This window comes from Shinella sp. R2-11 (genome assembly GCF_055330205.1).
In genome coordinates this window covers 445,508-501,965 of record NZ_JBVAPC010000001.1, presented here as the reverse complement: position 1 = coordinate 501,965, position 56,458 = coordinate 445,508, and the positions used below count along the sequence as shown (strand labels likewise).

Sequence of the window (56,458 nt, the reverse complement as noted above, 5' to 3'; positions counted from 1 at the left end):
CGATGGCGCCGGAGGCAAAGCCGATGCTCCAATAGCCGAGGATCGTCGGCCCGCAGGCGATGACGCCCTCGATGAATGCGGAGCGCGTCCCGGCTACCGTGATGTTCTGTTCTGGCATGTCATTCAAACGTCTGTTCATTGACCCCGCCCGTTGCGGCGGGGAAAAGTTCCGGCCGGCACGACCGGAGCGCAGATATAGCCATCCGGCGGAAGGGTGTCACGGGCCGACGGCCATTCCACCACCCGCCCGCTCTTCACGCGGAAGCTACTCCCCGCACTCCCCCGGCACAGCCTCGTCGAGATTGCTCGTGGTGGCCGGTTTCAGGCTGCCCTTTTCGATCTGGAGAGGGCGGAAGGGCGGCTCCTGGATCGCGGGGTTCTCCTGCCGCACCACGTAGCAGCCCGCGAAGACCTCATCCTCGCCATCCGCGCGGTGGGCGCGGATGGCGAGGAGAACCTGGAAATAGACGCTGCCCGCAGCGCCCTCCTCGCTGACGGCGCCGAGCGCCACGTCGACGGCCTCGGTGCCGGCATAGCCTTCCGCGAAGGCCGCGAAGTCCGCCGCCGGCTTGCGGTCGCCGAAATAGTCCCAGGCCCGGGCATATTCCTTCCGGTCGATGGCGTTGTAGAGCGATCTTATTAGCGAGGCCGCATCGGAGCGGTCGTCACGGTAGGCGGGGTCGGCGGCCACCGCATGCGCCGCGGCAAGCACGACGGCGGCAGCCGAAAGGTATCTGATCATACGATCCTCCTTCTTCGCGACCGGGCAGATGGCAGGCCGGCGAACCGGGCCTGGAGCATTTCCAGCAAAAGTGCGAAGCGGTTTTGCGTTCGCAAATGCGGCTAAACAAAGAGTTCGAGCGTTTTCGCGACTCGGAGAAAGCGGAAACGCTCTAAGACGGACGCCGGGCGGGAACCGGCACGTCCTTGAGATTGTCGTTGGCCCAGGTCCTGATCGCATGGACCTCGCCGGGAATCTCGTCCTTCAGGTAGCTCTCGTGGCCCGGCAGGCCCATGGGATAAAGCGCATCCCGGCTTGCCTCATAGGCCGCGCTCTTGTCGGTGCACAGGCGGATGCGCATGTCCTCCGGCTGCAGATCGCCCCGGTTCTTCAGGTCCTCAAGGCGCCCCGCGCCGCTCTGAAGGCGCCCCTCGAAGGCCTGCGTCAGATATTGCGCGGAACGCTCGTTGCGCTCGCGCTCGGTCGTCGCCCCCATCATGACGACCATGACGCGCTTACCGTTGCGCGTGGCGAGCCCGACATAGTTCCGGCCGGAGGCACAGAGGAAACCGGTCTTCATGCCGATCGTGCCGCTGAAACGCGTCAGCAGCAGGTTGTTCGACTTGATCTCCTTGCCGTCGATCGTCACCGCGGCCGCCTGGAAGAAACGGCTATATTCGGGAAAGGCCCGGTCCACTTCCAGTCCCAGCAGCGCGAGGTCGCGCGCGGTCGTGTAGTTGGCCTTGTCGAAAAGCCCGTTCGGATTGGAAAAATGCGTGCCGGTCATGCCGAGGCGGGCGGCCGCATCGTTCATGCGCTGGACGAAGGCCTTCTCGTCGGGCACCACGGCTTCGGCAAGCGCCACGGCGACGTCGTTGGCCGAGGCGGTCAGCATGGCGAAGAGTGCGTCCTCCAGCGTCATGGTCCGCCCGAGGGTGAGGCCGGATTCCAGGAACGCCTGCTTGGTCGCATTGCGGGTCATGGTGACGGGGGTGGCAAGATCCACCTCGCCGGCCCGGATCGCCTCGAACACCACGAAGGCGGTCATCAGCTTGGTCGTCGAGGCGGGATACCAGGGCGCGCCGGCCTCTTCCTGATAGAGCACCTGATGGTTCCCGGCATCCACCACGAGCACGGGCGTGGCATGCGCCGGGGCCGTGAGCAGAAGGGATGCGATGAACGCCAGTCGTGTCCATGGCCGTCCGGCCGTCAGGGTCTTGATCATGCGCCAGTCTCCGGAGGAAGGCCCCTAATGCCACGAGGCGCGGCCGGAAGACAAGCATCTAGGCCGGTAAAGATGTCGCGGGTACGGCCGGCGACCACGGGCCCGGCCCGGCCGGAGCATTCTCCACAGCCTTTGGCGGGCTTTTCCCTCAAGCGGCATGATGCCGCCACGATCCGGGTCCAAGGCGCGAAGCGACATGCATCTCACAGGCCCTTCATGCTCGATTTCGATACCGATCTTTTTCTGCTCCTGAATGCCGGCGCTACGCCCAATACGATTGCCGCGTGGCTCGCGATCTTCATCGCCAAGTTCGTCGTCCTCGTCATTCCGCTTTATCTCGCCTGGCTGTGGATCGCGGGCGGCCGGCGCAACCGGCTGACGGCCGTCGCCCTCGTTCTCGCCTTCCTGCTGGCGATCGTGCTGAGCTATCTCATCGGGCTCGTCGCCTTCCGGCCGCGCCCCTTCATGGCCGGCGTCGGCCATGCGCTGGTCGAGCACCGGCCGAACGGCTCCTTCCCGAGCAATCACGGCCTTGCCTTCGCGGTCTCCGCGGCGCTGCTGTTCATGGTGCGGCGGCGCAGCGCGGCCTGGTGGGCGGCCGGGCTCGGCCTCCTGGTGGCGTGGTCGCGCATCTATATCGGCGTGCACTATCCGCTCGACATGCTCGGCGCGGCAATCCTCGCCGTTCCCCTCGCCATGGCCTCGCTCTGGATCATGGACCGGCACGGCAAGGCGATCCTCGACATGCTGGAGCACCTGCAGGCGCGCGCCCTCCTTCCCCTTGCCAGAAGGATGCGGCGCTGAGGCAGGCGCATCCTTTCCGGGAACAAATCCGCCCGAGCGGGATTTCGCGACGGTGCGGCCGCCTGACCGTCGCCATGCCCCGGGAGGAAAGAATGAAGTGGATCGTCGGTGTTGCTCTCGTCCTCGCCTCGCCAGCCTATGCCCAGAGCCCCGAGCTGCAGGCGACATGTACCGACATCGCCAAGAGCTTCTTCATGACCGACACGCTCAATATCGGCGTGGTGCAGTCCTTCCCCGAATTGAAGCCACCCGGCGTCCGCTTCACCTATTCCCAGCGGGCCGACCAGCAGAAATCCGAATTGACCGACGAGTTCGAATGCGAATTCGACAAGGCGGAACGCCCCTATACGTTGCGCCGCTTCTGCGTCTCGCGGACCTGCTACTCCCCGCAGGAGGACGACGGCGACCGCAAGCGGCGCTTCGATGAGATGCAGATCCTCCTGAAACGCGCGCAGAAATCGCCGTGAAGCGGGACGGTTGCATTGCAATCCTTGCATAGGTGAAATGCACAACCAATGCTTGTCATTTTGCCGGAGTTCAAGCATATTCAGGACAGCTGATGCATATGGCGGCCTTTCTCCTCCCAGTACCGCCGCAGCAGCTGTTCCCCTCTGGAGGTTCAGATCTCCACATCTCATGGGCCGCGGTTTCCGACGGCCCATTTTTTTGCGTCCTCGCCCATCATGCGCAAGCCGGACGGGACGAGGCACACTCTTCCGTCTCCCCGCTCCATCGGCTGGAACCGTCCGCATTTTTCTGGAATATAGCGCGCGCATGCCCGCTGCCGCTCCATGGCCGGCGGGCGCGGAAGGAAATGAACGATCGTGAATGCCATGAAATCCATGCTCCGGCTATGCGCCGCCTTTGCCGTCCTGTGCCAGATGACGGGACAAGTACCCGCTCGCGCCGAGGACGTGCAGCCGGATGCCGCCGCATTCGAGCTGACGCCCGGGACATTGTCGTCCCTTGCCGAATGCAGGGCGCCGCGCGAGGTGCTGGGCAAAACCGGAATGGCGCTCTTCATGAGCGGGAACCTGCCGGCATGGCTGAAGCCGGTCACGGACAACGGCCATGAGGGGATGCTCGGTCTGGAGACCTTCGAGCTCGCCGAGCCCGTTACCGTGTTCGGCAGGCCCGTCACCCGCATCTCCTTCCTGCAGGAATGGGTGGTGATAGAGAAAGCCTATGACGCGGCGCGGACGCTGATCGAGGCAAAAGGCATGAAGCGCGCGCCGATAAAAATGACCGAGCAATATTACCGCTTCGTCGACCCCGAGAGCGGCCCGATGCTCGGTGCCTTCGCTCCGACGGACAACGCGCTCGCCATGATGCTGGGAGCACCCGCTGAAACGGGGAATCCGCAGACGATGTTCGTCGGCTGCAACTATACGGTTGCCTCGCAGCAGGAATTCCTCGATGCCGCCGGCAAGGCCGACGCGACGGCGGCCGGCGCCGGGGCGGATATCATGGAGATGCTGGAAGGCGAGCCCTGAGCCTCACCAACGGCATTCACAGGTCGAGGCGCTGACGCAGGTTATTGATAACGTCTGCCGACCGCCTTCATCCCGCCCGGAAGCCCGGGCTTGCCGAGACCGCCAATACCGTTTGCAAACATCCGCCTTTCGGAAGGCGAGCCGTCTGGCTGCAGGGCAAAGACAAGGATATCGCCTGTTCGGCCCGCGGGCCGGCTTGCGGGCATGGAAAAGCCGCAAGGCGCGCAACCGGCGCCCTGCGGCTCGTGAAGGCCGTCAGAACGCCGGTTCGACGGTCTCGACATTGGCCTTGGTGACGACGGTCAGCGGGATCGGCAGGCGGGCCTTGACGTCCTTGCCGTCGAGGATCTCCGCCATGGTCTCGATGGCGAGCTTGCCGTCCTCGACCGGCGACTGGACGATGGTCGCGTACATCTCGCCCGAGCGGATGGAATCGAAGGCATCGCGCTGGCCGTTGATACCAACGATCGGCGGCGTCGGCTTGCCCGAATTGGCTTCCTTCCAGGCGTCGATGAAGCCGCGGGCCATGGTGTCGTCGTTTGCGTAGACGCCGGTGATCCTGTCGCCGAAGCGGGTGATCAGGTCGCGGCTGGCGACGAGCGCCTTCTGCTGGTCGAAGTCGGCATTGACCGTTTCCAGCACCTCGACCTTGCTGCCGATCTCCTTGAGGCGATCGACGAAGCCGCCGACGCGGCCGATGGTCGTGCCGTTGCCGGCCTGGCCGGCGATGACGACGACGGCGCCCTCGCCCTTCATCGCCTCGTTCAGCGAATCGGCGGCAAGCTTGCCTTCCTCGTAGACGTCGGGGCCGGTGAAGGACTTGACGAAGTCGTTCGCCTGCTCGGCCATCGGCGAGTTGATGAGGATCGCCGGGATGTTCGCCTGCTTGGCGCGGGCGAGCGCGGGGATATAGGCCTGCGGATCGAGTGGCCAGAGAATGATGCCGTCGGCCTTGCGGGCGATGCAGGTGCTGACCTGCTCGGTGCCGGTCTGCACGTCGAAGTTCTGGCTGAGGCTCAGGATCTCGATGCCGAGCTCCTTGGCGCGGTCGTTGAGCGCGACATTGGCCGGCGTCGCATAGGCGTGGGAATCGGCGGCCGTGACGTAACAGACCGTCTTGGCGCTGGCGAAGGCCGTCGAGGCGAGCAGTATGGCCGCCGCGGCGGCGGGCAGGCGTGCAGTCTTACCAATCATGTTTTCCTCCTTCATCGATTGGAAAAGTGTCAGGCATGGGCGGGGGCCGCGGCCGGCTTGCGCCGGCCGGTGCGAACGGTTCGGTCGAGGACGACGAGCAGGATGAGGATCAGCCCGGAGGCGACCTGCTGCATGTAGGCGGGGACAGACTGGAACTCCATCGCCGTCGTCAGCGCGGCGATGGTGAGGACGCCGCCGAGCGTGCCGAGCGCCGAGCCGCGCCCGCCCTCCAGCCGCGTGCCGCCGACGACGACGGCGGCGATGACGGCGACGGTGAGCTCGGAGCCGTAGACCGGCGAACCCGTATTGGTGGCAAGGCTCTGCAGGACGCCCGCGACACCGGCAAGGGTGCTCGCGAAGACGAAGGACAGGAACATGATGCGCCCCGCCGAGATGCCGCTCGCCTCCGCCGAAAGCGCGTTGGAGCCGACGGCAAAGAGGTTGCGGCCGGCGACGGTGCGCGTCAGCCAGACATGGAGGGCGAGGATCGAGACCAGGAACAGGCCGCTGCGGACGGTGAAGACTTCGAGATAGATCTCGCTGAGCGTGATCGAGAACATGATGTCGTTGCCGGGGATCGGCTGGCTTGCCGTCATCCAGTGCGCGACCGAGCGGAAGACCAGCATGGTGGCGAGCGTCGCCACCAGCGAATTGATGCGCAGCACCACGACGAGGAAGCCGTTGACCACGCCGGCGGCGGTGCCCGCCAGGACACCGGCGAGCGCCGCCCACCCCATGCCGAGCGCCGGCTGGAGCATGATCCCCACGATGCCGGAAACGGCGAAGACCGAGCCGACGGAAAGGTCGATCTGGCCGGCGATGAGGAGCACCGTCAGGCCGATGGCGATGAGGCCGATGGTCGAGCCGCGGTCGAGGCCGAGGCTGAGCGTCGTGAGGCTGGCAAAGCCCGGCACGATGAGCGTGGCGGCGGCGAGCGTCAGACAGAGGATGACGGCGACGCGGTAGCGCAGGAGCGCGGAAACGAAGGCGGACATCAGGCAACACCCCGCTTGCGCAGCGCGATGTCGAGCGCGACGGCACCGGCGATCAGGAGGCCGAGGACGAAGCCCTGGATCGGCGTGCGCACGCCCTGAAGGACCATGACATTGGTGAGAAGCTGCACGAAGACGAGACCCGCCATGGCGCGCGGGATGGAGCCGAAGCCGCCCATGATCGACACCCCGCCGACGACCACCGCCGTGATGGCGCTGAACTCGTAGCCCTGGCCGACGAGCGGGCGGGCGCTCTGCAGCGTCAGGCCGAGCAGACCTCCGCTGAAACCCGCGGCAAAGGCGGTGATGACGAAGGCGCCGGCCCGGACGGCCCGCACCGGCACGGCGCTCGCTTGCGCCGCGCTGTAGTTGCCGCCCGTCGCGATGGTCCAGCGGCCCCAGAAGGTGCGCGACAGCACGAAATTGCCGAGGATTGCGATGGCGATGAAGATGACGGCGATCATCGGCACGCCGAGGATGCGGCTCTTGACGAAATCCGCCGAGCTCGGATCCGTGCCGTAGACGATGACGCCGCCGACGGCGGCCTGCACGATGCCGAGCACGATAGTGCCCATGCCGAGCGTGGCGATGATGGGATTGATGCCGACATAGCCGACGAGCACGCCGTTGACGAGGCCGGTGAGCCCCGCCAGCAGCACCGCGACGGCAAAGGCCGGAACCGGGCCGATATAGGGCTGGAGGGCGAGCGACAGGATCGCGCCGCAGGCGATGGTCGCCGGCACCGAAAGGTCCGCCATGCCGCCAACGACCAGCACGAAGGTCATGCCGACGACGACGATGCCGACGATCGACATGGACATCAGCACGTTCACGAAATTGCCGGCCGTGAAGAAGACCGGATTGGCGAGCGAGCCGTAGAGGATGACGGCGAGGATGGCGAGCGTGAGACCGGCGCGCGAGATGAGGCCGACCATGCGGCTGCCCTGGCTGAAGCGCGCGGCGTCCTTCGTCGTCTGTCCCATGGCGGCGATGTCCGTCATGCGGCCTCCCCTTCTGCACTTTCCTCGCCCGTGGCGAGCGCCATGATGCGCTCCTCCGTCAGGCCCTCGCGGGCGAGCGGCACGGAGGCGCGCCCGTCGCGCATGACGACCACGCGGTCGCACACGCCCATGATTTCCGGCAGCTCGGAGGAGATCATCACCACGGCCATGCCGTTCGCGACGAGCTGGCCGATGATGCCGTGGATTTCCGCCTTGGCACCGACATCGACGCCGCGCGTCGGCTCGTCGAGGATCAGCACCTTCGGATATGTGGCGAGCCAGCGGCTGATCACCGCCTTCTGCTGGTTGCCGCCGGAGAGCAGGCCGATGCGCCGCTCGCCATCCGGCGGCACGATGGAGAACTTGCGCACATAGGTGCCGGCAAGCTCGCGCTCCGCGCCGCGCCGCACGCGGCCGAAACGGTTGGCAAGCCGGCGCAGCACCGGCAGGCTGATATTCTCGCGCACCGTCATGGCGGGCATGATGCCGTCGCCCTTGCGGTCCTCGGGCACATAGGCGATGCCGGCGCGGGCGGCCGCCGCGGGCGAGCCGATCGTCACCGGCGCGCCGTCGATCTCGACCGTGCCCGATGTCAGCGGCGCAAGGCCGAAGATGGCGCGGGCGACCTCCGTGCGGCCGGCGCCGACGAGGCCGGTGAGGCCGAGGATCTCGCCGGCGCGCACGTCGAAGCTGATGGCGTGGAAGCGCTCGCCGTCCCCGGCATTGCGCACCCGCAGCACCTGCCTGCCGATGGTCGACGGGGTCTTCGGGAAAACGTTGCTCACCTCGCGGCCGACCATGAGGCGGATCATCTCGGCGGCGGTGATGCCGCTTGCGGCACGGGTCTCGATCATCGCGCCGTCGCGCAGCACCGTAACCTCGTCGGCGATATCAAGCACCTCCTTGAGGCGGTGGCTGATATAGATGATGGCAATGCCGGCATCGCGCATCTTGCGCAGGATGCGGAAGAGCGCGGCGGTCTCGTGCTCGCTGAGGCTGGAGGTCGGCTCGTCGAGCACGATGATGCGCGGCTCGGCGGCATAGGCTTTCGCGATCTCCACGAGCTGCTGCTGGCTGATCGACAGGTCGCCGAGGCGCTGCTGCGGATCGATGGCGGCGCCCAGCTCCGCGAGGATGGCGGCGGCGCGGCGCACCATGCCGCCGCGGTCGAAGAAACCGAGGCGCCTCGGCATGCGGCCGAGGAAGATATTTTCGGCGACCGTGAGGTCGGGAACGAGGTTCAGCTCCTGGTGCACCATGCGGATGCCGAGCTTCTGCGCATCGGCCGGGCGCTTCATGCGCACCTCCGTGCCGGCGACCTCGATAGTGCCGGTCGTCGGGGCGTAGGCGCCGCTGAGGATCTTCATCAGGGTCGACTTGCCGGCGCCGTTCTCGCCGACGATGGCATGCACCGTGCCGAAGCGGACGGCAAGGTCCACGCCGGACAGGGCCTTCACACCCGGGAAGACCTTGCCGATCCCCCTCATGTGCAATGCGCTCGCGGCCGAAGGCATTCCTCTCTCCCCTTGCCGGCGCGCATCGCTGTCGATGTCTCTCCTCTTACCGGCGCTGTCCTATTACACTAATATAACAGACCTCGCAAGCGTCGTTCCGCATATCCACGGAGCCATGGTTCGGATCGGGCGCGGCGGCAACCGCCGGGGCGGCTCAGAGGCGGTAGAAGCTTACGGCATTGCCGCCGAACACCTGGGCCATGCCGTCCGCGTCGAGCAGGGGATCGAGAATGCCGCGGGCGGCGTTCAGGACTTCCGCATAGGAGGCGGCGAGCAGGCAGACCGGCCAGTCGCTGCCGAACATCAGCCTGTCGGCGCCGAAGACATCGAAGACATGCCGGACATAGGGCGTCAGATCGCCCGGCGCCCAGCCCGCATGATCGGCTTCGGTGACCAGACCGGAAACCTTGCAATGAAGGCCCGGATGGGCGGCGAGCCGTGCCATGTCCTCCGCCCAGCCCTCCAGCCTGCCGCTCGCCACCGGCGGCTTCGACAGATGGTCGACGACCGCCCGCACGTCCGGCACGGCATCGAGCATGCGCAGGATCACGGGCAGATGGCGCGGAAAGGTGAGAATGTCGAAGGCGGCGCCCGCCGCGGCGAGATGGCGGATATTGTCGAGCACGGCCGGGCGCAGGACGTAGCCGTCGTCCGCATGGTCCTGCAGCATCGGCCGCAGCCCGACGAATTTCGGCCGGCGCATCAGCGCTTCGAGCTTGGCGGGAAAGGCGGCATCCTCGAAATCCAGCCAGCCGACGACGCCGGCGATGAAATCCGTTTCCGCCGCGAGCGAAAGCAGGAAATCGGTCTCCGCCTCCGTCTCAGCCGCCTGGACGACGACGGTACGGTCGACCCCGGCCCGCCGGAGAACGGGACGAAGGTCAACGGCAACATAGTCGCGCGCCAGCACCGGCATGTCCGGCGACATCCAGTGATAGTCCCCGCGGCCGACCCGCCACAGGTGGTGATGCGCATCGACGATCATCCGGCTTCCTCCCGTACCCGGTTGCTTCGGGCATCCATATTGGCTTTCATGCGTAACACTAGTATTATACAGCCGGTATCCGCAATGCGGATTCTCGCGCAGGCACGACCGGGACAGGAATAAATCAGACCGCGGGGTACGTCTACCGGACGCTGACACCCCTTCATTGACATCCTGTTATTCCGGGTGCTTTGGTTCAACAGGCTTTTATAAATTACGGCGGCCCATGGACATCGACGCATCCAACCTCAACCGATCCCTTCCGCTGCGCGACCAGATCTATCACAAGGTCCGCGGCCTGATCGTCAGCGGCCAGATGAAGCCAGGCGAGGCGATCAACGAGATGGCCATCGCCCAGACGCTCGGCGTTTCCCGCACGCCGGTGCGCGAAGCCGTCAAGCGCATCAGCGACGAGGGCCTCGTCAACGTCTTCGCCCAGACGGGCACCTTCGTCGCGCGCATCAGCATCCGCGACATCGAGGAGGCCTATGTCATCCGCAATGCGCTGGAGATGGAAAGCGCGCGGCGGGCCGCCGAAAAGCTGACGCAGGCGCAGGCCGAGGCGCTGGAAGACAATATCGCCGCGCATCGCACGGCGATCGCCCGCGGCCGCTACAGCGACGCCATCCAGCTCGACGACGCCTTCCACCGCACCATCGCCGAGGTGAACGGCTTCCACATGCTCTGGCGGGCGGTCGACATATCCAAGGCGCAGATGGACCGCGGCCGCTATCTCGCCATTCCCAAGCCGGGCTATGGCGAGCAGACGATCCAGCAGCACCAGGCGATCCTCAAGGCACTGCAGCGCCATGACGGCGAGGCGGCGGCCAATGCCATGCGCGAGCATCTCAACACCTCGCTCCGCAACACGCTGGAAGTCGCCGTCGCCAACAATGCCTTCGGCTGAGCGGCCACCCCAATCCCACGGAGACTGACATGCAGCGAATGGGCCTTTGCATCGGGCTGAAACCCGAGGTGATCGACGAATACAAGGCGCTGCACGCGGCTGTCTGGCCGGATGTGCTCGCGGTCATCAGCGCAGCCAATATCCGCAATTATTCGATCTTCCTGCGCGAGCCGGAAAACCTGCTCTTCGCCTACTGGGAATATCACGGCAGCGATTTTACGGCCGACGCCGCCGAGATGGCCCGCTCACCCGCCATGCAGAAATGGTGGGAGATCTGCGATCCCCTGCAGCAGCCGCTCGCCACCCGCAAGGACGGCGAATGGTGGGCGCAGATGGTGGAAGTCTTCCATCACGATTGACCGGTATGCCTGACCGGCAGCCGCGCCGGCAGCCCTTCCGGGACGCATGGCAACCGATGCCCGCACGATGCCGGGCGCAGGCGTGCTTGACCACGCGGCTACTGTTATATTAGTATTCAAATATCACAACCTTTCGCGGAACGCCCCAGCGCGAACCCGCCCGAGCATGCCATGGCCCGTTTCATCCAGCTTTCCGCCGCCGACAACATCGTCCTCGTGACCGACCCCTTCAATCCGGGCGACCTTGCCGGCGCGGTCGCCGCGACCGCGCGCATCCCGCGCGGCCACAAGATGGCGATGACGGCGATCGGCAAGGACCAACCGATCGTCAAATACGGCCAGGTCATCGGCTTTGCCCGCGAGTCCATCGCGCCGGGCGACTGGGTGCACGAGCACAATGTCTACATCCACACCTTCGAGCGGAACTACATGTTCGGCGAGGGGCTGAAGGAGACGCAGGTGCTGCCGGATGCGGAGCGCGCGACGTTCCTCGGCTATCGCCGCGCCGATGGAAAGGTCGGCACGCGCAATTACGTCGCCGTGTTGACATCGGTAAACTGTTCGGCGAGCGCCGCCCGCTTCATCGCGGAGGAGATCAACAAGTCCGGCATCCTGAAGGACTATCCGAATGTCGACGGGGTCATCTCGCTGGTGCACGGCACGGGATGCGGCCTCGACGTCAACGGCGAGGCGCATGACCTGCTCAAGAAGACGCAATGGGGCTTTGCGACCAATCCCAATGTCGGCGGCGTGCTGATGGTCGGCCTCGGCTGCGAGGTCTTCCAGATTCCCCGCTGGATGAAGACTTATGGCGTCGAGGAGAATATCACCTTCCGCACCCTGACCATCCAGGAGACGGGCGGCACGCGCAAGACGGTGGAAGCCGGCGTCCGGGCGATCCGGGAGATGCTGCCGGTGGTGAATGCCCACAGGCGCACGCCGGCGCCTGCCTCCGAGCTGATGCTCGCTCTCCAGTGTGGCGGTTCCGATGGCTATTCGGGCATCACCGCCAATCCGGCGCTCGGCGCGGCCGTCGACCTCCTCGTCGAGCAGGGCGGCACGGCCATCCTGTCGGAGACGCCGGAAATCTACGGCGCCGAACATCTCCTCACCCGCCGCGCCGAAAGTCGCGCCGTCGGCGAAAAGCTCGTCGAGCGGATCCGCTGGTGGGAGGACTACACCGCCCGCCACAACATGGAGATGAACAACAACCCCTCCCCCGGCAACAAGCTCGGCGGCCTCACGACGATCCTGGAAAAATCGCTCGGCGCGGCCGCGAAGGGCGGCTCGACGAACCTGCGCGCCGTCTTCGAATATGCCGACACGGTCGACGCGAAGGGCCTCGTCTTCATGGATACGCCCGGCTACGATCCGGTATCGGCGACCGGGCAGGTCGCGGGCGGCGCCAATATCCTCTGTTTCACCACCGGCCGGGGCTCCGCCTTCGGCTGCAAGCCGACGCCCTCCATCAAGCTCGCCTCCAATTCCTATATCTACGAGCAGATGCGGGAGGACATGGACATCGACTGCGGCGACGTCCTGAACGGCGTTTCGCTGGAGGAAAAGGGACGGCAGATCTTCGACCTCATCCTCCGGACCGCCTCCGGCGAACGCACGCGATCCGAAGAACTCGGCTATGGCGACCTCGAATTCGTGCCCTGGAACATCGGCGCGACGATGTAGGACCGGCGCGGCCCCGCGACGGGGCCGCGGCCTTCAGGCGGCAAGCCCTTCCCGCTCCAGCGTCTGCCAGAGCTCCGCCGGCACATCCTGTTCGAACCATTCAACATTCTGCCGGACCTGCCCGGCATCGCGCGGGCCGATCAGCACCGCGGTCACGGCGGGATGGCGCAGCGGATACTGGATGGCGGCGGCCGAAAGCGGCACGCCGAAGCGCGCGCAGGCCGCCGTCAGCGCGTCCACCCGCCGTGCGACGGCCTCGGGCACGTCCTGATAATTGAACTTGCGGTGGCCGCCGGGGCCGGCGGCGAGGATTCCGGAATTGAACACCCCGCCAATCATGATGCCCATGCCCGCATGCCGGGCCTTCTCAAAGAGGTCGAGCGCATTCTGTTCCAGAAGCGTATGGCGGCCGGCGAGCAGCGTGCAGTCGAGGGTGGTTTCGTTCATCGCATCGAGCACGACGGCCGCCTCGTTCACCCCGAGGCCGAAGCCGCCGACAAGGCCCGCGGCCTTCAGCTCCTCCAGTGCGCGGAAACCGCCGCCCTTCGTCAGCGCCGCCCAGTGGCCCGCCTGCGCATCCCCATGGGTGACGCTGCCGATGTCGTGCACGAAAAGAAGGTCGAGCCGTTCGAGGCCAGTGCGCTGACCGCTGTCGTCGAAGCTGCGCATGATGGCGTCATAGGAATAGTCGAAGACCTCGCGGAACGGCAGGCCGTTGTGCCAGCCCGAATCGAGCGGGTTCTTCGGCGGCGCCGGCGGCAGGTCACGCCCCGGCCGCTCGCGCGCCATCAGCCGGCCGACCTTCGTGCTGACCGTGAAGGACGCATCGGGGCCTGCCTTCTCGCGCAGGAAATGGCCCAGCAGGTGCTCCGACCGGCCGAGGCCGTACATCGGGGCGCTGTCGAAATAGCGGATGCCCGCCTGCCAGGCCGCTTCGAGAGCCTCCAGCGACGCCTCTGCCGAAACCGGCGCGTAAAGCCCGCCCATGGCCGCCGTACCCATGCCGAGGGCCGTCACCGTCAATCCCGTGCGCCCGACCGTCCTCGCCTCGCTTGCCCGCATGCAAATCTCCTCCCGCGGCGGCGCGAAAATCGCCGCCGCCTTGTTGCGATTGTTACACTAATATAATAGATCGGATCAAGCGGCGCGTGGCGCCGGAGGAGAGAACGCAAACCGGAGGAAGCCATGAACCAGATCGATCTTTCAGGCCAGCACGCGGTGGTGACGGGCGGGGCGCAGGGGCTGGGCTTCGCCATGGCCAAGCGCATCGTCGCCTCCGGCGCCACCGTCACGCTCTGGGATATCGACGAAAGCCTGCTGGCTTCGGCGCGCGAGACGCTCGGCGGCGCGGCAACGACCGCCGTCGTCGACATTTCCGACTGGGAGCAGGTCGACGCGGCCCGGCGGCGGACCGAAGAGATCGCCGCTCCCGCCTCGCTGCTCGTCAATTCGGCGGGGATCGCCGGCGCCGCAGCACCACTCGACGCCTACGACATCGCCATGTGGAAGAAGATCATCGACATCAACGTCAACGGCACCTTCTACGTCAACCGCGCCCTCGTGCCCGGCATGAAGGAGCGCAACTACGGCCGCATCGTCAACATCGCCTCCGTCGCTGGCAAGGAGGGCAATCCGAACGCGGCCGCCTATTCGGCCTCCAAGGCCGCGGTCATGGGGCTCACCAAGTCGCTCGGCAAGGAGCTCGCCGGCTACGACATCGCCGTCAACTGCATCACCCCGGCGACCGCACAGACGCGCATCCTCGAGCAGCTCACCCCGGAATTCATCGAGTACATGCGCTCGCGCATCCCGCGCGGCCGCTTCCTCGAAGTCGACGAGGCCGCCTCCATGGTCGCCTGGCTGCTCTCCAAGGAAAACAGCTTCACCACCGCGGCGACCTTCGACCTTTCCGGCGGGCGGACCACCTACTGAGCGCCCGTTTCGGGCCCGAAATCGCATGCTCCGGCGACGCAGGCTCGCGTCGCCGGAAGGCGGCACACACTCTTCTTTTGCGTTCCGTGGAATATGTCCGATATTTGCCACATCCGCGGATAACATGCGCCCGTTGCTGCATTACGGGTCGCACTCATGTCAGACAAAAATAGCGTGGTCACCGAGGATCGGGCATCCTGGCTCGTCCGGTCGTTTCTGACATACCGGCTCTACATTCTCGGCGTGGCAAGCCTCCTGGTCTTCGCGCTGGTGGCGGTCGGGGTCTACCGGCTGACGGCCGAGGTGCGTTACGACGAGGTCCTGGCGGCGCTTTCCGCGACGTCGTGGAGCGCCATCGCACTTGCCGCGCTCTTCACCGGGCTCAGCTTCCTCGCGCTGATCTTCTACGATTCCAACGCGCTGGACTATATCGGCCGCAGGAAGCCGTTTCCCGCCATCGCCGTGACCGCCTTCATCGCCTATGCCGTCGGCAACACAGTGGGCTTCGGGCCGCTCAGCGGCGGCGCGATCCGCTTCCGCGCCTATTCCCGCCTCGGCCTCCTGCCGGGCGATATCGCGCGTATCATCGCCTTCGTCACGCTGTCCTTCGGCCTCGGCCTTCTCTCGGTCAGTGCGCTTGCGATCCTTGCCGTCGCCCCGCGCGTCGCCGGCATTCTCGGTATCGACGCGCTCTGGCTGCGCGCTATCGCCGTCGTCGTCCTCGTCGCGCTCGTCACGGTGTTCTATATCGGCCGCAACGGCCATGTCCTTTCCTTCAAGGGCCTGACCCTGCGCCTGCCGGACAGCCGCACGACATCGCGGCAGTTCCTCGTTTCGGCGCTCGACATCGCCGCCGCCGCGTCCGTGCTCTATGTCCTCCTGCCGGATACCCATGTCGGCTGGCCGACCTTCCTTGCGGTCTATGCGGTGGCCATTGGCTTCGGCGTGCTCAGCCATGTCCCGGCCGGTCTCGGCGTGTTCGAGGCCGTCATCATGGCGGGCCTTTCCAACGCGATCGGCATCGACCAGTTGCTCGGCAGCCTCGTGCTCTACCGGCTGATCTACTATGTCCTGCCGCTGCTGCTCGCCACCGTCCTGCTGCTGGTCACCGAGACGCGGCATTTCGTGCTGAGGCCGGGTGTTGCGGAAGCCGCGCAGCTCGCCGGCAAGCTCGCCCCGACGCTGATCGCCACCCTGTCGCTGGTGCTCGGCACCATGCTGATCTTCTCGAGCGTCGTTCCGACGCCCGATTCCAATCTCGATTTCCTCTCCAACTACCTGCCGCTCCCGATCGTCGAAGGGGCGCATTTCCTGTCGAGCCTGCTCGGGCTGCTGCTGATCGTCGCCGCCCGCGGCCTCGGCCAGCGGCTGGACGGGGCGTGGTTCGTGGCGCTCGGCGGCGCCTGCGTCGCCTTCGCCTTCGCCTTCCTCAAGGGCATCGCGGTCGTCGAGGCGGGGCTGCTTGCGCTCTTCATCGTCGCGCTCATCGCCAATGCCCGCGCCTTCGACCGGCACAGCTCGCTGCTGCGCCAGGCGCTCGGCCCCTCCTGGCTGGCCGCGATCGGCGTCATCCTCGCCACCGCCTTCGTCATCCTGCTCTTCGTCTACCGCGATACGGAATATGCGCACGAGCTCTGGTGGCAGTTCGAATTTTCCGAGGAAGCGCCGCGCGGCCTGCGCGCGCTCCTCGCCCTTGCCATCGCCGCCTCGGCGCTGGCCCTGTTCAGCCTGTTGCGGCCGGCCCATTTCCGCACGGAAGGTCCCACCGCCGCCGAGCTGGAACAGGCGGTCGCGATCACGATGGCGCAGGACATGGCCGACGCCAATCTCGTGCGCTCCGGCGACAAACGGCTGCTCTTTTCCGCGTCCGGCCGGTCCTTCATCATGTACGGCATCCATGGCCGCTCGTGGATCGCGCTCGCCGATCCCGTCGGCGTCGAGGACGAGTTCGCCGAACTCGTCTGGCAATTCGTCGGCGCGGCGCGGGCTGGCGGCGGGCGGGCGGCTTTCTACCAGATCTCACCGGCGCTGCTTGCGGCCTGCGCCGATGTGGGGCTGAGGGCCTTCAAGCTCGGCGAGCTTGCGATCATCGATCTTGCCAGTTTCGAGATGAAGGGAAGCCGCTTCGCCAACCTGCGGCAGTCCTACAGCCGCGGCGCGCGCGACGGGCTCGCCTTCTCCGTCGCCCGTCCCGACGAGGTCGCCGCCATCCTGCCGGAGCTGCGCGCGGTCTCCGACAGCTGGCTCGCCCACCACAATGCCAAGGAGAAGACCTTCTCCCTCGGTGCCTTCGAGGAAGGCTACGTGCTTTCCCAGCCGGTCGCCGTCGTGCGGATCGAGGATCGCATTGTCGCCTTCGCCACGCTGATGGTGACGGACACCAGGGCGGAAGCAACCGTCGACCTGATGCGCTTTGCGCCCGACGCGCCCAAGGGGACGATGGATTTCCTCTTCGCCAGCATCCTCGACTATCTGCGCGGCGAAGGCTACCGGCAGTTCAATCTCGGCATGGCGCCGCTTTCCGGCATGGCGCGGCGCGAGGCCGCCCCGGTCTGGGACCGGGTCGGCGGCACGCTCTTCGAGCACGGCGAGCGGTTCTACAATTTCAAGGGCCTGCGCGCCTTCAAATCCAAGTTCCATCCCCGCTGGGAACCGCGCTATCTTGCGGTGACGAACGGCACGGGGGCGGCGCTGGCGCTGATGGACGTGACCTTCCTAATCGGCGGCGGCGTCAAAGGAGTGATTGCCAAATGAGCCTTCTTCATTCTCTTGCAGCGGCCGGCCTCATCGCCGGCCTCCTGCCGCTGGCTGCTGCGGCGCAGGACGCACCCCGGACATTCACGACCGGCATGATCCCTCCCGGCCACATCCTCATGCCGGATGGCGCGCCCGACGCGAGCGTCTTCCTGATTTCCGGCGCCGCCGGATGGGGCGACGACGAGGAGAAGCAGGCCGCCGCCCTCGTGGAGAAGGGCGCGGCCGTCATCGGCATCGATTTCCCCGCCTATATGAAGACGCTTGCGGCCGACGACGGCGACTGCGTCTACATGATCTCCGACGTCGAGTCGCTCGCCCATCAGGTGCAGCGCGCGGGCGGCGCGACGAGCTACAACCCGCCGGTCCTTGCCGGCATCGGCGAGGGCGGCGCGCTGGCGCTCGCCATGATCGCGCAGAGCCCGGCGGCCACCATCGACGAGGCCGTGGTGGTCGATCCCGAAGCCGGCATCCCGCTCGACAAGGTTCTCTGCACGCCCGCCTCCAAGACGAAGGCGGACGGCCGCACGATCTACGGCCTGACCGACGGGCCGCTTCCCGCCGCCGTCACGGTGCTTCTCACCGACAAGGCGCCCAAGGGCGGGCGCGACCATGTCGCCGCGCTCAAGGCCGCCCATGACGATATCGACATACGCGACGCGGCCGCCTCGCCGGCGGAAGCGCTGGCCCAGGCGCTCGCCGACCGGATGGATGCGGCCGGCGACACGGATTCCCCGCTCGGCCTGCCGCTCGACATCCTCAAGGCGAAGCCCGCCTATGACACGATGGCCGTGGTCTATTCCGGCGACGGCGGCTGGCGCGACATAGACAAGCAGGTGGCCGGCGCGCTGCAGCAGCGCGGCATTCCGGTCGTCGGGGTGGATTCGCTGCGCTACTTCTGGTCCGAGCGCAAGCCGCAGGAAACGGCGGACGACCTGGCGCGCATCATCGAGGCCTTCCGCAACGAGTGGAACGTGGAGCATGTCCTGCTCATCGGCTATTCCTTCGGCGCCGATATCCTGCCCGCCACCTACAACCTGCTTTCGCCGGAAGACAAGGCGCGCGTGCCGCAGCTCACGCTCATGGCGCTGTCGCATCAGGTGGATTACGAGATTTCCGTGTCCGGCTGGCTCGGCGTCGTCGGCGAAGGCGCGGGCGGCGATCCGGTCAAGGACATTGCGAAGATCGACCCCAGGCGCGTGCAATGCATCTACGGCGCGGACGAGGACGACGATCCCTGCCCGACGCTGAAGGCCTCCGGCGTGGAATCGATCGGCATCGACGGCGGGCATCATTTCGACGGAGATTATGATGCTCTGGCCGAGCGCATCATCGCCGGCCTCAAGCAACGGCTTGCAAAATAGGCGGCCCCTGCGGCGAAGATTACAGCCGTGTCATGTTCGGCGGGACCGCGCGGCGCACCGCGGCTCCGCTGATTTCTTTCAAGGGTTTGATTTTACAAAGGAAAAATCGCCATATGCTCAAGGCGATCTCGCCGATCCGGGCAATAATTTGGCAAATCGGCCCATCGGAACTTTATTTAATTGTAACATGACCCCGGCGGCCCGGCGGGCCTATAGATGATGCCAGGCTGGATGCCGCCGGTGGGAGATGGAACCCACGACGCGACGACATCGGACAGCCGGCGGGAAAGCCACGCCTTTCCCAATCATCCAGGAGACGCGTCATGCGCTCGACATTCAAAACCATCACAATCGCAACCTTCGCTCTTTCGATCGCCGCCGGCGGCGCCCTTGCCGCCGACCATTCGCACCACCACGAGGGTCGCCACCATTATGCGCCGGCCGTGACCGAAAATTCGGGCGACTTCGACTATTCCACCGTGGAGCCGTCGGACACCCCGACCGTCACTCCCCTCATGGTCCGTCATGTCCGCCTCGACCGGGTGCTGGGTGAACTCGGCTCCGCGCAGCAGTCCATCCGCCGGGATGAGGCCATGCACAGGCTCTCGGCCAGCGCCTATCGCAGGCTCGAAGGCGAGGCCGGCGCCATTCGCAGCCGCGCGATAACGGTCGCCGACATGCACGGCGGCGCCCTGCCGCAGGCCAACTACCAGCGCCTGCAGCAGGATATCCGCAAGCTCGACCGGGATATCGTCCGGATGAGCTGACCCTTCTGCCGGCGGGCGACACTCCGCCCGCCGGATAGCCGGCCGCCGGCCCTCTCAGCGGCGGCCAAGGAGCGGGCCGGGCGTCACGCTGGCGCTCCGCCCCTCTGGAAACCCCACCCCCGTGAACACGCAACCGGCCGCCCTCGCAGCCGTCCGGTTCCGCGCGCCCGGTGCCGGCACCACAGGCATCCGGGCGCTGACCAAAGGAAGACGACCATGACCAGGATTCTTGAAAAGCATCGTGTCGCAGCGCTTCTCGGCGTTGCCCTGCTGGTGGTGCCGGTGGCAGCCTCCAGCCTTGCCGGCGCCAGGGCCGCCCATGCAGCGGCGGCGCCGGAGACCTTCAATTCCGCCCTCACCCAGGGCTCCTTCGCGCCGATCGTGGCGGCCGACAAGCCGGCCGTCGTCACCATCATGACGACGCTGAAGGTGGAGAACACGTCCTCGCAGGACGGGGCCTCGCCGTTCGGCGGCGATTCGCCCTTCGACCAGCAGTTCCGCGACTTCTTCGGCGAACGCCAGATCCCCCTGCCGCAGCAGCGCCCGACCGAACGGGCCGAAGCGCTGGGCTCCGGCTTCGTACTGACCAGCGACGGCTATATCGTCACGAACAACCACGTCATCGACAAGGCGAGCACGATCAAGGTGACGCTCGACGACGGCACGGAACTGCCGGCCAAGCTCGTCGGCACGGATCCGAAGTCCGACCTTGCGGTGATCAAGATCGAAAGCGGCAAGCCGCTCGCCACCATCGGCTGGGGCGATTCCGACAAGCTGCGCGCCGGCGACCCGATCCTCGCCATCGGCAATCCCTTCGGCATCGGCACGACGGTGACGGCCGGCATCGTCTCGGCCCGCGGCCGCGACCTGCACAGCGGGCCCTATGACGACTTCATCCAGATCGACGCGCCGATCAATCACGGCAATTCCGGCGGCCCGCTCGTCGGCCTCGACGGCAAGGTGGTCGGCATCAACACCGCGATCTATTCGCCGAACGGCGGCAGCGTCGGCGTCGGCTTCGCCATTCCTTCCGACCAGGCGCAGGGCATCGTGGCCAAGCTGATGAAGGACGGCTCCATCGCGCACGGCTTCATCGGCGTGCAGATCCAGCCCGTGACCTCCGACATCGCCGATGCCATCGGCCTTGCCAAGCCGGTCGGCGCCCTCGTGGCCCGGGTCGATGACGGTACCCCCGCCGCCAAGGCCGGCATACGGTCGGGCGACGTCATCACGGCACTGGCCGGCAAGGCCGTGAACTCGCCGCACGAACTGTCGCGCATGGTGGCCGATCTTTCGCCCGGCGCGAAGGAAAGCCTGACGGTCTGGCGCGACGGCGGCAACAAGGACCTGTCGATCACGGTCGGCAACAATGACGACGCCGACAAGCAGGCAAGCGCCGATACGGGCAGCGAACCCGGCCTTCCCGGCGCCCAGGGCGTGCCGACCCTCGGCGTCCAGCTCGGCGACCTGACGCCGGACGTGCGCGATTCGCTCGGCCTGCCGGAAAGCGAGACGGGCGCGATCGTCGAGGGCGTCAGCCCGGACAAGCCGGCCGCCGATGCCGGCCTCCAGCCGGGCGACGTCATTCTCTCGATCAACCAGAAGCCCGTCCACTCCGCCCGGGAGGCGAAGGCCGCGGTCGCACAGGCCGGCAAGGCCGGCCGCAAGGGCGTGCTGCTCCTCGTCCAGCGCCAGGATGCGCAGACCTTCGTGACCGTGCCCTTCGCCGCGGGCTGACGGACGCTTCTTTGCGCATGCCATGCCGCCCGGTGATCGCCGGGCGGCATCGGCGTTTTTGGCGGGCCGATCATACCGCCGGCTTGCCGCAGATCAGCCATGGCCCGGCCGCGGGTTGACTTGCCGATCCATTTACGTTGATATCAATTCATTACGGCCCCGCCCATGCTGCGGCATGCGGGCGACGAGGAGAAGGAGGAGCCGACCATGAAGATCGTGACCAGCCTGAGTTTCCAGGGACAGTGCCGGGAGGCATTCGAATTCTATGCCAAGGTCCTGGGCGGCAGGATCACCGCCGCCTTTCCCTATGGCGATGGACCGCCCGGCATGCCGCTCAGCGATCCGAAATACAAGGACTGGCTGATGCATTGCTGGCTGGAGGTCGGCGATCAGGCGCTGATGGGGGCGGACATGGACATGGATGCCGCCTGGGCGCCGAATATCGAAAAGCCCAAGAACGGCTTCGACGTCACGCTGCACACCGCCGACAAGACGGAGGCCAAGCGCTGGTACGATCAGCTCTGCGAGGGCGGCCGGCCCGCCATGCCCTTCGACGAGACGTTCTGGTCGCCCGGCTTCGGTTCGCTGATCGACCGGTTCGGCGTGCCCTGGATGATCAACACCATCCCCTCCGCCGACTGGCGGCCGCCGCAGGGCTGAGGGAAACCGGGAGTGCCGGTCAGGAGACGGAGCGGCGCTCCTCCGCGGGAACAGCCGGCTCCTCGCGCGCGCCGGAAAACAGTTGCACCATGCCGGAATGCAGCAGGCTGCCCGCGAACAACCCGCCGATGCCGCCCGCAGCCTTCACTGCCGCATCGGCAAGGTGCGGGTGCCGTGTCGGGGAGATGAACTGGAACAGCTCCGCCCCGCCCGCCACCAGCACCACCAGCACGGCGATCGCAAGGCGATGGCGCGGATAGGCGAAGACGAACAGCGCCGACAGGACCGCATAGGCGGCTGCCCGGTCGAAATCGGTCGAAACCACGTCATGCGGCCGGTAGCCGATCGGCGAGACCGTCACGAAGAGGATGGCGGCAAGGGCAAGCCAGGCGCCGATACGGATAAGGCGGGTCAACATCGCTCGTGTTCTAAAGCATTCGGGTGAGAGTAACAGCCTTTTGCGCGGGGAATCGCGCCAAAACAAGGCGCAGGCGGCCGTATGCTGCGCGGCTTCCCTTCCCGGATATTAGAATAGTCTTTACGATAAACGGCTTTCGAACGCCCGCAACGCCCCGGAACCCGCCCTTACCGGGCCGGCACCGCCGTTCCTTGACCTTTTCTTCATCCGTCTCCCGTAAGCAGGCTTGTGGCGTCTGCCGTCCGCGGGGAACCGGACGGGACGGCCTCCGGGTGGGTTGAAATGTCGAGCGTACGTTCATTTGAGGCGGGGGACATCGGGACGGTCGCGGACCTTTTCCAGCGCCTGCTGCGCAAGACCGACGCCCCGGCCAGCGCCGATCTCAAATCCTATCTCGGCACGCTTTTCCTCGACGGCGAAAGCCTTCGCACCGGCCTGACCTCGCGCGTGCATGTCCGCGGGGACGGAACGGTTTCGGCTTTCCTCGGCGTCCTGCCGGTGGAAATGGAATTCGACGGGCGACGCCTGCTGGCGGCCAATTGCGGCAGCTTCGTCAGCGACGACAGGGACCCCGATCCTTTTGCAGGCGCCCGCCTGCTGCGCGAAGTCCTCTCCGGACCGCAGGATCTTTCCTTCAGCGAAACCGCGAACGAGATATCGACGGAGATGTGGCGCGGTGCGCGGGCGAGCGTTCTCGGCCCCTACAGCCTGGAATGGCTGCGGATCCTGAAACCCTCCGCATTCGCGCTGGAGGCGGTGGCGAGACGCTTACCCTTCACACGGGTGGCAAGGCCGCTTGCCCGGCTTGCCGATGCCGTCGTCTGCCGGCGCGGCGAGAAGCCGGCCTGGTTTCACTACAGGCCGCTTCCCGGCAAGGCGGACAGCTTCGTCGATGTCCCGGCGAGCGACGACGACTTCATCGCGGCTTTCCTGAAATTCGCCCAGGCCTTCGCCCTGCGCCCGCGCTGGGAGCCGCCGGTGCTGGAAGCCATGCTGCGCCATGCCAAGCGCAAGGCATTTCATGGCGAGCGTGTCCAGCATCTGGTCAAGGCCCGCTCGGGAGCGGTGGTCGGCGCCTATCTCTATTACGGCGATGCCGGCGGCGTCGGTCGCACGGTACAGCTTCTTGCCGCGCCGGGGCAGGAATCCGTGGTGATCGACTGCCTTATCCGCAATGCATATGAGCGGGGTCTGGTCGCCATCCGCGGTCGCACCCTGCCGCCCCTCCTGCCGGCGATGGTCGGCAAGAAATGCGCCTTCGTCCATGGCGCCGCAACGATCGTCCACACCCGCGACCCCGCGCTCCTCGAGGCCATGGCGGCCGGAAAGGCCTTCATCAACGGCCTTGTCGGAGAAGGCTGGACCCGCCTCATCGGCGACCGTTTCGAGTAGCGGCGATGTGCGGGATAGCGGGATATCACGGCAGCGCCATCGCCCCGGACCGGGCGGCAGAATGCCTCGGCCACATGGTGGCGGCGCTCAGGCATCGCGGGCCAGATGCCGAGGGGATTCTCGTTCGCGGCGAGACCGGCCTTGCCCATACCCGCCTTTCCATCGTCGGCCTTCAGGACGGCGCGCAGCCGATGACGTGCGAGGACGGCAGGCTCGCCGTCTCCTTCAACGGCGAGATCTTCAACTATGTGGAGCTGCGCGAGGACCTGAAGGCGCGCGGTCATCGTTTCCGCACCGCCTCGGATACGGAGGTGCTGCTCGCTGCTTATGCGCAGAAGGGCCTCGACTGCCTTGCGGATTTCAACGGCGACTTCGCCTTCGCGCTGCACGATGCCGCGACCCGCACGCTGGTCCTCGCCCGCGACCGCATGGGCGTGCGCCCGCTGTTCTATACCGAACATGAGGGCACGCTCTTCTTCGCCTCCGAGCCGGGCGCGCTCCTCGCCCTGCCGGGCATGGCTACCGAGATCGACCCGGTGGCGCTCGACCAGATCTTCACGCTCTGGTGCCCCATTCCGCCGCGCACGGCCTATCGCGGCATATCGGAACTGCCGCCCGGCCACATGATGATCGTGAAGGACGGCGAGCGCACGATCCGGCCCTGGTGGCAGCTTTCCTATCCCGACCGGGATGACGCGCCCCCGCCGCGCCGGGTGGAGGAGCAGGCCGAGGAGCTGCGCGCGCTGCTGGAGGATGCCACGCGCATCCGCCTGCGCGCCGACGTGCCCGTGGGCGCCTATCTCTCCGGCGGCCTCGACTCCTCCCTCGTTGCCGCGCTCGCGGCGCGGACGGTGACGCACGGCCTCAGGACCTTCTCGCTGACCTTCCGCAGCGCCGAACATGACGAGCGCGACTGGCAGCGGGAGATGGCCGCGACGCTGGATGCGGAGGCGGACAGCGTCGAATGCTCTTCCGCCGGGATCGCCGCACGGATGCCCGAGGCCATGCGGCATATCGGCTGCCCCATCCTGCGCACGGCGCCCGTCCCGCTCCACCTGCTCTCGGCGCGGGTGCGCGAGCGGGGCATGAAGGTCGTGCTGACCGGCGAAGGCGCGGACGAGATCTTCGCCGGATACGACATTTTCCGGGAAGCGCGCGTCCGGCGCTTTTGCGGCCGCATGCCGCAATCCGCCCGGCGCACCCGCCTCTTCCAGCGGCTCTATCCCTATCTGCCGGGCCTGAAGCAGCAGACGCCGGACTATCTCGCCCGCTTCTTCGCCTTCGGCTCCGAGGCGCTCGACGATCCGCTTTACTCCCACCGGCCGCGCTTCCGCTCCACCGCCGCGGCAAAGCTGTTCTTTTCCGCCGCGCTGAAGGAGGCCATCGGCGACTACGATGCCGCGGCGGATCTTGCCGCGCAGCTGCCGCCCGACTTCTCCCGCTGGCATCCACTGCATCAGGCGCAATATCTGGAAACCGCCTTCTTCCTGCCCGGCTATCTCCTCTCCAGCCAGGGCGACCGCGTGATGATGGCGAATGCCGTCGAGGGGCGCTTCCCGTTCCTCGATCCGCAGGTCGTGTCCTTTGCCGCCGGGCTCTCGCCTGATGCGAAGCTGCGCGGGCTTCGCGAAAAGCACATCCTCAAGGAGGCCGCCCGCGGCCTCGTGCCGGCCCGGATCATCGACCGCGCCAAGCAGCCCTATCGCGCCCCCGATGCCGAGGCCTTTGCCGGCGCGGCGAAGGCCCTCGACACCGTGCTCGCGCCGGAGCGGCTCACTGAAGCCGGGCTGTTCAGTGTGCAGGCGGTCGGCAAGCTGAAGGAAAAGGTCCTCAAGGGCGAGGCCACGGGCTTTCGCGACAACGCCGCCTTCATCGGCGTCCTCTCGACCCAACTCCTGCGCGACGGCACGGCCGCGCAATCGTCACAACCCCTATCGAGCATCGGAAGAAGCTGAGAATGACCGCAGAAACCCAAGCCACGATCCGCGCCTTCATCGTCGAGAACTTCCTGTTCGGCGACGAGAGCCACCCCCTGCCGGCCGATCTGTCCCTGATCGACAACGACCTGATCGATTCCACCGGCATCCTCGAACTGGTCGGCTTCCTCGAGGAACGCTTCGCCATCAAGGTCGCGGACGCGGACATCGTGCCGGCCAATCTCGACACGATCGAGCGGATCGCCGGCTTCATCGCGCGCAAGCAGGCGGCCTGAAGGCGGAAACCGGCCATGCGGATCGAGCAATATCTCCGGCAGAGCGCAGCACGGGACGGGGCGAGGATCGCCATCGTCGCGGGCGACCTGCGGCTGAGCTACGACCGCTTCCTCGATCTTTCCGCCCGCATGGCAACGACGCTCCGGGCCGGCGGTGTCGCTCGCGGCGATCGTGTCCTCATCCTGCTCGACAATGGCTGGCAGGCCGCCGTCGCCGTCCTCGCCACCTGGCTGGCGGGCGCCGTCATCTGCCCGGTCAATCCATCGACGAAGGCCCCCCGCCTTTCGCAGATCGCCGCCGACTGCACGCCCGCCCTCGTGATAACCGAGGCGCGGCTCGAACGGCTCGTCACGGGCGTCGCGGAGCTTGCCGATGCGCCGCGCCTCGCGGCGGGAGAGGCGGGCAGCTTCGAGGCCGGGCTGAACGCCGCGCCATTGCCCGCGGAAGACCTACCGGACAGCGACCTTGCCGCATTGATCTATACGTCGGGCTCGACCGGCGTGCCGAAGGGCGTGATGCTCGCCCATGACAACATGGATGCCGCGGCCCGCTCCATCGCCTTCTATCTCGAAAACACCGCCGCCGACACGCTCCTCGTCGTCCTGCCGATGTCCTTCGGCTACGGGCTCAACCAGCTCGTGACCGCGATGCTGACGGGCGCGACGCTGGTGATCGAGAAATCCTTCGCCTTTCCGCAGGCGGTCTTCGAGAAGATCCGCGACGAGCGCGTCACCGGGTTCGCCCTGGTGCCGGCCATGGCCGCGATGATGATGCAGGCGCGAGACCTCGATCCTTCGCTCTTTGCGAGCCTTCGCTACATCACCAGCGCCGCCGCACCGCTGCCGCCGGCCCATCTCGACTGGCTGCGCGCCTTCCTGCCGCATGTCCGCGTCTTCTGCATGTACGGCCAGACCGAATGCACCCGCATCGCCTATCTGCCGCCCGGGGAGATCGAGGCCCGTCGCGGCTCGGTCGGCATCGCCATTCCCGGCGTGCGGACCGAGGTCGTGGACGAGGCAGGCGTTGCCGTCCCCCCCGGCACCGTCGGCGAGCTGGTCGTCACCGGCGCGAACGTGATGCGCGGCTACTGGCGGAACGAGGCGGCGACCCGCAAGGCGCTGCGCCCGGATCCGCGGACCGGCGCGATGCGCCTCCATACCGGCGACCTCTTCACCGCGGATGCGGACGGCTATCTCACCTTCGTTTCGCGCACGGACGACATCATCAAGTCCCGCGGCGAGAAGGTCGCGCCCAAGGCGGTGGAAGACGTGCTGCACCGCATGCCCGGCATTGCCGAAGCCCTCGTCGTCGGCGTTCCCCACGATGTTCTCGGGCAGGCCGTCAAGGCGCTCGTCGTCGCCTCGGATACGGCCCTCACCGAACGGGACGTGATGCGCTTCTGCGCGCAGAACCTCGAGGACCACATGGTCCCGAAGATCGTCGAATTCCGGCAGTCCCTGCCAAGAACCGATTCCGGCAAGGCAAGCCGCAGGCTTGCCGCCGAGCCCATCCCCATCACAGGATCGAACGCATGACCGCACAGACATCCCACAGGCCCGCCTTCGCCCCGCTGGTGCTCGATCCCGAAGCGGAGGTGGAGCGCATCACGACATGGATGCGCGAGCGGCTGCGCCTCGACCTGCGCAAGCGCGGCCTCGTGCTCGGCCTTTCGGGCGGCATCGATTCCTCTGTCTCGGCGGCGCTGGCCGTGCGGGCGCTCGGCGCGAAGAACGTCTTCGCGCTCTTCATGCCGGAAAACGATTCCGATCCGGAGAGCCTGCGGCTCGGGCGGAGCGTGGCGGAAACCTTCGGTATCGACAGCGTCGTGGAGGACATCGGGCCGGCGCTCGCGGCGATGGGATGCTACGAGCGGCGCGATGCCTTCATCCGCGAGGCGGTGCCGGAATATGGGGCGGGCTGGGCCTCCAAGATCGTCTTCGACAATCCGATGACGACGGGGGGCTACAACATCTCCTCGCTGGTCGTCCGCTCGCCGCAGGGCGAGACGCGCAAGGTGCGCCTCGGCGCCGGCGCCTATCTCGGCATCGTCGCGGCGACGAACATGAAGCAGCGCACCCGCAAGCAGCTCGAATACTACCATGCCGACCGGCTGAACTTCGCCGTGCTCGGCACGCCGAACCGGCTGGAATACGACCAGGGCTTCTTCGTCAAGAACGGCGACGGCGCGGCCGACATCAAGCCGATCGCCCATCTCTACAAGTCGCAGGTCTACCAGCTCGCCGCCCATCTCGGCGTGCCGGCCGAAATCCTCTCCCGCCCGCCGACCACCGATACCTATTCGCTGCCGCAGACCCAGGAGGAATTCTATTTCGCCCTGCCCTACGACAAGATGGACATCTGCCTCTACGGCCTCGAAAATGCCGTGCCCGCCGATGCGGTCGCAGAGGCGACGGGGCTCAAGGCGAGCGACATCGAACTGGTCTGGGCCGACATCGCGGCCAAGCGCAAGGTCGCGCGCTACCTGCACAGCCAGCCGCTGATCATTTCCTGACGAAAAAGGCCGGGACCGCCTCACGCGTCCCGGCCTTCCTGCATCAATCGTGAACCGCCTCAGACGAGCGCGGTCACCTGGATCTCGACCAGCAGTTCCGGTGCGGCAAGACGGGCTTCCACGGTGGCGCGGACCGGCAGGTTGTCCTTGTCGATCCACTCGTCCCAGACCGTGTTCATCTGGCCGAAATGGGCAATGTCGCGGAGCCAGATGCTGGCGCTGATCAGCTTGGCCTTGGAGGTACCGGCCTCGGCGAGCAGGGCGTCGATCTGGGCCAGGATGTCGCGGGTCTGCGCGACGGTGTCGGCGCCCGCGCCGGTCACGCCGGCCGTGGTGACGACGCCGTTGACGACGACGGCGCCGCAGAAGCGCTGGCCGGGCTTGATACGCTTGATCATGGAAAGTCTCCCTGTTGGTCAAAGAATGGTTTTGCCGAGAATCGGCGGATGAAACGATGCGTTCTCGTCCGCCATCCGGGGCAGCGTGGCATCCATGCCCGAAACCCCGGCAGAGCGCAACGTGCCGCGCCGAGGCCGGGCGGCGATTGATGCCGCAGATACACGTTGAACGACACATCGCGCTTGCGGCCTTCGATAGAGTGTCCGGTATTTCAGACAGATGTGCATATATCGTTTACGCCCCGGCCGGACCATGTTTAAAGAAGCTCAAGTCACCCGGCCGCACGGCCGGTTCGCCTGCCCGTCCCGCTCCCATGATTTCCGGAGACAGCCATGATCGGACTAGACGATATCCGCGCCGCCAGGGACCGCATCGCGGACGGTATTCGCCGGACGCCCGTCATCCGCGCGGACCAGTTGAAGACCGCGCTTCCCGGCGGTGTCGAACCCATGCTCAAGCTGGAGCTTCTCCAGGTGACGGGTTCGTTCAAGGCGCGCGGGGCGACCAACCGGCTGCGGACCACGCCGCGCGAGCAGCTGGCGGGTGGCATCGTGGCCGCTTCCGGGGGTAACCACGGCCTTGCGACTGCGCGTGCGGGCCATCTGGCCGGCGTCAAGACCACGATCTTCCTGCCGGAAAACGCGACGCCCGCCAAGATCGCCAAGCTGCGCGAATGGGGCGCGGATACCGTGATCGTCGGCACCGCATGGCAGGAAGCCAACGAGGCGGCGCTCGCCTTCTGCGAGCGGACGGGCGCGGCCTATTTCCATCCCTTCGCCGATCCCCTCGTCGTCGCCGGACAGGGCACGGTGGGGCTGGAAATCCTGGAGCAGGTCGCCGATGTCGACACGGTCCTCGTCGCGATCGGCGGCGGCGGGCTGATCAGCGGCGTGTCGACCGCCATCAAGAGCATCGCCCCGCATATCCGCATTATCGGCATCGCCGCCGCCGGCTCGCCCACCCTGCTGCGCTCGCTGGAGGCCGGACGCAACATCGATATCGGCCGCGCGACCACCTCGGTCGCGACCATGTCGTGCTCGCATACGGATCCCCGCATCTTCGACATCGTCCGCAAGAATGTCGACGGGATCGTGCTTGTGGAGGACGCGGAGATGGCCGCCGCCGCAAAATGGCTCTGGTTCGAAATGGGCCTTGCCGCCGACCTCAGCGGTGCCGCCGCCATCGCGGCCCTGCAGCAGGGGCGTGTCGCCGTGAAGCCCGGCGAGAAGATTTGCGCGATCGTCTGCGGCGCCGGCCCGGACGCGCTGACATCCTGACATCCGCGCAACGCAGGAATGGAAACACGGGCACCAGCCCCGCTTGAGGGGCTGATGCATCGCGAGGCGGCATCAGAACGCGCCTCGGGTCAGGTCCGACGAGAGGGCGAGGTTCGCCCTCTCGTCCATGCCTTGACTACTTCTTGCCGCCCCAGCGTTCCGGGTAGCCCGGCAGCTCCTGGCAGCCGCAGAGGCTGTAGTGCAGCGGCGGCATGCGCTCGTCGACATAGTTCGCCAGAACGTCCTCGGTGATCGCCGGCTGCGGCAGCACCCATTCGGGGCCGGGAACCGCCTTGCCGTCCAGCACGTCGAGGGCCGCGATGACGGCCGTGCGCCACTGGTAGGTCGGGTAGGACGGACCGATCGCCGTCAGCTTCTCCGACTGCCACTTGCGCAGGAAGTCCTGCTGGTCCTCGCCGCTGATGACCGGATAGGGAAGGCCCGCATCCTCGAAGGCTTCGAGCGCCGCCGTCGCCGTATCGCCGGCATCCATCCAGACCGCATCGATCTTCTCGCCGCGGTTGATGTAGTCCTCGACGACGGACTTGGTCTTCGCCCGGTCGCTGCCGGTGAATTCCGAGCCGATCACGTTGATGCCGGCCTCGTCGAAGATGTTCTTGGCGGCCGAATAGCGGGTCTCCAGCACGTCGACGCCCGGCATGATGCGCAGCGCCAGCACATTGTCGCCCTTCTTCAGCTTGCCGGCGATGAACTCGCCCGAGGTGATGCCGAAGCCGTAGCCGCCGACCGGGTGGATATAGGTCACCGGGCAGCTCGTATTGACGCCGCGGTCGAAGACGATGACCGGAAGCTTGCCGCAGGCCGCTTCCACGGCCGGGGTGAGCGCCGCCGTCGTGTTCGGCGAGACGATCAGCGCATCGCACTTGCCGCCGCTGACGAGGGCCTCGATATCGGAGATCTGCTTGTCGTCCTTGCCCTCGGCATCGACGACGATCAGCTCCTTGAGGCGGTCCTTGTGCAGCTCGGCCTCGGCATTGAGGTTGTTGAGGCCGACGACGCGCCAGGGATTGAAGACGCCGGCATTGGAGACGCAGAGCGTGACCTGGCCATCCTTCCTGTATTTCGCCGTGTCGACCATGCCGTCGCCGAGATGCTGCGCCCAGGGCTGGCCTTCCGGTCCCTGCGGCGTCATCGAAAGCTGCTCGCGCTGCTTCTTGAACTCGGCCGGGTCGTTGAAGTCCTGCGCCAGCGCCTGCCCGGCGAATGTGAGCGCGACGGTCGTCGCCAGAAGTGTCCTCAGTGTCATGTCTTCCTCCTCCAGAATGCCGGCCGCGCCGGCGGTTGATGCTATATGTCGGGTCAGGTCCGCCGCCGGCCACGCCACACGCTGGCGCCCACCGCGGCGATCAGGATCAGGCCCTGGATGCTGTCGCGTAGCGCCTGCGGCAGGCCAATGAGATTGAGCAGGGTGAAGAGCGCGAAGAGGCTGAGCGCCCCGAACACCGCGCTCCAGATGGAGCCGCGCCCGCCGAGAAGCTGCGCGCCGCCGATGACGCAGGCGGCGATGGCCTGCAGCTCCAGCCCCTCGCCGGCGTTGACGGAGACGCCGGAAAAGCCGCCGATCAGGATGCCGGCCGTCACCGCCGAGACCGCGGAGACCACGAAGGCGAGGATGCGCGTTGCGGCGACCGGCGTTCCGGCGAGCTCCGCAGCCCGCGGATTGTCGCCGACGGCGAGTGCCCGCTTGCCGTAGACGGTGCCGTTGAGCACCCACCAGGCGAGCGCCACGAAGCCGGCAAGGACGATGGCCGCGAGCGGCAACGCGCCGACGAGGGGAACGTCGCGCCAGACCAGACGGCCGAGATTGCGGAAATTGTCCGGCAGGTCGCCGCGCGCCGCCCCGCCCGACCAGGCGAGCGCCAGCCCGTTGACGGAGAGCATCGCGCCGAGCGTCGCGATGATCGAGGGCACCTTGAGGAAGGCGACGACGAGGCCGTTCACGAGGCCGACGGCGATGCCCATGACATAGAGCACGCCGATGACCGCCCAGGTCGTCTCCGGATCGCCGTTGATCAGGATCGAGGCGGCGAGCACGACCAATGTCGCGACCGCTCCCATGGAGAGGTCGAAGCCGCCCGTCAGGATGACGTAGAGCTGGCCGCAGGCGAGGATGACGAGCGGCGCGGCGCGGCGCAGGAAATTCATGAAGAGGCCCGGCTCCAGATAGTTCGGCTGGAGGAAGGCGATGCCCGCATAGAGCGCGAGGAAGATCACGAGGCCGGCATTGACGGCGATGCGCGCCGGGCGGCGAAGGGAGGAAGGGGTCTGCGGGACGGGGCTCATGCGACATGCCCCTTCGAGCGGACGGCGTGGATGGCGACGGCGGCAACGACGATGGCCCCGCGCAGCACCTGCTTGAGGAAGGCGTCGATGCCGAGCATGTTGAAGCCCGCATCGAGGCTGGCGAAGAGCAGGACGCCCGCGAGCGTGCCGGCGACGCCGCCCTTGCCGCCGGCAAGGATCGTGCCGCCGATGACCGTCACGGCGATGGATTCGAGGTCGTAGATGCCGTCGCGGCCGATCCAGGGCGTGCCGGATTGCAGCCGGGCGGCGAGATAGAGTCCCGACGCGCCGGCAAACAGGCTGGCGACCACATGGGCGGACAGCGTGACGCGCTCCGTGCGGATGCCGGCGAGCCGCGCCCCGTCCGGATTGCCGCCGACGGCATAGATGCGCGCGCCGAACAGCGTGCGGTCGAGCACGAAGGCGGCGGCGAGCGAGAGGGCGGCGAGCAGCAGGATGGAATAGGGAACGCCCAGCACGCCGCCATAGGCGACGACCTGGAATTCCCGCGCCACCGCCCCCTGCAGCATGCCGAACGAGGCGGCGAGCACGCCCTGGATGACGAGCCCCGTGCCGAGCGTCGCGATCAGCGGATTGATGCCGCCATAGGCGACCAATGCACCGTTGACGAGGCCGACCGCGAGGCAGAGCCCGAGGCAGATCACGATGGCCGACAGGATCATCGCCGGATCGCCCTGCATGATATGCGAGGCGAGGACGGCGACGGCGCTGATGAGCGCGGCGACCGAAAGATCGATCGACCCGACGAGGATCACGAAGGTTTGGCCGACGGCGACCAGCCCGAGGGCCACCATGCGCTGGAGGAGGCCGACGATGCCCTGCCCGCCGAGCTGCGCGGTCTCGCCGGTCGCAAGCGCCACCACGACGAAGAAGCCGATGGAGAGCCCCGCCAGCAGCACGGCGATGGACAGGCCCGCAGCGGCCGGCTTCGGCTTCACGATATCCGTCGTCATGCGCGTGCCTCCGCTTGCGGCGCATCCGCAAGGCCGAGGGCGAGATGCATGACGTCCTCCTCGCTCGCGCCCCTTGGCAATTCGCCGGACAGGCGGCCCTGGTGCATGACGAGGATGCGGTCGGCGATGCCGATCAGCTCCGGCATGTCGGAGGAGACCACGACGATGCCGCGGCCGGAATCGGCGAAGCCGCGCATCGTCTCGTAGATCGCCGCCTTGGCCGCGATGTCGATGCCGCGGGTCGGCTCGACGAAGACGAGGATGTCGGATGCCTGCGCCAGCCAGCGCACGATGATCGCCTTCTGCTGGTTGCCCCCGGAGAGCGTGCCGACCTCCTGGCCGAAATCCCCGGCCCGCACGTCCATGCCGCGCAACCGTTCGTCGATGGCGGAAGGCGCGAAGGCGCCGCGCTCGGGCCGCGTGAAGAGGCCGGCCATGGAGCGCAGGGTCAGGAGCGCGTTGTCGCGCACGGACTGGCGCAGCGCGAGCCCCTCGCGCTTGCGGTCGCCCGGCAGGTAGCCGATGCCGGCGGCCGTCGCCTGCCGGGGCGTGCGAAGGGCGACCGGCCTGCCGCGCAGCGCGACCGCGCCGCCGGAGAACGGCGCGTCGCCGACCAGCGCCTGCGCCAGCGCGCCCTTGCCGGAATCTTCCAGGCCCGCCACGCCGACGATCTCGCCGGCCCGCACGCTGAGGGCGATGTCGCGCAGCGCCGCATTTGCCCCGCCCTCGACGGCAAGGAGGACGGCGCCCGGCGCGGAGACCGGCGGCGCGGGGTAGAAATCCTTGAGGTCGCGGCCGACCATCGCCCGCACGATCTCTCCGATCGGGGCGGCCTCGCGCGGCCGCGTCCAGATCTTCCTGCCGTCCTTGAGGACGGTGATGCGGTCGGCGATCGCCGTGACCTCCGGCATGCGGTGGGAGATGTAGACGATCGAAACACCCTCGCCCCGGAGGGTCCGCACCAGCGCGAGCAGCGCCCGGCTGTCGCGCTCGTCCAGCGCCGCCGTCGGCTCGTCCATGACGAGGATGCGCGCATCGAGGAGAAGCGCCTTGGCGATCTCCACGAGCTGCTGCGTGGCGATGGAGAGCGAGGAAACAGGCGCCTGCGGATCGATCTGCGCTCCGATGCGGCGAAGGAGCGCCGCCGCCTTATCCCGCATCGCCGCCTTGTCGAGGATGCCGCGCCGGGCGATCTCGCGGCCCATGAAGATGTTCTCCGCCACCGTGCGGTGCGGCAGCAGGCTGAGCTCCTGATGGATGATCGAGATGCCCGCTTCCGCCGCCTGCCGGGGATGGGTGAACTGCACGGCCCTGCCGTCGAGGCGGATCTCGCCGGTATCCGGCCGGTAGCTGCCGCCGAGGATTTTCATCAGCGTCGACTTGCCGGCGCCGTTCTCGCCGCAGATCGCATGGACCTCGCCGGGCAGGCAGTCGAAATCCACGCCGTCGAGCGCGCGCACGCCCGGAAAGACCTTGCCGATGCCGGACATGCCGAGGGCGGGAACAGCCGTCATGCCAGCCGCTCTCCCGCCGCCGCCCATTCGCGGCGGATGAAGGCGACGCTCTCGGCGAAAAGGCCGTCGAGATCGTCGAAGAGATCGCGCCAGACCCGCGTCGCGCCGGCGAGCTCCGGCAGGGCGCGGCCGAAGGATTCGACCGTCAGCCAGCCGTCGTAGTTGCAGCGGCGCAGCGCGTCGAAATGCGCCGCGAAGGGCACATGGCCGGAGCCGGGAACGCCGCGGTCGTTTTCCGAGACATGGAAATGGTTGATCTCGCCGTGATAGCGCTCAAAGGTCGCCGGCGGGTCCTTTTCCTCGATATTGGCGTGGAACGTGTCGAACATGTAGCCGTAATTGGGATGGTTGACGGCGCGGTAGATGGCCGATGCCTGAGCGATGGTCGACATCATGTAGCATTCGAAACGGTTGACCGCTTCCGCCGAGATGCGCACGCCAGCGGGGGCCGCATATTCCGCCATCGCGCGCATCGCCTCAACGCAGCGGCCCGTTTCCTCCGGCGTCGGCCCGAAACCGGTGAAGACGCCGACGGGCGAATGAAGGGGCCCCGCGACGATCTCGCCGCCCATCGCCGCCGTGCAGTCGACGATCCAGCGATGGTGGTCGCGCGCTTTCGCGCGCACCGCCGGATCGGGGCTGACGGGATTGGCCTCGGGCGTCGCGACGGCCGCCGCGCCCGCCGTCAGGCCGATATCGGCAAGCAGCCGGCCGAGCGCCGCATAGTGCTCGACCTTGCCGGAGAAGACAGGAACCTCCACCGCGTCGTAGCCGAGCGCCTTCAGCCGTTCGAGCTGGCGCGCGTGCTGCATGCCGATATCCGCGCCGATGACGAGCAGGTTGAATGCGACCTTCACTGATGTCCTCCCCTTCGCCGCGCCGGCCTCTCCCATCGGCCTGCGCGACACGGGCCACAATGGCAGGCTTGACTCGGCAATTCTTGCGGACGACAACAGTGGTAAATTTCTTAAGTCATTTTGTGTTGGGAGGCGCGACGTGAACAGACATGCGGTGATTTCGCCGGCCGATTGCCGGCCCTCGGTCTTCCGCCAGCCGGACTCCGTCATGTATGCAGACAACTGCAAGGAATTGCAGGCCGCCGCCCGGCGCGGCGAGGTCGAGCTTCATGCCTGGACGCGCGGCAGCTATCCCGGCACCTCGCTCGGCGAGCGCCTGCCGGGCATTCGCACCGTCGGCTTCTGGGATGCGCGCCACGGCCAGTCCTGGGGGCTCGGCCGGCATTGCAACGAAGGCTTCAAGATCGCCTATCTCGCCCGCGGCAGCCTCGACCTCGTCGTGGACGAGCGGACCTATGCGCTCAAGCAGGGCCAGTTCATCGTCATCCGCCCCTGGCAGCTCCACTCCATCGGCAATCCGAATGTCGGGCCGAGCCGGCTCTTGTGGATCATCCTCGATGCGGGCCTGCGCCGGCCGAGCGAAACGCCCGACTGGCCGGACTGGCTCGTCTTCTCCAGGGACGAGGCGGCGCGGCTCGGCGATATCCTGACGCAGAACAACCAGCCGGTCTGGGACGGCGGCGCCGAGCTCTGCCGCGCCTTCGAGGCCATACCCTCCATCCTGCTCGACCGCAGCCCGGAGGACGGCGAGACGCGCCTCAAGGTGGCGATCAACGCCATGATGCTGAGCCTGATCGACCGGATGGGCGAGCAGGCGCCGACGCTCGATCCCGATCTTTCGACCTCGCAGCACACCGTCGCGATCTTCCTGCGGCGGCTTGCCCATGCGCTGGAGGAGGACTGGTCGCTGGAAGGCATGGCCGAGGAATGCGGGCTCTCGCGCACCCGCTTTTCCGACTATTGCAAGAAGCTCACCAACATGGCGCCGCGCCAGTATCTCCAGCACCTGCGGCTGGAGCACGCCTCGCGCCTGCTGCAGGAGCCGCGCAACACCAGCGTCACCGAGATCGCGCTGAGCTGCGGCTTCAATTCGAGCCAGTATTTCTCCAACGCCTTCAAGAAGCGCTACGGCCACTCCCCAAGCAGCTACAGGTAGGGAAGCCGTTCACTTGCCCGCGTCGAAAGGCGGATTGGCGAAGCGGATGAGCTCGCGTGCCTGCTCGGGGAACCAGCCGCCGGCCGCCGGCGCCACGATCCCGCGGGCGGGATCGGCCGGTCCGGATGTGCCGCGATGGCAGGGGCCGTCCGATTCGCCGGGGACCTTTATCCAAAGGAAGCCGTCGATATAGGGATTGCCCGTCTTAAGCGTCGGACGCCGGCCGAGGCCGCGTTCCGGCGGGTTGCACCACGCTTCGGCATCCTCGTATTTGCCGTCGGGCGCTTTCCATGAACCCGCGCCGTTGCGGCTGGTGTCGATGATCGCATGTTTCTGCCCGGCCGGGTCGCGCGTCAGCCCGGCTTCCGCGAAGGCACGGTCATAGGCTTCGTCCGTTTCCGCCCAGGTCGTCACGTCGTCGAAGGTCGCGGGGTGGAACTGGCTAGGGCAGTTTTTTGCTTCAAGGCTACCTGCCGTGACGAGGGCGAGGCAGTCGCTCAGCCATGCCGCGAACCTCGTGACCCGCTCGTCGCTCTCGAAATTCGAGACGTTGAGGAAGAACCCGTCCGCCCTGCCGATATCCGCCCTGATCAGGCGGTCGGCGGCGTCGCCCGGCGAAAGCCAGTTGCTGCCGGTGCCGTCGAGATAGACCCGGGTGCCCGGCAAGGCCTTGAGGATCTCCACCGCTCGGCTCAACTGCGCGAAGCGCTCCGCCGCCGCATAGGCGGGGTCGGCCTTTTCCGGCTGGCAGGGCTCCAGGTCACCGGCGACGTTCCTGTTGAACGGGATGACGCCGAGGCCGTCCGGCTCAAGGATCACGATCGCCTTGCGGCTGCCGATCCCCGCGCCGAAGGCCTTGATCCACTGGATGTAGTCGGCCGTGTTCTTCGCGCCGCCCGCGGAATAGAGCGCGCAGTCCCGGTGAGGGATGTTGTAGGCGACGAGAACCGGGATCGCCTGTTCGGCGGAAGCGCGCTTCACGATATCGGCGACAGCCGCCTTCGTTTCCTTTTGGGAGCCCTCCATGAACCAGGTCGCGGAGGGAATGCCCGAAAGGGCGAGAGCATCCGCCTTCGCCTGCCCTTCCAGCGTCCCGGCCGCAACGCGCGCGCCGCTCCTGTCGTTGACAAAGAGTTTTTCCGCGTCCTGCGAAAAGGCCGCGGAAACTCCCGCCGTGACAACGCAAGCCGCCGCAAACACCATTGCCGCAATCCTTCTCCATCGCGAACTGGCGCCGCCAACCGGACTCATTGACGCCGGTCTCGCTCGTCGCGCATTTCGGCCAGCGCGCGGATGGCGTCCTGCCGGCCGGTCTCGCCGAGGGCCTCGAAGAGGCGGAGGGCATCGGCACGCAGGCCGAGATTCTTGTAGGCATAGGCGCGCAGCACCATCAGGTCCGCCGGCTCGGCCACGATCTGCTTGCGCTGGTCGAGGAACACGATGGTTTCGCGATAGCGCGCCGCGCGGAAGCTGCTGACGGCCCGGTCGGAGAGGATCGCGGCCTGCAGCTCGGCGCCGCGGCGGCCATCGAGCTTCGCCCTGGTGGCGGCGACGGCAGCATCGCTCGTCAGGCCCGCGCGAAGATAGGCAAGGCTCTGGCCATAGGCCGCGTCGCCGCGCACCTGCCCGTCGCCCGCCAGCGCGGCCTCGAAGGCCTGCGCCGCCTCCAGCGGCCGGTTGATCTCCATCAGGCACCAGCCGAGCGAGAGCGCGCCGGCCGGCGGCAGGCTGGCCGGATCGCCCGCAGTGCGGCAATTGGCAACGCCCGCCACGCGGCGCGGGGTGCGCTTTACACGTTGCGGCCGCAGGGCGACTTCCTCCACCGGCTGCGCGCGTTCCTCGGCGATGCGGTCCGAAACCACCTTACGCTCGACCGGCACGGCCTTCCGCCCGCCTCTGCGGACCACCTCGTCGTCGGCATTCCGTTCGCCAAGGCGCGCGATGCGCTCGGACCGGGCGCCCCAGGCCTGCCTGACGGCTTCGAGGCCCGCACGATCCTCAAGCCGCAGCCGGGCGACGCCGAGGCCATAGGCGGCGGGCTCGTAATCCGCCTTCCATTGCAGCACCTGCGCGAACCATTCCTCCGCCGTTTTCGGCTGGTTCATGGCGAGCGCATACCAGCCGAACTGCTCGCCCGTCTCGGGGTGCTTTTGCTCGATGGCGACGGCCGCGATACGGCCAAGGACTTTGCCGTCCAGCTTCGGCGGCGGATCGAGCGCCAGGAGATTGGCGGTGGCGGCGAGATAGGTCTCCATCGCCTGATCGGAGGTCGTCCGCCAGGGATACATCGCCTCCTCTGCCTCCGCCGGCATCTTGCGGGCGAGGAGGATGAGGGCGAGCCCCTGCGAGGCGGAGGCGGAATCCTCGATGGCGCGCGCCTTGCGGAAGAAGGGTTCCGCCACGGCATTCTCGTCGCGGCGCAGGTGATACCAGCCGAGCAGCAGGGCGTCCGAGGCAAGCCCCTGATCCGTCGAGAGCTTCTCCACGATCTTCAGATAGGCCGGCGCCACGGCGATCTTCGGGTCTTCGGCGCCCTCGCCCACGAAGCGGCGGGCGAGATCTGGCCGCAGCGTATCGAATTCCATGGCTCCGTCGGCGCCCTTGCGCTCGCGGGCAAGCAGGTCCTGCATGTCGCTGTAGCCGAGCACGGTGGAGGCCTTCTGCACCGTGGCAAGCCGGACGGCCGCGTCCGCGCAATTGTCGAGCATGTAGCCATAGGCATCCCGCGCCCGCTGCGGCCGGTCGGTCCTGGCGAAGGCATCCGCGACGCGCCAGAGCACGTCGGCATCGCTGCAGGTGAGAAGGCTCGGGGTCTCGGCGCCGAGGCGCACCACCTCCTCGCTGTTGCCGGCATTCGAGGCGGCAACGAGCGCGGCGCGCTTTTCCGCGACGTCCAGCCGGTCGACGAGATCGGCCGGCGGAACCCATTGCGGGTCTTCCTTCTGCCGCCTGGCGATGGCGGCCCGGACGTCGGCATAACGGGAGCGGCTGTAGAGCGCCCACATCTCCTCAAGCTGCTTGTCCTCGTTCACCGGCACGGCGAGCGGGTTTTCCGGCGGGATCCAGGTGGGGTAGAGCGTGCGAAGGCGCGCGATTTCGGCATTGAGGCGGGCGGTATCGCCCCGCGCGGCAAAATAGCGAAGCGCGCTTTCGTCGACGGCAGGCTTGTCTGCCGCGGCGTCCGAGGTGCCGGCCGGCTGCGGGGTCTGGCCGTCCTGCCCGGCCTGCGCGACTTCCATGCGGGACTGCTTGCCGGGCTGGAGCATTCCCGTGCCGCCGGCACTGGGCAAACCCTTGGCCGCGTCGCCCGACACGCCGAAGGAGAGGCCGGCGACGCTGGCAGCCCCGGCAGAGACGAGGACGAGCGCCATAAGGATCGACTTCATCCCGATTTTCCTTCGGTACGCGTTCGACATCAGGCTCCGGCTTGGACCGCGACGACACCATGCGCCTTGAACGCAGGAATACGGACCCGTATCCCCCAAGATGAGCCAACCACCTGCGATAAAACCGCGATATGGTTAACCACGGGTAAACGAGAGGTCATGAACCGCGGCCGAAACGATGGAGCAGGGCCGATGTGGCGATGCCGAGCAGGATGGACAGGCCGCAGAACGCCACCGCATAGGCGAGGATGTTCAGGGACAGCCAGTTCGCCGCGACAAGGCGCATGTTGGAGAATGTCCAAGGCTGCGTGGCGACGAAACGGGCGCGGTTGACCGGCCGGACGTCGAGCGGCAGCTTCCCGTCCTTGCTCGCAAGGCTCGCATAGCCGCCGAGCTGCTGCCAGCGCGCCTCCTGCGCCAGGCCATCCATGCCGGCCCGCAGGGCATCTCCCGTCGGCGCCGCAAGCACCGTCCATGCGCCGGTCTCTTCCGGGCTGTCGCCCTGTGCGACGAGGAAGCCCGCGCGGGCATCGGGGAGGATTTCCTGTTCGGGACCCGGCAGGAGACGAAGCGAGGACAGGGAGATGTCGAAGGTCCTGTGCAGCCACTCCTCGAAGGCGGTGATCTGTCCGCGCCAGGAGCCGGTCCGCACGCGCGACTGCCATTCGCTGAACGCATCCTGCGTCGCGCGCTGCTGCCCGCCGCCGGCCGCCGCGCCCCAGGACGATGCGCTCTCGCCGGCAATGTGCGTCTGGGCGAGCACGAGCGGGGGAAGCTGCGAAATGGTGCCGACGAGGATCGCGTTGCGCTCCCCGATGGCGAGCGCCGAGGCTTCCGGCCGGATCTGCAGCGCCCGGCCGCTCGCGACCGCCACCTTGCCGAGGAAGGTCGCGCCCGCCGAAAGCGTATCGCTGTCGAGCCGGTCGAGATAGAGCGCGATCGGATCGGTCAGGCCGTTATAGGGAAAGCCGGTGCCGGAAAGCGCATCGAGGTTCGGAAGCTGTGCCATGCGGGCGAAACGCGGCATGCGCAGCTCGGACGTGTCGAACAGCGCGAAGCGCGGCTCCGGCAGGGCGCTGGCCCCCGGCGCGCAGACCGCATCCGCCTGCGTCCGCAGGATCGTCTCGATATCGATGCGGTTGGGGCCGGGGCGGAAGTGGCGCATGGTCACGCGGATCGGCAGGTGCCGGAATATCCCGCCGTCCCGGTTGGTGATCGGCACGGTGGAGGCGATATTGCCGTTGACATAGATGTCGATATGGCTGCCCGGCAGCACTTCGGAGGAATAGGCGGCATCGAGCATCAGCGTCGCTTCGCCATAGGCGTCGGCATAGAAGTCCGACGGTATGCCGATGTCGAAGCCGGTGCGGAAACGCCGGCCGCTGAATTCGCTGGTGGGAACGCCGAGCGAGGAGAAGGTCAGCGCCGCCTCGCCCATGACGAGGGGCATTTCCGCGGCATTGCGCTGGCGCACGCTGAGCGCCTCGCGCGTGACGCCAAGCGGCCGGTCGACGGGCGAGACGACGCCCTCCACCGCACCCTCGATCGAAGGCCAGCTCGGTCCGCTCAGGACGAAGACCTTCCGCCCGCCGGGCGCATCGACGAAGGTCGCGAGCGCCGCGGTCTGCGCCGAAGCCGGCAGGGCGGGCAGCAGCGGCGAGAGGTCGCCGGCCGTGCCGACGAGCACCGTCAGCTCGCCCGCCTCGGCCTTTTCGGGCAGGGCGTTGACGATCTCGAAGGTCTGGTTCGGCATCTTCGCCATCAGCGCCAGCCCCTGGCTGAGGCGCATCAGGGCGTTCGTGGCGGCGGGCTGGCCCATCTCCGGCACGACCATGCGGAACTTCGTCCGGCCCGTCGGCCCGAGGCCCACGGCGGCGATGTCGTCGGTCGTCAGCAGGGCGCCGCCCTTTTCCGCCGGCAGGGTCAGGAACGTGCGCGCGGGATCGATGGCCGTCCACAGGTCATAGGTCGACTGGATCGTGCAGTCGGTGCGGTGACGCTGCGCGACGCTGAAGGTCACGCGGTTGCCGCCCGGCCGCAGCAGGCCGGGCGGCAGCGGGAGGCGCATGTCCGTCGTGCCCTCGGGCGACTGGACCGGCATCTCCTTCACCGGCACGTCATTGATGACGACCGTGAATTTCGAGGCTTCCGGCGCGACCACCACCGCGCTGGAATATCCGATGCTGATGGCATCCGCGCCGGCGGCCTGCTCCTTGGTCAGGAAGACCGGGAAGGAGCGGCTTGCCACCTCCCCTTCCAGAAGCAGGGTCTCCGCCGGAATGATGTAGCGCCGCGCGGCAGGGTCGGCCGTTGCGGCCTTCTTCTCCGGTTCGCTGGTCTGCGTCACCGGCGTCTCGGTGGCCGGCTTCTCCTCTTCTACCGCGGCGGGCTTTTCGACGGCGGGGCCGCGCTCGCCGGACATGTCGAAGGGGGTCGCCTGCTCCTGCGCGAAGACCGTGGAAGCCGAAAGGACGAGGGCAAAGCCGAAGGAAGCGGCGGTCGTGCGATAAGGCATCACGATGCCGCCTCCTTCCTGCTGCCCGTGAAGTTGCGCATGAGATAGATCAGGCCGCGGCTGGTCTGGTAGAGCGCGATGCCGAGGAACCAGAGCGATCCGCGCACGAGGCCGGGATTGTAGCGGCGCGAGACCTGGAAATCGCTCCACTGGTTCGAGTTGGCGAAGATCAGGTCGGCGACGAGCGAGTGGTGCCTTGCCTCCTCCGGCATGAAGCGGCAGCCGACGGCGACGACGCTGCCGAGGTTCTCCGTGTTGCGGATGTCGATGGGGAGCGTTTCCTGCTGCTCGCTTCCATAGGGCGTGAAGCGGAGCGCCGCGTGGGCGCCGGGAGCCAGTTCCCCCTCCAGTCCGAAGACCTGCATGCGCGCGCCGTTGGCCGAGACGTTCTCCAGCGTCCCTGGATATTCCCGTCCGTCGTAGGAGAAGACGCAGCGGCGGTTGATGGCCACGCGGCGGCTCGCCGCCCGCTCGCTGCGCTCGGAGACGACGCCGAGCGCGCACCCGGCGATGACGAGGTTGAGCAGGTTCCAGCCGCCGACGACGAAGGTCACGTCCGCCTTGTAGGGCTCCGAATAGAAGCGGTAGACACTCATCAGGAAGGCGACGAAGAGCACGGCGAAGATCACGAAGAACGGCCGGCTGATCTCCGACAGCCGCGCCACCTTGATCGACTCGTCCTTCGCCGTGACCTTGAATGTCGGCCTGGTCGGGTTGAGCATCACGGAAACGACGGCCGGCAGGAGATGCACGCTCTGCACATATTCGTAGAGCTCGGATATCCACGGCCAGCGGAACGAGCCGTAGAGATAGTTCTGCATCATCAGGTTCACGAGCATGTAGGCCAGCGTATAGCCGAGGAACTCGCCGCCGGAGGCGGTGAATATCTCCAGGTCGAAGAAGAGATAGAAGAGCGGCGCGAAGAGGAAGATCGTGCGTGGGAACGGGAACAGCCAGAACAGCGTCGAGGACATGTAGCAGAGGCGCTGCGGCACCGAGAGCCCGCTCTTGAAGAGCGGGAAGCGGAAGCGCAGGATCTGCATCATGCCCTGCGCCCAGCGGCTGCGCTGGCCGATGAAGCTGGCGAAGGTGGCGGGCTGCAGGCCGGCGATCAACGGCTTGTCGACATAGACGCTGTTCCAGCCCCGCGAATGGAGCGCCAGCGCCGTCTCGCAGTCCTCGGTGATCGACAGGCCGCTGAAACCGCCCGCCTCGTTGAGCGCCGTGCGTCGCAGCACCGCCGCCGAGCCGCAGAAGAAGGCGGCATTCCACTTGTCGAGGCCGCGCTGGATGATGCCGTAGAACATCTCGTTCTCGCTCGGCATCGTCTCGAAGGTGCGCAGGTTCCGCTCCAGGGGGTCGGGATTCAGGAAGAAGTGCGGGGTCTGGACGAGGAAGAGCTTGGGATCGTCGCCGAAATAGCCGACCGTTTCGCGCAGGAAATCGCGCGCCGGGGCATGGTCCGCGTCGAAGACGGCGATGAGCTCGCCGGTCGAATGCTGCATGCCGTTGTTGAGGTTGCCGGCCTTCGCATGCTCGTTGCGGGCGCGGGTGAGATAGTTGACACCGAGATCCTGGCAGAGCGCCTGCAACTCGCGGTGCCGGGCCTGCGCGCTCTGGCCCTCGACGACCGCCGTGGCATTGCGCTTCTGCTCCGTGCCGCCGTCGTCGAGCAGCCATACCGTGAAGCGGTCGGCGGGATAGTCCATCGCCTTGGCGGCGGCGAGCGTGTTGGCAAGGAGCGCGGCATCCTCGTTGTAGCTGGGCACGAAGACGTCGACGGAGGGCAGCCTGCCCTCCCCGGCCGTGCGGCTCTTGCGCGGCGGCAGCGGCATCGCGACGACGAAGAGGCTGAGCGCCAGCATCATCACGCTGTACATTTCCGCAAGATAGAGCAGGAAGCCGGGAATGAAGTTCTCGAGCTGGTTCAGCGGCGGCAGGGTGCTCGTCGTGCGCCAGTAGACATAGCGCAGCACCACGGCGGTGCCGAAGGCGAGCGCGATGAGCCGCCAGATGCCCTCGGCGCGCAGCACCTTGATCACCGCCATGAACGTGACCACGGCAATGCTGGCGATGAGCTGCGTCTGCAGATTGGTGGGTAGGGTAATCACGAGGATCACGAGCGCGGACACGAGTGCCCACAGCATGATCGTACCGGTATATTTCATGCACCGTCCTTCGCCGTCATAGCGTGTACGGGAAAGACCTTATCCACCATATCCTTAAGGAAAAATTAGGCGCGAGTGCCTTGCGTTACCTGCAGGTCGCCGAACCCGCCGCGCCGGTCACGCAGACGGGCGACGGAACAACGACGGCCTCGCCTTCCGACGCCGCCGTCCCACCCGCCGGAGAGGGAACGATCACGGCATTGTCGGTATCGGCAGCCTCGACCTTGCGAATGGGCCTGCTCTCCTCGGCTTGGCGGGTCGCCGGCACGCGCTGCTGCGTGCGGGCCGCGACCGGCACCTTGCGCTCCTCGAAGGGAACACGCAGCGGCTCCCCGCCGCCGACCTGGCTATCGACGGACGCGGGCGTGCCGTAGGGATTCCATGTCGCGCCGGAAAAGCCGCCGACGATGGTGTAGCCGTACATCATCTCGACCAGATCCTTCTCCGAAGCCCCCGCCTGGCAGACGCGCAGGCGGATCTGGATCATGCCGAGGTCGCGCATCCTGTCGCGGTCGGCAACGTCCGAGCGGATCTGCTGCCAGCCATAGAGGCACCCGTCGTCGCCCGCGCCGCGACCGTAGGCATAGCCGAACGGCCCGTAGCCGTTGCGCACGAAGTTGCTGGAGATCGGAAGGCTGCGGCCGGGAAAATGGGTGCGTATCTCTGCCCGGATCGCGGAATGCTGGATGGGCTTGAAGGCGAGCGTGCCGCCGGGCATCGCGACCGTCTGGGCCGGGCCGAAGGCCTGGATGCTCAGGAAGTTCTGCCCGGATGTCGCCGCGGATGTCGACAGCGCCACCTGCTGCTCGACGGCATTGGTATATTGCCGCTGGACGACGCTGACGATGGAGCTGGTGCCCGGAGCGGGCAGGACCAGTGCGCTCGAGGCAGGAACGATCGCCGACATCGTGGCGACGCCCACGCCGGGACGCGCCGCGCATCCCGCCACGGCCATCGCCGTGACCGCCGCCAGCAGTGCGGCCCTGCCAAGGAGCGGTCCGCTGCGACGTGAAAAACGAATCTTCGCCGAATCTTCCATGACAAAGTCATAGTTCGCCTGCCGGGAAATAGGAATCCCCCGATATGCCCTAGGCGTCCGTCGGCGGATCCGGCGCCACGTTTTCCAGCAGGCTGCGCCCGATCAGGAGCCGGTAGGTCTCCCCGGCGGCATCGCGGATCGCGTGCTTTTCGGAAACCTCGCCGGCAAAGTGAATCTGCATGGCCGCATAGGCGCGCATGCCGAGGATCTGGTAGATCAGGCATTCCACATGCCGCGGGGCAAGCCGGTGCATGCGGTTCTCGTCCATCGCGCGGTGGAACGTGCGCTTGTAGCCGTTGACGATATTGTCCATATGCGCGCGATGCGCGCCGGGGGCGAAGATCTCGGCTTCGTAGAGAACCCGGTAGAAGCCCTCGTTCTCGATCACATAGTTCAGGAACGCCTCGAAGCGGACGAATTCGCGCTGCATGCCCGGCGGCGCATTGCGGGCGATCTCCTCGATCTGGTCGCGCATGCGCAGGCCCTCATAGGGCAGCAGCTCGTCGAACAGCGCCTGGCGATCCTCGAAATAATTGTAGAAGGTGCCGTGGGCGACACCGGCGAGGTCCGCGATCTTGGCGATCGAGGCCGCGGCATAGCCCTCGGCCGCCACCACCGCGCATCCGGCGTTGAGGAGGCTGTCGCGCGTCACCCGCGCTTTTTCCTCCCGGCTCATGCGCCGTCGCTGGGGCTTGCGGACCGATACCGGAGAATTGGCTTCAGGCACTCTGGTTCACCCTTTCCTGCGCGACCAGGGAGCCGGCGGCATCAAGCTCGCGCAGGGTACGCTTGAGCACCTTGCCCGACGGATTGCGCGGCAGCTGCGCGAGGACGACCATGTCCTTGGGGCATTTGAAACCCGCCAGACGCGCGCGGCAATGATCAAGCAATTGCTGATAGGTCATCGTCTGCCCTTCCGCAAGCACGATGGCGGCGACCGCAACCTCGCCCCAGCGCGGATGCAGGCGGGCATAGACGGCGGCCTCCTTGACGGCCGGATGCTCGTAGATCACCCGCTCGACCTCGGAGGAAGCGATGTTCTCGCCGCCCGAGATGATCATGTCCTTCTGGCGGTCGGTGATGAACAGGAAGCCGTCCGCATCGAGATAGCCGACATCGCCGGAGCGCAGGAAGCCATCGGAAAAGAACACCTCCGCGGTCTTCTGCGGATCGCGCCAGTACCCCTTCATCACCTTGGGGCCGCGCATGCAGATCTCGCCCTCCTCGCCCAAGGGAAGGCACGCGCCGGCCTCGTCGCGGATCTCGATCTCGACGAAGCGGAGCGACCGCCCGACGGAGCCGATCTTGTCGAATTCCCGTCCCGGCTCCATCAGCGTATCGCCCGAGACGGTCTCGGTCATGCCATAGGCATCGATATAGCGGGCCTTCGGGAAACGGTCGAAGAAGGCGCGAATGCGCGATTCCGGCGTGCGCTCGCCGCCGGCGATGCACCAGCGCAGCGAGGACACGTCGGGCAGCCCCTCGGCGGGCAGGTTCAGGATGTCGTTCGCCATGACCGGGGCAAGCCAGATGCCGTCGATCCTCTCGCGCTCGATCGCCTCGAGCACGGCGCGCGGCTCGTAGTCGCGCAGCAGCACCAGGGTGCCGCCCGCCAGATGCACGCCGAGGCCGGGAAGGTCGCAGCCGCCGACATGGTAGAGCGGGCCGACGACCAGAAGCCGCGTTTCTTCGTTGAGGCCCAGCGAGAGGGTATGGTCGAAGCACTTCCAGTAGAAATTGTCGTAGCTGTGCACCACGCCCTTCGGCCGCGAGGTCGTGCCGGACGTGTACATCAGCCGGAAGATATCGTCGCGTCCGCGCGGCATCGCGGCGAAGCGCTGCCGTCCCTGCGTGGCATCGAGAAGCGCCGCCCCGATATCCATCTGGCCGGCGGCGTCGAGGACGATCAGCGGCAGGCCGGCGCCCGCGGCCTGTGCCTCGAACATGTCGTCGGCGACGATCGTGACCGCCCCGGCATGGTTCGCGATATATTCCACCTCGTCCGCGGAAAGACGGAAGTTCAGCGGCAGGATCACCGAGCCGAGATGGCTGATCGCATAGACGAGCTCGATGAAGGCCGGGCTGTTCTTCATCATCAGCGCGACGATGCTGCCCTCGCCCACGCCACGCGCCGCAAGGGCGGCGGCGAGATGCTGCACACGCGCCTCCAGCGCCTGCCAGTCGAGGCGCAGGTCCCCGTAGACCAGCGCCTCGCCGGCCGGCCTCCGGCCGGCATTGACCGCCAGGCAGCGGGACAGATTGAACATCGGCTTCCTCCTTCGCCTCAGTACGATCTTGGCAGACCGAGATTCACTGTCGAGATGTAATTGAGGATCATTTCCTCGGAAACCGGAGCGAAACGGAAGAGGCGGGCATCGCGCCACAACCGCTCGGCGTGGAATTCCTTGGAATATCCCATGCCGCCCATCACCTGCATCGACTGCTCCGCCGCCGCCGAGGCGGCCTGCGAGGCGATCAGCTTGGCGGCGTTGCTCTCCGAACCGAACGGCAGGTTCCGGTCGAAATTGGAGGCGGCCTTGAGGTTGAGGAGGCGCGCGGCCTCCAGCTCGGCCCATTGCTGGGCGAGCGGGAACTGCAGGCCCTGGTAGCTGCCGATCGGCCGCCCGTTGAAGACCTTGCGCTCGCGGGCGTAATCCACCGCCAGCTTCAGGGCGAGCGCGCCGGTGCCGACGAGCCCCGACGTCGTGACGATGCGCTCGCAGTTGAGGATATCGAGAAGCTCCGGCCAGCCGCCGTCGACGGTGCCGATCACCTCGTCGTGCGAGGCGAAGACGCGGTCGAGATAGACGATCGAGGAAGGCAGCGTGTTGGTGCCGAGCTTGTCGATCTCGGTATGGCTGACGCCGGCCCGGTCCGTATCGATCATGAACAGGCTGATGCCGTGGGTCTTCTTCACGCCCTCCTGCGGCTGCGTGGTGCGGGCCACGACCAGCATCTTCCTAGAGGCGGCGACCCCGGTGATCCAGATCTTCTGGCCGGAGATCGACCAGCCGCCGTCCACCGGCTCCGCCCGCGTCTTCATGCCGAGGGAATTGGTGCCGGCGTCGGGCTCGGTGAGGGCCATGCTGAAGGTGACGCTGCCGTCGCAAAGGCCGGGGAGCAGATCGCGCTTCATCGCCTCGCTGCCGTAAAGCGCAAGCGACACCCCGCCGAAGACCGGGTTCAGCATGAACATTTGGGAAAGCGTGGAGCCCGCCCCGCCCTTGCAGAGCTCCTCGATGCACAGCGCCAGGTCGACCAGCCCGAGGCCGAGGCCGCCATAGGCCTCGGGAACCATCATGCCGGCGATGCCCGCCTCGCAGATCGCCTGCCAGACCTCGTGCGGATATTCCTTCGCCCCGTCCTTCTCGCGCCAGTAGTCGAGTCCGAAGCGCTCGCCGATCTGGCGGGCGGTCTCCATCATCATCTTCTGTTCTTCGGTAATGTCGAAGTTCATCTGCTATTCCTCAATATCAATGGCCGGCGCGGACGGGCGGGCGCAGGAGCGCCAGCGGTTCTTCGAGCAGGCGGGCGAGCGTGGCGAGAAAACGGGCCGCATCCGCGCCGTCGATCAGGCGATGGTCGGCAGCAAGCGTAAGCACGATCTCCTGCACCAGTGCCGGCCGATCCTCGGCATCGGGCCGGAAAAGGCGCTGCTCGGCCCCGACGCCGAGGATCATCGCCTGCGGCGGGCTGATAATCGGGGTCAGCGTATCGGCCCCGAACATCCCGACATTGGAGATCGAGATCGCCCCGCCCGAGACATCCGCGGAGGTCAGCGTGCCCGTCCGGGCGCGGGCGAAGAGGCCCGCGCAGGTCTCGGCGAGATCGTCGAGCGGCAGGCCGTCCACCCGGTCGGCCACCGGAATGCGCAGGCCCTGCGGCGTCTCTGTGACGATGCCGACGCCGATGCTGTCGAGCGCGAGGATGCCGTCGGGAAGCCAGAGGCGGTTGAGGCCCGGATGGGCGGCAAGCGCTAGCCCCGCGGCCTTGACCAGGAGATGGGTGACCGACAGCTTCACACGTCCGGTGGCCTCCGTGTTGAGGTCGGCGCGCAGGCGGTTCAGCGCGCGGGTATCGACATGCCGCGTCAGGTAGAAATGCGGAATGTCGCGCTTGGCCGCCTGAACCCGGCGGGCCGTGGCGGCGCGGACGGGGTCCGGCTGGATCAGCCCGGCGACGGCAGGCACGGGGGTGGGCTCGGCCCGCTTCGCCGCCTCGACATCCGCCGCCTTGATCCGGCCATGCGGCCCCGAACCGGCCACCGCCGAAAGATCGACGCCGTCCCGCCGGGCGATCCGCCGCGCCAGCGGCGTCGCGACGACGCGCAGCACGTCCGCCTTCATCACCCGCCCGCCGCGGCCCGTCCCCGTCACGCTGTCGCGGGCGATGCCGTGCTCGGCCATGAGCTTGCGGGCCGAAGGGGCATCCGCTCCAGCGGGCGCGGGCGACTGCCCTGCCGTTCCGCCCGCCAGGCGGGCGATGGGCAGCCCGACCGAAACGACGGAACCCTCGGGGAAGAGGATTTCCTCCAGAACGCCGTCAACGGAGGCCTCGACCTCGTTGGTGACCTTTTCCGTCTCGACCTCGAAGAGCAGCTCTCCGGCCTTCACCGTCTCGCCGGGCTTGCGATGCCAGGCGGTGATCAGGCCTTCGGTCATCGTCAGCCCGAATTTGGGCATCACGATCTCGGACATCTCATTCCCCCCGGAAATCGGCCGGCCGCTTCCCGATGAAGGCCGCGCAGCCCTCATGCGCGTCGCGGCTGTCGAGGACGAGGCCGATCATCGCCTGCTCGTGGCGCAGGGCCGCCGAAAGCGGCATGTCCGCCCCGTCGATCAGCGTGCGCTTCAGCAGCTTCAGGATCAGCGGGGACTTGGCGGCGAGCTTTCCGGCCATGGCGCGCGCCTCGTCCATCAGGCTGTCATACGGCACGACCCGGTTGGCAAGGCCGATCCGCACCGCCTCGTCGGGCGCGATCATCTCGCCGAGATACATGAGCTCGCGCGCCCGGCAGGCAGGCACCTGCCGCAGGATGCGCTGCGTGCCGCCCGCGCCGGGAAAGAGGCCGAGATTGATCTCCGGCAGGCCGAGCTTGGCCTTGTCGGACAGGAGCCTGAGGTCGAAGGTCAGCAGCAGTTCCGTTCCGCCGCCGAGCGCGAAGCCGTTGATCGCGCCGATGGTCGGCTTGTCCAGCATCTCGATACGGCGCAGCGTGCGGTGGATCGCCTCGGCGAATTCGTTGTAGTGCGCCAGCGCGCCGCGCGAGCCGAGATCGGCGATATCGCCCCCGGCCACGAAGGCGCGCCCCGCGCCGGTGAAGATCACGGCGCGGACGGCCGTGTCGCCCTCGATCCGGTCGAGGATCGCATCGAGCTCGGCAAGAACGCCCATGTCCAGCGCGTTCAGCTTCTCGGGACGGTCGAAGGTGACGACCGCCACCGCGTCCTCGATCTCCAGGCGCACGCAGGCGGCTTTCGGTTCGGTGCTCATCGCGGCGCTCCTCTCAGGCCATCAGGCGGCGCAGCGCCGCAAGGATCTTGGTTTCGTTCACCCGCCACTCGCCTTCCAGCGCGGGGCTGAAGGGCACGGGCGAGAAGGGCGCCGCGACCCGCAGGATCGGCGCATCCAGCTCGTCGAAGCCGATATCGGCCATGCGCGCGGCGATCTCGGCACCGACCCCGAAGGCCTCGACCGCCTCATGGACGATGAGGAGACGGTGCGTTGCGCAAAGGCTCGCCAGAACCGCCGCCTCGTCCCAGGGCTGGACGGAGCGCAGGTCGATAACCTCGACGGAGATTCCCTCGGACGCCGCCGCTTCCGCCGCCTTCAGCGCGGTCCAGAGCGTCGAACCGTAGGTGACGAGGGTGACGTCGCTGCCCTCCCGGCGCACCACGGCCTCGCCGATCCGCGCCGGCGCGGACGTCTCGGGCAGGTCGCCCTTCAGGGCGTAGAGCGCCTTGTTCTCCACCACGATCACCGGGTCCGGATCGTCGATGGCGGCGCGCAGAAGGCTGTAGGCGTCCTCGACCGTGGCGGGCACCACGACCTTCAGGCCGGGAATATGCGCAAGCCACGCCTCCAGGCATTGCGAATGCTGCGGCCCGGCCGAAAGCCCCCCGCCATGCGGCGTACGCAGCACCATGGGCACGGAGCCCTGGCCGCCGAACATGTAGCGCGCCTTGGCCGCCTGGTTCACCAGCATGTCCATCGACAGCGTGATGAAATCCATGAACATGATTTCGGCGACCGGGCGCATGCCCGAAAGCGCCGCCCCGACGGCGATGCCCGTGATCGCCGCCTCGGCGATGGGGGCGTCATAGACCCGGGCCGGGCCGAATTCCTCCAGCAGCCCCCGCGTCGCCTTGAACGAGCCGCCGGCCGCGGCGACGTCCTCGCCGATCAGGATGACGGAGGGGTCGGCGGCCATCGCGTCCTGCAGCGCGCGGGTGACGGCCTTGACGTAGCGGCTCTCAGCCATGACGGGCCTCCCCTTGCGTATAGACATCGGCAAGCAGGGTGGCGGCATCCGGCAGCGGCGCGGCGAGCGCGGCGTCGAGCGCGGCGGCATTGGCGGCCTTCACCCCGGCATCGGCGGCTTCCACCCAGTCGGCGGGAACGCCGAATTCGGCAAGGCGCCGCCGGGCGATCGCGATCGGATCGCGCGCCGACATCTCCTCGGCCTCGCCCTGCGGGCGATAGTCCTGCTTGTCCCCCTCGTAGTGGCCGCGCACGCGGGTGGTGCGGCATTCGAGGATATGGGGGATGCATTCGGCGCGCATGCGGCCGATGGCGTCACGCGCCGCCGCGTGCATCGCCAGCACGTCGTTGCCGTCGGCCTCGGCGTAGGCGATGCCGAAGGCGCCGGCGAGATCCTTCAGCGTCACGGCGAGCTGGCGCTCCGTCGGGCTGAACTCGGACCAGCCGTTGTTCTCGCAGCAGAAGAGGACCGGCAGCGACCAGAGCCTGGCGATGTTCAGGCATTCGTGCACCAGCCCTTCGGCAAGCGCCCCGTCGCCGAAATAGACGACCGCGATCTCGCCTTTGCCGCGCGCCTTCAGCGCAAGGGCCGAGCCCGTGGTGATCGGCAGGCCCGCGCCGACGATACCGTTGGCGCCGAGCATGCCCAGCCGCAGGTCGGCCACATGCATCGACCCGCCCCGCCCGCCGCAGATGCCGGTGGCGCGGCCGAGGATTTCCGCGAAGAAGCCGGCAAGATCGACGCCCTTGGCGAGCGTGTGGCCATGGCCGCGGTGGTTCGAGGACACCGTATCGCCCGGCGTCAGGAATTCGGAAACGGCCGAGGCGACCGCCTCCTGCCCGATGGAAAGATGCAGGAAGCCCGGCACCTTGCCGTCGACGAAGAGCTGCTGCAGCGTCTTTTCCGCCTCGCGGATGATCATGGCGCGGCGGTAGATGCTTTTCAGCGCTTCCGCCGGGTTGTTGGGGGCGGTCTTGCGGCTCACGGCGCAGCCCTTCTCTTATTAATGGTTCCGGTCATGGTTCTTCCGTCAGATGGCCAGGTATCGGCCGGTGATGTCCTTGTCCGCCTTCAGCGCCTCGATGGTGCCGCGATAGACGATCTGGCCCTTGTCGATGACCACGGCATCCTCCGAGATGCCGAGGCAGAAATGCATGTTCTGCTCGGCCACCACGATGGTCACCCCGGTGCCGCGCAGGCGGCGGATCAGCCGGCCGATCTCCTGAACGATGATCGGCGCGAGCCCCTCGGACGGCTCGTCGAGGAGGATCAGCTCGGGATTGCCCACGAGGCATCGCGCCATGGAAAGAAGCTGCTGCTCCCCGCCCGACATCAGGCCGGCGGCGCGCCCGCGCATCCGCGCGAGAATGGGGAACGCGTCGTAGATGTTGTCCATCGTCCAGTCGCTCTTGCCGCCGGGCCCGGGTTTGGCGGCGATGCGCAGGTTGTCGTCGACGGAATGGCGGGGAAAGACCTGCCGGTCCTCCGGCACGAGGCCGATGCCGCGGCGGGCGATCGCGTGTGGCACCTGCCCGTCGATGCGGCTTCCCGCATAGCGGATCTCGCCGGAGCGGATCGGGGCGACGCCCATGATGGCCTTCATCGTCGTGGACTTGCCGGCGCCGTTGCGGCCGAGAAGGGCGAGCGTGCGGCCCCTGCGCACTTCCAGTCCCATGTCGAACAGGATATGCGAGGCGCCGTAGAAGACGTTGACCCCCTCGAGGTCGAGAACGACGTCGCTCATGCCGGCTCCTCCTCGGTTTCGCGGCCGAGATAGGCCTCGATCACCTCGGGATGGCCGCGGATCTCGTCCGGCGCGCCGGAGGCGAGCACCGCGCCGTAGCGCAGCACATGGATGACCTCCGCCGTGCGGAACACCAGCTCGATATCGTGCTCGATGAAGATCAGCGTCATGTTGGCGCTCTTCCACAGGCGCTGGACGGTCGCCATCATCTGCCAGCGCTCCTCCGGGCCCATGCCGGCGGCCGGCTCGTCGAGCAGCAGGACCTTTGGCTCCAGCGCGAGCGCAAGGCCGACATCCAGCAGCTTCTGGTCGCCATGGGAGATCTCGCTCGACAGCCGGTCCGCCACGCCCTCCATGCCGAGAAGGTGCAGCAGCTCCTCCGTGCGGCCGGCGACGTCGCGGCGGGGAAAGGCGCTCGCCAGCCCGAAGGCGGCGCGGCGATGAGCGGTGACGGCGGCGGCAAGCGACTCGCGAACCGTCATGGACGGGAAGATGCTGGCGATCTGGAACGCCCGGCCGATCCCCTTGCGCACGATGGCCGCGGGCCTGAGGCCGGTGATGTCCTGCCCCTCCAGCCGGATCTTTCCACTGGTCGGCACGAGATGGCCGGTGATCTGGTTGAACAGCGTAGTCTTGCCCGCACCGTTCGGCCCGATGATGGCCGAGAGCGAGCCGGCCGGGAAGGTCAGCGACACGTCGTCCGTCGCCGTCAACCCGCCGAACCGCTTCACGAGATGCTCAAGGCGCAGCATGGCGTTGCTCCTTCGTGGAGGGGGACTTGCGGCGCGCCTTGCGCCAGTCGGTCAGCCAGTCGAGGATGCCGCGCTTGAGGACGAGCACGACGAAGAGGATCGCAAGGCCCTTCGCCAGCTCGGTATGCGTGGTGTAGAGCAGCGTCACGTCGTTGATGACGCGCATGGCCACCACGCCCACCAGCGGCCCCCAGAAGCTGTGCAGCCCGCCGAGCATGATCATGAAGATCGCCTCGCCCGAGACCGACCAGCCCGCCCATTCGGGATAGGCCGCGGAGGTGAAGACGGCAAGGACGACGCCGCCGAGGGAGGCGATCGACCCGGCGGCGGTGAAGGCCAGGACCTTGACCGCATAGGTGTTTACGCCGAGGAACGCCGCCCGGCGCTCGTTGCCGCGCACCATGCGCAGGCTTGCGCCGAAGGAGGAGAGCGTGATCAGCCGCACCGCCAGCACGCCCGCGACGAAGAGGAAGGCCGAGAAGGCATAGCGATCGCGCGCCTGCACCAGGTCGAGCCCGAGGAAGGCCGGGCGCGGAATGCCGCCCGTCAGCCCCTGGTCGCCGCCGGTATATTGCACGAGGCCCTGGATGATCGAGACGAAGAGCATCTGGAAGGCGAGCGTCAGGAAGGCGAAGTAGATTTCCGACAGCCGCGCGCAGATCGAGCCGACGAGAAGCGCGAAGAGTCCGGTCCCGCAGACGGCGAGCAGCGTGGCGAGCGGCACCGACCATGCGCCGCAGGCGGCGACGAAGGCCGGGGTCTGCAGGACCATGCCGAAGATGTAGCCACCGCTGGCGTAATAGGCCGCATGGCCGAAGGAGATGAGGCCGGTATAGCCGATCAGGAGATGCAGCGACATGACGAGGAGGCCAGCGGCGAAGAGCCCCGTCAGCGTGTCGAGCAGCCAGGTGCCGGGGCTGGCGGCCCCGACGAGGACGAAGCCGCAAAGGGCGGCGAGCGCCAGTAGCCCCGCATGGGCGAAGGGATGCATCCGGCTCATCGCAGCGCCTTCTCCCCGAGGAGGCCCTGCGGGCGGAAGACCAGGATCGCGACCATCATGATGAACATCGCGCCGTCGACGAAGAGCGGAAAGCCGAGGCTGCCGAAGGAACGCGTCACGCCCAGCATGACGGCGGCGAGCAGCGCGCCCGGGATCGACCCCATGCCGCCGATGACGGTGACGATGAAGCTGTCGATCAGGATCGAGAGGCCCATGCCAGGCGTCATGGAGCGCACGGGCGCGGCCAGCGCACCGGCCATGCCCG

At 67.4% G+C, this 56,458-nt stretch carries 51 protein-coding genes (2 of these 51 cut by a window edge); 19 read left to right on the top strand and 32 right to left on the bottom strand.

The annotated features are described in order from the left end of the window. From ACZ1A1_RS02410 to ACZ1A1_RS02400, 3 genes are all read right to left on the bottom strand, one after another. On the bottom strand, positions 1–139 hold the beginning of the coding sequence (locus tag ACZ1A1_RS02410) for an AzlC family ABC transporter permease (protein WP_463618612.1). 623 nt of this gene lie to the left of the window's left edge; the window shows 139 of its 762 coding nt (coding positions 1–139); the start codon lies at positions 137–139; its stop codon lies off the left edge, out of view. A 126-nt stretch (positions 140–265) separates the two neighbouring features. Next, positions 266–742: a hypothetical protein gene (locus tag ACZ1A1_RS02405; protein WP_463618611.1), complete on the bottom strand. Its 477-nt coding sequence runs from the start codon at positions 740–742 to the stop codon at positions 266–268. 151 nt (positions 743–893) lie between these two features. Further along, the gene (locus ACZ1A1_RS02400; RefSeq protein WP_463618610.1) at positions 894–1,946 is read right to left on the bottom strand and encodes a D-alanyl-D-alanine carboxypeptidase family protein; all 1,053 of its coding nucleotides are present in this window, start codon (positions 1,944–1,946) and stop codon (positions 894–896) included. Between the two features lie 216 nt (positions 1,947–2,162). Here ACZ1A1_RS02400 and ACZ1A1_RS02395 point away from each other — a divergent pair, with 216 nt between their 5' ends. From ACZ1A1_RS02395 to ACZ1A1_RS02385, 3 genes are all read left to right on the top strand, one after another. Further along, a complete protein-coding gene (locus ACZ1A1_RS02395; RefSeq protein WP_463618609.1) occupies positions 2,163–2,750 on the top strand; it encodes an undecaprenyl-diphosphatase in 588 nt (195 codons plus the stop codon). A 92-nt stretch (positions 2,751–2,842) separates the two neighbouring features. Next, positions 2,843–3,217 carry a hypothetical protein gene (locus tag ACZ1A1_RS02390; protein WP_463618608.1) on the top strand — a complete coding sequence of 125 codons (375 nt, stop codon included), beginning with the start codon at positions 2,843–2,845 and terminating at the stop codon, positions 3,215–3,217. Positions 3,218–3,583: 366 nt separating this feature from the next. Further along, entirely contained in the window at positions 3,584–4,243 is a 660-nt protein-coding gene (locus ACZ1A1_RS02385; protein WP_463618607.1) for a hypothetical protein, read from the top strand. Positions 4,244–4,498: 255 nt separating this feature from the next. On the opposite strand, the gene ACZ1A1_RS02380 is transcribed toward ACZ1A1_RS02385, so the two are convergent. The 5 genes from ACZ1A1_RS02380 to ACZ1A1_RS02360 all read right to left on the bottom strand — a co-directional run bounded on the left by ACZ1A1_RS02380 (position 4,499) and on the right by ACZ1A1_RS02360 (position 9,929). Next, complete coding sequence (locus ACZ1A1_RS02380; protein WP_463618606.1) at positions 4,499–5,437, bottom strand: sugar ABC transporter substrate-binding protein; 939 nt, start codon at positions 5,435–5,437, stop codon at positions 4,499–4,501. Positions 5,438–5,466: 29 nt separating this feature from the next. Beyond that, complete coding sequence (locus tag ACZ1A1_RS02375; RefSeq protein WP_463618605.1) at positions 5,467–6,432, bottom strand: ABC transporter permease; 966 nt, start codon at positions 6,430–6,432, stop codon at positions 5,467–5,469. Continuing rightward, complete coding sequence (locus ACZ1A1_RS02370) at positions 6,432–7,430, bottom strand: ABC transporter permease (protein WP_318913072.1); 999 nt, start codon at positions 7,428–7,430, stop codon at positions 6,432–6,434. Before ACZ1A1_RS02370 ends, ACZ1A1_RS02375 begins: the two co-directional genes overlap by 1 nt. Beyond that, entirely contained in the window at positions 7,427–8,944 is a 1,518-nt protein-coding gene (locus ACZ1A1_RS02365; protein WP_463618604.1) for a sugar ABC transporter ATP-binding protein, read from the bottom strand. Before ACZ1A1_RS02365 ends, ACZ1A1_RS02370 begins: the two co-directional genes overlap by 4 nt. 154 nt (positions 8,945–9,098) lie before the next feature. Beyond that, complete coding sequence (locus tag ACZ1A1_RS02360; RefSeq protein ID WP_463618603.1) at positions 9,099–9,929, bottom strand: amidohydrolase family protein; 831 nt, start codon at positions 9,927–9,929, stop codon at positions 9,099–9,101. Positions 9,930–10,155: 226 nt separating this feature from the next. Here ACZ1A1_RS02360 and ACZ1A1_RS02355 point away from each other — a divergent pair, with 226 nt between their 5' ends. The 3 genes from ACZ1A1_RS02355 (at position 10,156) to ACZ1A1_RS02345 (ending at position 12,878) form a co-directional block, all read left to right on the top strand. After that, positions 10,156–10,836, top strand: coding sequence for a GntR family transcriptional regulator (locus tag ACZ1A1_RS02355; protein WP_463618602.1), 681 nt, complete (start codon positions 10,156–10,158; stop codon positions 10,834–10,836). A 29-nt stretch (positions 10,837–10,865) separates the two neighbouring features. Then, on the top strand, positions 10,866–11,195 hold the full coding sequence (locus tag ACZ1A1_RS02350; protein WP_119255315.1) for an L-rhamnose mutarotase: 330 nt from the start codon (positions 10,866–10,868) through the stop codon (positions 11,193–11,195). A gap of 171 nt (positions 11,196–11,366) precedes the next feature. Beyond that, a complete protein-coding gene (locus ACZ1A1_RS02345; RefSeq protein WP_463618601.1) occupies positions 11,367–12,878 on the top strand; it encodes a UxaA family hydrolase in 1,512 nt (503 codons plus the stop codon). Positions 12,879–12,911: 33 nt separating this feature from the next. On the opposite strand, the gene ACZ1A1_RS02340 is transcribed toward ACZ1A1_RS02345, so the two are convergent. After that, entirely contained in the window at positions 12,912–13,946 is a 1,035-nt protein-coding gene (locus ACZ1A1_RS02340) for an aldo/keto reductase (RefSeq protein WP_463618948.1), read from the bottom strand. 117 nt (positions 13,947–14,063) lie between these two features. On the opposite strand from ACZ1A1_RS02340, the gene ACZ1A1_RS02335 reads away from it, so the two are divergent. The 6 genes from ACZ1A1_RS02335 (at position 14,064) to ACZ1A1_RS02310 (ending at position 22,092) form a co-directional block, all read left to right on the top strand. Beyond that, on the top strand, positions 14,064–14,810 hold the full coding sequence (locus tag ACZ1A1_RS02335) for an SDR family NAD(P)-dependent oxidoreductase (RefSeq protein ID WP_463618600.1): 747 nt from the start codon (positions 14,064–14,066) through the stop codon (positions 14,808–14,810). A 156-nt stretch (positions 14,811–14,966) separates the two neighbouring features. Further along, positions 14,967–17,564 carry a bifunctional lysylphosphatidylglycerol flippase/synthetase MprF gene (mprF, locus tag ACZ1A1_RS02330; protein WP_463618599.1) on the top strand — a complete coding sequence of 866 codons (2,598 nt, stop codon included), beginning with the start codon at positions 14,967–14,969 and terminating at the stop codon, positions 17,562–17,564. Continuing rightward, on the top strand, positions 17,561–18,928 hold the full coding sequence (locus tag ACZ1A1_RS02325) for a virulence factor family protein (RefSeq protein WP_463618598.1): 1,368 nt from the start codon (positions 17,561–17,563) through the stop codon (positions 18,926–18,928). Before mprF ends, ACZ1A1_RS02325 begins: the two co-directional genes overlap by 4 nt. Positions 18,929–19,251: 323 nt before the next feature. Continuing rightward, positions 19,252–19,695, top strand: coding sequence for a hypothetical protein (locus ACZ1A1_RS02320; protein WP_415214850.1), 444 nt, complete (start codon positions 19,252–19,254; stop codon positions 19,693–19,695). Between the two features lie 216 nt (positions 19,696–19,911). Continuing rightward, complete coding sequence (locus tag ACZ1A1_RS02315; RefSeq protein WP_463618597.1) at positions 19,912–21,432, top strand: DegQ family serine endoprotease; 1,521 nt, start codon at positions 19,912–19,914, stop codon at positions 21,430–21,432. 207 nt (positions 21,433–21,639) lie between these two features. Next, on the top strand, positions 21,640–22,092 hold the full coding sequence (locus ACZ1A1_RS02310) for a VOC family protein (RefSeq protein WP_463618596.1): 453 nt from the start codon (positions 21,640–21,642) through the stop codon (positions 22,090–22,092). A gap of 19 nt (positions 22,093–22,111) precedes the next feature. On the opposite strand, the gene ACZ1A1_RS02305 is transcribed toward ACZ1A1_RS02310, so the two are convergent. Beyond that, complete coding sequence (locus ACZ1A1_RS02305; RefSeq protein WP_463618595.1) at positions 22,112–22,510, bottom strand: VanZ family protein; 399 nt, start codon at positions 22,508–22,510, stop codon at positions 22,112–22,114. Positions 22,511–22,792: 282 nt separating this feature from the next. On the opposite strand from ACZ1A1_RS02305, the gene ACZ1A1_RS02300 reads away from it, so the two are divergent. From ACZ1A1_RS02300 to nadE, 5 genes are read left to right on the top strand one after another with little or no spacing between them, the layout of a single operon-like run. Beyond that, on the top strand, positions 22,793–23,902 hold the full coding sequence (locus ACZ1A1_RS02300; protein WP_463618594.1) for a hypothetical protein: 1,110 nt from the start codon (positions 22,793–22,795) through the stop codon (positions 23,900–23,902). Between the two features lie 5 nt (positions 23,903–23,907). Then, on the top strand, positions 23,908–25,857 hold the full coding sequence (gene asnB / locus ACZ1A1_RS02295; RefSeq protein ID WP_463618593.1) for an asparagine synthase (glutamine-hydrolyzing): 1,950 nt from the start codon (positions 23,908–23,910) through the stop codon (positions 25,855–25,857). Between the two features lie 2 nt (positions 25,858–25,859). Next, positions 25,860–26,114 (top strand): acyl carrier protein, encoded by a 255-nt coding sequence (locus ACZ1A1_RS02290; protein ID WP_313191931.1) that lies wholly within the window; start codon positions 25,860–25,862, stop codon positions 26,112–26,114. Positions 26,115–26,129: 15 nt separating this feature from the next. Further along, a complete protein-coding gene (locus tag ACZ1A1_RS02285; protein ID WP_463618592.1) occupies positions 26,130–27,650 on the top strand; it encodes a class I adenylate-forming enzyme family protein in 1,521 nt (506 codons plus the stop codon). Beyond that, complete coding sequence (gene nadE / locus ACZ1A1_RS02280; protein WP_463618591.1) at positions 27,647–28,627, top strand: NAD(+) synthase; 981 nt, start codon at positions 27,647–27,649, stop codon at positions 28,625–28,627. Before ACZ1A1_RS02285 ends, nadE begins: the two co-directional genes overlap by 4 nt. 59 nt (positions 28,628–28,686) lie before the next feature. On the opposite strand, the gene ACZ1A1_RS02275 is transcribed toward nadE, so the two are convergent. Further along, positions 28,687–29,025 carry a RidA family protein gene (locus ACZ1A1_RS02275; RefSeq protein ID WP_463618590.1) on the bottom strand — a complete coding sequence of 113 codons (339 nt, stop codon included), beginning with the start codon at positions 29,023–29,025 and terminating at the stop codon, positions 28,687–28,689. A gap of 333 nt (positions 29,026–29,358) precedes the next feature. Here ACZ1A1_RS02275 and ACZ1A1_RS02270 point away from each other — a divergent pair, with 333 nt between their 5' ends. Further along, on the top strand, positions 29,359–30,303 hold the full coding sequence (locus ACZ1A1_RS02270) for a threonine ammonia-lyase (RefSeq protein WP_463618589.1): 945 nt from the start codon (positions 29,359–29,361) through the stop codon (positions 30,301–30,303). A gap of 136 nt (positions 30,304–30,439) precedes the next feature. Here ACZ1A1_RS02270 and ACZ1A1_RS02265 read toward each other — a convergent pair whose 3' ends face one another. Genes ACZ1A1_RS02265 through ACZ1A1_RS02245 form a run of 5 tightly spaced genes read right to left on the bottom strand, consistent with a single transcriptional unit; the run spans position 30,440 to position 35,952 of the window. After that, a complete protein-coding gene (locus tag ACZ1A1_RS02265) occupies positions 30,440–31,570 on the bottom strand; it encodes a substrate-binding domain-containing protein (protein WP_463618588.1) in 1,131 nt (376 codons plus the stop codon). A gap of 53 nt (positions 31,571–31,623) precedes the next feature. Continuing rightward, complete coding sequence (locus tag ACZ1A1_RS02260; protein WP_313191942.1) at positions 31,624–32,607, bottom strand: ABC transporter permease; 984 nt, start codon at positions 32,605–32,607, stop codon at positions 31,624–31,626. Then, entirely contained in the window at positions 32,604–33,581 is a 978-nt protein-coding gene (locus ACZ1A1_RS02255) for an ABC transporter permease (protein ID WP_463618587.1), read from the bottom strand. Before ACZ1A1_RS02255 ends, ACZ1A1_RS02260 begins: the two co-directional genes overlap by 4 nt. Continuing rightward, on the bottom strand, positions 33,578–35,095 hold the full coding sequence (locus tag ACZ1A1_RS02250) for a sugar ABC transporter ATP-binding protein (protein WP_463618586.1): 1,518 nt from the start codon (positions 35,093–35,095) through the stop codon (positions 33,578–33,580). The genes ACZ1A1_RS02255 and ACZ1A1_RS02250 overlap by 4 nt, the downstream gene beginning before the upstream one ends. Beyond that, positions 35,092–35,952: a sugar phosphate isomerase/epimerase family protein gene (locus ACZ1A1_RS02245; RefSeq protein ID WP_313191945.1), complete on the bottom strand. Its 861-nt coding sequence runs from the start codon at positions 35,950–35,952 to the stop codon at positions 35,092–35,094. Before ACZ1A1_RS02245 ends, ACZ1A1_RS02250 begins: the two co-directional genes overlap by 4 nt. A gap of 139 nt (positions 35,953–36,091) precedes the next feature. Between ACZ1A1_RS02245 and ACZ1A1_RS02240 the strand changes: the two genes are divergently transcribed. After that, the gene (locus ACZ1A1_RS02240) at positions 36,092–37,108 is read left to right on the top strand and encodes a helix-turn-helix domain-containing protein (RefSeq protein ID WP_463618585.1); all 1,017 of its coding nucleotides are present in this window, start codon (positions 36,092–36,094) and stop codon (positions 37,106–37,108) included. A 9-nt stretch (positions 37,109–37,117) separates the two neighbouring features. On the opposite strand, the gene ACZ1A1_RS02235 is transcribed toward ACZ1A1_RS02240, so the two are convergent. From ACZ1A1_RS02235 to ACZ1A1_RS02160, 16 genes are all read right to left on the bottom strand, one after another. Continuing rightward, positions 37,118–38,311 carry a glycoside hydrolase family 6 protein gene (locus ACZ1A1_RS02235; protein WP_463618584.1) on the bottom strand — a complete coding sequence of 398 codons (1,194 nt, stop codon included), beginning with the start codon at positions 38,309–38,311 and terminating at the stop codon, positions 37,118–37,120. 44 nt (positions 38,312–38,355) lie between these two features. After that, entirely contained in the window at positions 38,356–40,494 is a 2,139-nt protein-coding gene (locus ACZ1A1_RS02230) for a cellulose synthase (protein ID WP_463618582.1), read from the bottom strand. 157 nt (positions 40,495–40,651) lie between these two features. Next, positions 40,652–43,009: a cellulose biosynthesis cyclic di-GMP-binding regulatory protein BcsB gene (locus tag ACZ1A1_RS02225; protein WP_463618947.1), complete on the bottom strand. Its 2,358-nt coding sequence runs from the start codon at positions 43,007–43,009 to the stop codon at positions 40,652–40,654. Then, complete coding sequence (bcsA, locus tag ACZ1A1_RS02220) at positions 43,009–45,177, bottom strand: UDP-forming cellulose synthase catalytic subunit (RefSeq protein ID WP_463618581.1); 2,169 nt, start codon at positions 45,175–45,177, stop codon at positions 43,009–43,011. The genes ACZ1A1_RS02225 and bcsA overlap by 1 nt, the downstream gene beginning before the upstream one ends. Positions 45,178–45,262: 85 nt before the next feature. Beyond that, complete coding sequence (gene bcsN, locus ACZ1A1_RS02215) at positions 45,263–46,216, bottom strand: cellulose biosynthesis protein BcsN (RefSeq protein WP_463618580.1); 954 nt, start codon at positions 46,214–46,216, stop codon at positions 45,263–45,265. A gap of 49 nt (positions 46,217–46,265) precedes the next feature. Next, a complete protein-coding gene (locus tag ACZ1A1_RS02210) occupies positions 46,266–46,868 on the bottom strand; it encodes a TetR/AcrR family transcriptional regulator (RefSeq protein WP_463618579.1) in 603 nt (200 codons plus the stop codon). Between the two features lie 67 nt (positions 46,869–46,935). Then, the gene (locus ACZ1A1_RS02205) at positions 46,936–48,483 is read right to left on the bottom strand and encodes an AMP-binding protein (protein WP_463618578.1); all 1,548 of its coding nucleotides are present in this window, start codon (positions 48,481–48,483) and stop codon (positions 46,936–46,938) included. Positions 48,484–48,500: 17 nt separating this feature from the next. Beyond that, on the bottom strand, positions 48,501–49,673 hold the full coding sequence (locus tag ACZ1A1_RS02200) for an acyl-CoA dehydrogenase family protein (RefSeq protein WP_463618577.1): 1,173 nt from the start codon (positions 49,671–49,673) through the stop codon (positions 48,501–48,503). Positions 49,674–49,689: 16 nt separating this feature from the next. Beyond that, positions 49,690–50,913, bottom strand: coding sequence for a dihydrolipoamide acetyltransferase family protein (locus tag ACZ1A1_RS02195; RefSeq protein ID WP_463618576.1), 1,224 nt, complete (start codon positions 50,911–50,913; stop codon positions 49,690–49,692). A gap of 1 nt (position 50,914) precedes the next feature. Continuing rightward, positions 50,915–51,709, bottom strand: coding sequence for an enoyl-CoA hydratase/isomerase family protein (locus ACZ1A1_RS02190; RefSeq protein ID WP_463618575.1), 795 nt, complete (start codon positions 51,707–51,709; stop codon positions 50,915–50,917). 13 nt (positions 51,710–51,722) lie between these two features. After that, the gene (locus tag ACZ1A1_RS02185) at positions 51,723–52,697 is read right to left on the bottom strand and encodes an alpha-ketoacid dehydrogenase subunit beta (RefSeq protein WP_463618574.1); all 975 of its coding nucleotides are present in this window, start codon (positions 52,695–52,697) and stop codon (positions 51,723–51,725) included. Further along, the gene (locus ACZ1A1_RS02180; RefSeq protein ID WP_463618573.1) at positions 52,690–53,682 is read right to left on the bottom strand and encodes a thiamine pyrophosphate-dependent dehydrogenase E1 component subunit alpha; all 993 of its coding nucleotides are present in this window, start codon (positions 53,680–53,682) and stop codon (positions 52,690–52,692) included. Before ACZ1A1_RS02180 ends, ACZ1A1_RS02185 begins: the two co-directional genes overlap by 8 nt. A gap of 45 nt (positions 53,683–53,727) precedes the next feature. Next, positions 53,728–54,441, bottom strand: a complete 714-nt coding sequence (locus ACZ1A1_RS02175) for an ABC transporter ATP-binding protein (RefSeq protein WP_463618572.1) — start codon at positions 54,439–54,441, stop codon at positions 53,728–53,730. Further along, the gene (locus ACZ1A1_RS02170) at positions 54,438–55,193 is read right to left on the bottom strand and encodes an ABC transporter ATP-binding protein (RefSeq protein WP_463618571.1); all 756 of its coding nucleotides are present in this window, start codon (positions 55,191–55,193) and stop codon (positions 54,438–54,440) included. Before ACZ1A1_RS02170 ends, ACZ1A1_RS02175 begins: the two co-directional genes overlap by 4 nt. Beyond that, a complete protein-coding gene (locus tag ACZ1A1_RS02165; RefSeq protein ID WP_463618570.1) occupies positions 55,180–56,193 on the bottom strand; it encodes a branched-chain amino acid ABC transporter permease in 1,014 nt (337 codons plus the stop codon). The genes ACZ1A1_RS02170 and ACZ1A1_RS02165 overlap by 14 nt, the downstream gene beginning before the upstream one ends. Then, positions 56,190–56,458, bottom strand: the 3' end of a protein-coding gene (locus tag ACZ1A1_RS02160; RefSeq protein ID WP_313191962.1) for a branched-chain amino acid ABC transporter permease. It continues 640 nt past the right edge of the window; the window shows 269 of its 909 coding nt (coding positions 641–909); the start codon falls outside the window, past its right edge — the gene reads right to left on this strand; it ends in the stop codon at positions 56,190–56,192. The genes ACZ1A1_RS02165 and ACZ1A1_RS02160 overlap by 4 nt, the downstream gene beginning before the upstream one ends.

Bases quoted from the DNA above. Each gene is read 5' to 3' on its own strand.
- ACZ1A1_RS02405 (WP_463618611.1), bottom strand. From the start codon at position 742: ATGATCAGATACCTTTCGGCTGCCGCCGTCGTGCTTGCCGCGGCGCAT.
- ACZ1A1_RS02400 (WP_463618610.1), bottom strand. From the start codon at position 1,946: ATGATCAAGACCCTGACGGCCGGACGGCCATGGACACGACTGGCGTTC.
- ACZ1A1_RS02395 (WP_463618609.1), top strand. From the start codon at position 2,163: ATGCTCGATTTCGATACCGATCTTTTTCTGCTCCTGAATGCCGGCGCT.
- ACZ1A1_RS02390 (WP_463618608.1), top strand. From the start codon at position 2,843: ATGAAGTGGATCGTCGGTGTTGCTCTCGTCCTCGCCTCGCCAGCCTAT.
- ACZ1A1_RS02385 (WP_463618607.1), top strand. From the start codon at position 3,584: ATGAAATCCATGCTCCGGCTATGCGCCGCCTTTGCCGTCCTGTGCCAG.
- ACZ1A1_RS02380 (WP_463618606.1), bottom strand. From the start codon at position 5,437: ATGATTGGTAAGACTGCACGCCTGCCCGCCGCCGCGGCGGCCATACTG.
- ACZ1A1_RS02375 (WP_463618605.1), bottom strand. From the start codon at position 6,432: ATGTCCGCCTTCGTTTCCGCGCTCCTGCGCTACCGCGTCGCCGTCATC.
- ACZ1A1_RS02370 (WP_318913072.1), bottom strand. From the start codon at position 7,430: ATGACGGACATCGCCGCCATGGGACAGACGACGAAGGACGCCGCGCGC.
- ACZ1A1_RS02365 (WP_463618604.1), bottom strand. From the start codon at position 8,944: ATGCCTTCGGCCGCGAGCGCATTGCACATGAGGGGGATCGGCAAGGTC.
- ACZ1A1_RS02360 (WP_463618603.1), bottom strand. From the start codon at position 9,929: ATGATCGTCGATGCGCATCACCACCTGTGGCGGGTCGGCCGCGGGGAC.
- ACZ1A1_RS02355 (WP_463618602.1), top strand. From the start codon at position 10,156: ATGGACATCGACGCATCCAACCTCAACCGATCCCTTCCGCTGCGCGAC.
- ACZ1A1_RS02350 (WP_119255315.1), top strand. From the start codon at position 10,866: ATGCAGCGAATGGGCCTTTGCATCGGGCTGAAACCCGAGGTGATCGAC.
- ACZ1A1_RS02345 (WP_463618601.1), top strand. From the start codon at position 11,367: ATGGCCCGTTTCATCCAGCTTTCCGCCGCCGACAACATCGTCCTCGTG.
- ACZ1A1_RS02335 (WP_463618600.1), top strand. From the start codon at position 14,064: ATGAACCAGATCGATCTTTCAGGCCAGCACGCGGTGGTGACGGGCGGG.
- mprF (WP_463618599.1), top strand. From the start codon at position 14,967: ATGTCAGACAAAAATAGCGTGGTCACCGAGGATCGGGCATCCTGGCTC.
- ACZ1A1_RS02325 (WP_463618598.1), top strand. From the start codon at position 17,561: ATGAGCCTTCTTCATTCTCTTGCAGCGGCCGGCCTCATCGCCGGCCTC.
- ACZ1A1_RS02320 (WP_415214850.1), top strand. From the start codon at position 19,252: ATGCGCTCGACATTCAAAACCATCACAATCGCAACCTTCGCTCTTTCG.
- ACZ1A1_RS02315 (WP_463618597.1), top strand. From the start codon at position 19,912: ATGACCAGGATTCTTGAAAAGCATCGTGTCGCAGCGCTTCTCGGCGTT.
- ACZ1A1_RS02310 (WP_463618596.1), top strand. From the start codon at position 21,640: ATGAAGATCGTGACCAGCCTGAGTTTCCAGGGACAGTGCCGGGAGGCA.
- ACZ1A1_RS02305 (WP_463618595.1), bottom strand. From the start codon at position 22,510: ATGTTGACCCGCCTTATCCGTATCGGCGCCTGGCTTGCCCTTGCCGCC.
- ACZ1A1_RS02300 (WP_463618594.1), top strand. From the start codon at position 22,793: ATGTCGAGCGTACGTTCATTTGAGGCGGGGGACATCGGGACGGTCGCG.
- asnB (WP_463618593.1), top strand. From the start codon at position 23,908: ATGTGCGGGATAGCGGGATATCACGGCAGCGCCATCGCCCCGGACCGG.
- ACZ1A1_RS02290 (WP_313191931.1), top strand. From the start codon at position 25,860: ATGACCGCAGAAACCCAAGCCACGATCCGCGCCTTCATCGTCGAGAAC.
- ACZ1A1_RS02285 (WP_463618592.1), top strand. From the start codon at position 26,130: ATGCGGATCGAGCAATATCTCCGGCAGAGCGCAGCACGGGACGGGGCG.
- nadE (WP_463618591.1), top strand. From the start codon at position 27,647: ATGACCGCACAGACATCCCACAGGCCCGCCTTCGCCCCGCTGGTGCTC.
- ACZ1A1_RS02275 (WP_463618590.1), bottom strand. From the start codon at position 29,025: ATGATCAAGCGTATCAAGCCCGGCCAGCGCTTCTGCGGCGCCGTCGTC.
- ACZ1A1_RS02270 (WP_463618589.1), top strand. From the start codon at position 29,359: ATGATCGGACTAGACGATATCCGCGCCGCCAGGGACCGCATCGCGGAC.
- ACZ1A1_RS02265 (WP_463618588.1), bottom strand. From the start codon at position 31,570: ATGACACTGAGGACACTTCTGGCGACGACCGTCGCGCTCACATTCGCC.
- ACZ1A1_RS02260 (WP_313191942.1), bottom strand. From the start codon at position 32,607: ATGAGCCCCGTCCCGCAGACCCCTTCCTCCCTTCGCCGCCCGGCGCGC.
- ACZ1A1_RS02255 (WP_463618587.1), bottom strand. From the start codon at position 33,581: ATGACGACGGATATCGTGAAGCCGAAGCCGGCCGCTGCGGGCCTGTCC.
- ACZ1A1_RS02250 (WP_463618586.1), bottom strand. From the start codon at position 35,095: ATGACGGCTGTTCCCGCCCTCGGCATGTCCGGCATCGGCAAGGTCTTT.
- ACZ1A1_RS02235 (WP_463618584.1), bottom strand. From the start codon at position 38,311: ATGGTGTTTGCGGCGGCTTGCGTTGTCACGGCGGGAGTTTCCGCGGCC.
- ACZ1A1_RS02230 (WP_463618582.1), bottom strand. From the start codon at position 40,494: ATGAAGTCGATCCTTATGGCGCTCGTCCTCGTCTCTGCCGGGGCTGCC.
- ACZ1A1_RS02225 (WP_463618947.1), bottom strand. From the start codon at position 43,009: ATGCCTTATCGCACGACCGCCGCTTCCTTCGGCTTTGCCCTCGTCCTT.
- bcsA (WP_463618581.1), bottom strand. From the start codon at position 45,177: ATGAAATATACCGGTACGATCATGCTGTGGGCACTCGTGTCCGCGCTC.
- bcsN (WP_463618580.1), bottom strand. From the start codon at position 46,216: ATGGAAGATTCGGCGAAGATTCGTTTTTCACGTCGCAGCGGACCGCTC.
- ACZ1A1_RS02205 (WP_463618578.1), bottom strand. From the start codon at position 48,483: ATGTTCAATCTGTCCCGCTGCCTGGCGGTCAATGCCGGCCGGAGGCCG.
- ACZ1A1_RS02200 (WP_463618577.1), bottom strand. From the start codon at position 49,673: ATGAACTTCGACATTACCGAAGAACAGAAGATGATGATGGAGACCGCC.
- ACZ1A1_RS02195 (WP_463618576.1), bottom strand. From the start codon at position 50,913: ATGTCCGAGATCGTGATGCCCAAATTCGGGCTGACGATGACCGAAGGC.
- ACZ1A1_RS02190 (WP_463618575.1), bottom strand. From the start codon at position 51,709: ATGAGCACCGAACCGAAAGCCGCCTGCGTGCGCCTGGAGATCGAGGAC.
- ACZ1A1_RS02185 (WP_463618574.1), bottom strand. From the start codon at position 52,697: ATGGCTGAGAGCCGCTACGTCAAGGCCGTCACCCGCGCGCTGCAGGAC.
- ACZ1A1_RS02175 (WP_463618572.1), bottom strand. From the start codon at position 54,441: ATGAGCGACGTCGTTCTCGACCTCGAGGGGGTCAACGTCTTCTACGGC.
- ACZ1A1_RS02170 (WP_463618571.1), bottom strand. From the start codon at position 55,193: ATGCTGCGCCTTGAGCATCTCGTGAAGCGGTTCGGCGGGTTGACGGCG.
- ACZ1A1_RS02165 (WP_463618570.1), bottom strand. From the start codon at position 56,193: ATGAGCCGGATGCATCCCTTCGCCCATGCGGGGCTACTGGCGCTCGCC.